Here is a 54,054-nt window from a genome sequence, read left to right as displayed (position 1 = left end):
TGTCCTCGATCGGGAGGATCTTGGAGATGACGCCCTTGTTGCCGTGGCGGCCGGCGAGCTTGTCACCGTCGGTGATCTTGCGCTTCTGGGCGACGTAGACGCGGACCAGCTGGTTCACGCCGGGGGGAAGCTCGTCCCCCTCCTCGCGGTCGAAGACGCGGACGCCGATGATCTTGCCGATCTCGCCGTGCGGGACCTTCAGGGAGGTGTCGCGGACCTCGCGGGCCTTCTCGCCGAAGATCGCGCGGAGCAGGCGCTCCTCCGGGGTCAGCTCGGTCTCGCCCTTCGGGGTGACCTTGCCGACCAGGATGTCGCCGGCGACGACCTCGGCACCGATGCGGATGATGCCGCGCTCGTCGAGGTCGGCGAGGACCTCCTCGGAGACGTTCGGGATGTCCCGGGTGATCTCCTCGGGGCCGAGCTTGGTGTCACGGGCGTCGACCTCGTGCTCCTCGATGTGGATCGAGGAGAGGACGTCGTCCTGGACGAGGCGCTGCGACAGGATGATCGCGTCCTCGTAGTTGTGACCCTCCCACGGCATGAACGCGACGAGCAGGTTCTTGCCGAGGGCCATCTCGCCCTCTTCGGTCGCCGGACCGTCGGCGAGGACCTGGCCCTCGATGACCCGGTCGCCCTCGGAGACGACGACCTTCTGGTTGACCGAGGTGCCCTGGTTCGAGCGGGAGAACTTGTGCAGGCGGTACGTGATGTACGTGCCGTCGTCGTTGGTGACCGTGATGTAGTCGGCCGACAGCTCCTGGACGACACCGGCCTTCTCGGCCTTGAGCACGTCGCCGGCGTCGGTGGCGCAGCGGTACTCCATGCCGGTGCCGACGAGCGGGGCCTCCGCCTTGATGAGCGGGACGGCCTGGCGCATCATGTTCGCGCCCATGAGGGCGCGGTTGGCGTCGTCGTGCTCCAGGAAGGGGATCATCGCGGTCGCGACGGACACCATCTGGCGCGGGGAGACGTCCATGTAGTCGACGTCGACGGGCTCGACGTAGTCGACCTCGCCGCCGCGCTTGCGGACCAGGACGCGGTTCTCGGTGAAGCGCAGGTCGTCGTCGAGCGCGGCGTTGGCCTGCGCGATGACGAAGCGGTCCTCCTCGTCGGCGGTGACGTAGTCGACCTCGTCGGTGACCTGGCCGTCGACGACCTTGCGGTACGGGGTCTCGATGAAGCCGAACGCGTTGACGCGGCCGTACGAGGCGAGCGAACCGATCAGACCGATGTTCGGGCCTTCGGGGGTCTCGATCGGGCACATGCGTCCGTAGTGGGACGGGTGCACGTCTCGGACCTCGAAGCCGGCCCGCTCACGGGAGAGACCGCCGGGGCCCAGCGCGGACAGACGACGCTTGTGCGTCAGACCCGAGAGCGGGTTGTTCTGGTCCATGAACTGGGACAGCTGGCTGGTGCCGAAGAACTCCTTGATGGAGGCGACGACCGGCCGGATGTTGATCAGGGTCTGCGGCGTGATCGCCTCGACGTCCTGGGTGGTCATGCGCTCGCGCACGACGCGCTCCATGCGGGCGAGACCCGTACGGACCTGGTTCTGGATGAGCTCGCCGACGTTGCGCAGGCGGCGGTTGCCGAAGTGGTCGATGTCGTCGGTCTCGACGACGATCTCGTTGCCGTTCTCGCCGATCGTCTCGGTCTCGCCGGCGTGCAGCTTGACCAGGTACTTGATCGTGGCGATGACGTCGTCGGTGGTGAGGACACCGGCGTTCAGCGGCTCGTCGGCGCCGAGCTTCTTGTTCACCTTGTAGCGGCCGACCTTCGCGAGGTCGTAGCGCTTCGGGTTGAAGTAGAGGTTCTCCAGCAGCGTCTGAGCGGCCTCACGGGTCGGCGGCTCGCCCGGACGGAGCTTGCGGTAGATGTCGAGCAGCGCGTCGTCCTGGCCCTGGGTGTGGTCCTTCTCCAGGGTGGCGCGCATGGACTCGTACTCGCCGAACTCCTGGAGGATCTGCTCGGTGGTCCAGCCGAGGGCCTTCAGGAGGACGGTGACGGACTGCTTGCGCTTGCGGTCGATGCGGACACCGACGAGGTCGCGCTTGTCGATCTCCATCTCCAGCCAGGCACCCCGGGAGGGGATGATCTTGGCGGAGAAGATGTCCTTGTCGGACGTCTTGTCGATGGAGGAGTCGAAGTAGACGCCGGGCGAGCGGACGAGCTGCGAGACGACGACACGCTCGGTGCCGTTGATGACGAAGGTGCCCTTGTTGGTCATGAGCGGGAAGTCGCCCATGAAGACCGTCTGGGACTTGATCTCGCCGGTCTCGTTGTTCGTGAACTCGGCGGTGACGAAGAGCGGGGCGCCGTACGTGAAGTCACGGTCCTTGCACTCGTCGATGGAGTTCTTCGGCGGCTCGAAGCGGTGGTCGCGGAAGGTCAGCGACATCGACCCGGAGAAGTCCTCGATCGGGGAGATCTCCTCGAAGATCTCCTCCAGACCGGACTTCGTGGGGACGTCCTGTCCCGACTCAAGGGCAGCCTCGACGCGAGCCTTCCAGGCGGCGTTGCCGAGCAGCCAGTCAAAGCTCTCGGTCTGCAGCGCGAGGAGGTTCGGAACCTCGAGGGGCTCCTTGATCTTTGCAAAGGAGATGCGCAGCGGGGCGGTGCTGGCGCCGTTGTTCGTATGGGTCGAGGCGTTGCGCGAGGCGGCCAAGAGGGGGTCCTTCCGAGGGCTCGGACTCACTGCGCGCGTACCGGTCCCTCACGGAGCGACGGGGGCACAGCTTCCCGGAACGGTCGAAAGACCAGGTCAGGGGCGTGTGGCCCACGATGCAGATGCGAGAGTATGCCCCTGGTGACGGGCAGGAGGCAGCTAACAGGCAGCGCAAAGGGACAGTGTAGCCACTTGGCTCACTGATGTCCAGGGCGAGTCCTGCGCGACCCTCGTTGCTCTCAACTCCGTGGTACTCGCGCCGTACGGCGCACCTCGATACTGCCCACTCGGCCGTCGATCCATGCCTCGGAAACCGGATCGTTGTGACGACGCGTCCTGAGAATTGCGCGCGGCGTGCCGTTCGTCAAGGCCCCCGCCCGCGTGCGGCGCACGGCGAAGATCACCATACTCCGCTTCCCCGGGCGGCCGGGGCCGCCGCCACGCGGCTCCCGGGAACGCCGAAAGGCGACCACCCATAGGGGTGATCGCCTTTCGCACCGTGAGCGTTACACGCTCGGCGGCAGAAGAGTCACGCTGCGCGCGACGAGGTGTTACTTGACCTCGACGGAGGCGCCGGCGCCCTTGAGGGCCTCGGCGGCCTTCTCCGCGGCGTCCTTGGCGACCTTCTCGAGGACCGGCTTCGGGGTGCCGTCGACGAGGTCCTTGGCCTCCTTCAGACCCAGGGAGGTCAGCTCGCGCACGACCTTGATGACCTGGATCTTCTTCTCGCCGGCGCCGGTGAGGATGACGTCGAACTCGTCCTGCTCCTCGGCGGCCTCGGCCGGGGCGCCGGGGGCACCCGGGGCGGCAACGGCGACGGCCGCGGCGGCGGTGACGTCGAACTTCTCCTCGAACGCCTTCACGAACTCGGAGAGCTCGATGAGGGTCATCTCCTCGAACTGCGCGAGCAGGTCATCCTGAGAGAGCTTCGCCATGATGGGCGATCCTTCCACTAATTCGGCAGGTGCCGGATGTTCTGGTGAGGCGGGCGTACTGTCGGCCCGCTGTGATCCGCTCCGCCGGGACGGCGGTCCGGATCAGTGCGCGAGCCGAATTACTCGGCACCGCCCTGCTCGGCCTGCTTGGCACGGAGCGCGTCCACGGTGCGGACGAGCTTCGACGGCAGCGCCTGGAAGAGCTGAGCAGCCTGAGACTGCTTGCCCTTGAAGGCACCGGCCAGCTTGCTGAGCAGAACCTCGCGGGACTCGAGGTCCGCGAGCTTCTTGATGTCGTCGGCGGAGAGAGCCTTACCGTCAAGGACACCGGCCTTGATGATGAGGTTCGGGTTCTCCTTGGCGAAGTCACGCAGAGCCTTCGCCGACTCCACCGGGTCACCGGTGACGAAGGCGACCGCCGTCGGACCAGCGAAGTGGTCGTCCAGCGCGGTGATCCCAGCCTGGTTGGCCGCAATCTTGGTCAGCGTGTTCTTCACCACGGCGTACTGGGCGTTCTCACCGAGAGAACGACGCAGCGTCTTGAGCTGCGCGACGGTGAGACCCCGGTACTCGGTCAGCACCGCGGCGTTGGAGCTCTGGAACGCGTCCTTGAGCTCGGCCACCGATGCAGCCTTGTTGGGCGTCGGCATAGTGCGTTCGCCTCCTTCCGGGTGATGAGGACCGCTCAGAAGGGGCTGGACAAAAGAAAACGCCCCGGCGCAGGCGCACGGGGCTTAGCTCGACCTGATCGGGGTGAACCGAACCGGGAACTCTTCCACAGTCACCTGCGCGGGTCGCTCGCGTCTGTCAGCGAGTCCTTCGGCCGCCCCACCCTGACGGGCACGGCGACGACCAGCGGTCTTTGGCTTCTGTGGAAGCGTACGTGATGGTCCGGTCCCGGGGCAAATCAGCCCTGGGCGCCCGCCGAGGCACCGGCGCCGGCACCGGCCTCCTGGAGCATCTTGAAGAGGTCGACGGTCTCGGCGGCCGGCGGGGCCTGGACGGCGGACTTGGTGCCGTAGTCGCTGTAGTCCATGGTCATGTGGACGGTGGCCGCGTCCATCTTCATGCCGAGCTTCATCCGGGCCGGGTAGTTGTCCCCGTTGACCCAGATCTCCATGTCGTAGCCCTTGAGACCAGTCTTCTTCACGTTCTCGATGAGCTTGTCGTAGTCCTCCTTCGGGAGGACCTTCGCGGAGTCGTTGGTCTTGAGCATCTGCTCGAAGGTCAGCGTGCCCTTGTAGTGCTGGGTCTCCATGCCGTTGACCTTCTCCGGGCCGACGTGCTTGAGGTCCGGGGACTCCAGGAGGAGGCCGAGCTGCTGGGCCGGGTCCTGGTTCATGCTGTCCAGGTTGCCGGTCATCTGCTTCTGGAGGGCCTTGTCGCCGGAGGCCTCCGCGATGGACTTGAGGTCCATCTTCATCCAGCGCTTGCCGTCCATCTGGGCGGCCTGCTCGGCGCCCATGTCCATGTACATGGCGTTGTCCAGCATGACCACGCGCATCTGCTCGGGGGCGCCGGGGGTGCCCGCGCCGAGCATGGAGCCCTTCATGGTCACGTCCATCGTGGCGGGGGCCCAGCCCTGGACGCCGCTCATCTCGATGGTGCCGGACTCCTCGGGGGTGCCCTGGGTGGTGATGGTCGCCTTGATCTTCGCGGCCTTGGCCGCGGAGGTCTTCTCGTAGGCGGCCTTGAGGACCTGCGTGGCGTCGCCGCCCTTCTCGGCGGGCGCCGAGGCGCCCGTCTTGCCGCCCGCGGCCTTCTTGTCGCCCCTGTCGTCGTTGCAGCCGGCGAGACCGGCCACGAGAGCGGCGGCGGTCAGCGCGACGCCCGCGCGCTTCCAGGTCGTCTTGCTCATCGGTGTTCCCCACCCCTAGTTCGTCTTTGCGTTCTCTTGAACCGTATCCCAGCCCTACGACAGGAAGACGCGAATAAAGCCGCCCCCCGTTCCTCCGGAGAGGGACGGGGGGCGGCTTTCAGACCTGCTGCTGGTGAACCGGGAGGGTTCAGACCGCGGCCGGGTCCTCCTCGACGAGGAGGTTGCGGGTGCGGTTGGAGTCGACCGGAATGCCGGGGCCCATCGTGGTGCTGATGGCGGCCTTCTTGATGTAGCGACCCTTGGCGGCGGACGGCTTCAGGCGGAGGATCTCCTCCAGGGCCGCGCCGTAGTTCTCCACCAGCTGGGTGTCGTCGAAGGACACCTTGCCGATGATGAAGTGCAGGTTCGAGTGCTTGTCGACGCGGAACTCGATCTTGCCGCCCTTGATGTCGTTGACGGCCTTGGCGACATCGGGGGTGACGGTGCCGGTCTTCGGGTTCGGCATGAGGCCACGGGGACCGAGCACGCGGCCGAGGCGGCCGACCTTGCCCATGAGGTCCGGGGTGGCGACCACGGCGTCGAACTCGTTCAGGCGCTGGCCCTTGGCGATCTCGTCGATCAGCTCGTCGGAGCCGACGATGTCGGCGCCCGCGGCGACCGCGGCCTCGGCACGCTCACCGGTCGCGAAGACCAGGACCCGGGCGGTCTTGCCGGTGCCGTGCGGGAGGTTCACGGTGCCGCGGACCATCTGGTCGGCCTTGCGCGGGTCGACACCCAGGCGGAAAGCGACCTCGACGGTGCTGTCGAACTTCGTGGTGGAGGTCTCCTTGGCGAGACGGACGGCCTCGAGCGGGGCGTAGAACTTCTCCCGGTCGATCTTGGCGTCCGCAGCGCGGAGGGACTTGCTGCGCTTCACTTCTGCTCCTGTGGAAAGTGTTCGCCCTGCGGACGGAGCCGCACGGCAGGTGTGGAGTCGTGGTGCGGGCCGGCGCATGGCCCTACCACTGAGGTCACGAGGGGGGTGATCAGCCCTCGACCGTGATGCCCATGGAACGGGCGGTGCCGGCGATGATCTTCGACGCGGCGTCCAGGTCGTTCGCGTTGAGGTCGGGCATCTTGGTGGTGGCGATCTCGCGGACCTGCGCCTCGGTGATCTTGGCGACCTTGGTCTTGTGCGGCTCGCCGGAGCCCTTCTCCACACCCGCGGCCTTGAGGATCATCTTGGCGGCCGGGGGGGTCTTGGTGATGAAGGTGAAGGAGCGGTCCTCGTAGACCGTGATCTCCACCGGGATCACCCAGCCACGCTGCGACTCGGTCGCGGCGTTGTAGGCCTTGCAGAACTCCATGATGTTGACGCCGTGCTGGCCGAGCGCGGGGCCGACCGGCGGGGCCGGGTTGGCCGCACCGGCGTTGATCTGGAGCTTGATGAGCCCCGTGACCTTCTTCTTCTTGGGAGGCATTGCTCTCTCCGGGTCCTAGTGAGAGTTTTCAGCCGATCCTTCCGGTCATCCGGATGGAGGCATACCGCACAACGATAACGGGTATAGCTGCGCGTCCAAAAACCGAGCAGGTCAGAGGGGCTGTGGCAGCCCCTCTGACCTGTTCGGAAACTCGGGAGATCCCTGGGAGGGATCAGTTCTTCTGGATCTGGTCGAAGCTGAGCTCGACCGGGGTCTCGCGGCCGAAGATCTCGACGAGGCCCTTGACCTTCTTGGAGTCCGGGTTGATCTCGTTGATCGTGGCCTGGAGGGTGGCGAAGGGGCCGTCGGTGACGGTGACCGAGTCGCCGACCTCGAAGTCGAGGACCTGGACCTCCAGCCTGCGGGCCGGAGCCGGCTTGCCCTCGGCCTCGGCGGCCTCGCGGGCGGCCTTCTCCTCGGCCTCGGGGGCGAGCATCTTGACGATCTCGTCCAGGGTCAGCGGGTACGGGTCGTAGGCGTTGCCCACGAAGCCGGTGACGCCGGGGGTGTTGCGGACGACGCCCCAGGACTCGTTCGTCAGGTCCATGCGGACGAGGACGTAGCCGGGGAGCTTGTTCTGCTTGACGTTCTTCCGCTCGCCGCCCTTGATCTGGACGATCTCTTCCTCGGGCACCTCGGCCTGGTAGATGAAGTCCTCGACGTTGAGCGAGACGGCGCGCTGCTCCAGGTTGGCCTTCACGCGCTTCTCGTAGCCCGCGTAGGTGTGGATGACGTACCACTCGCCGGGCAGGGTGCGCAGCTCCTCGCGGAGCGCGGCGACCGGGTCGACCGGGGCGGCCGGCTCAGCCTCCTCCTCGGTCTCCTCGACGTCGGCCTCGGCCTCGACGTCGGCGGTCTCGTCCTCGTCGGACTCCTCCGCCTCGTCGTCCGAGTCACCCTCGGAGTCCTCGTCGGACTCGTCCGAGTCGTCCTCGTCGGCGGCCTCGGAGTCCTCGTCCTCGACGTGGAGCGCCTCGTCCTCGGCGGCGATGCCCGCCGCCGCGTCCGCAGTCTCCGCCTGGTCCTCGTCGGCGGCCTCCACGATGTCCAGCTCGTCCTCGACGGACTCGGACTCGAAGGCGTCGTTCAGGTTCGCGTCAGACACGGTGGCTGCTTCTTCCTGCGATACAGATGGGTGGAACAAAAAGTCAGCCGAAGACGTACTTGACTGCTTCCTGGAAGCCAAAGTCAATCACGGTCACGAGGCCGATCATCACGACCACGAAGACGATCACCACAGTGGTGTACGACGTCAGCTGACTGCGCGTCGGCCAGACGACCTTGCGGAGCTCCGCGATGATCTGGCGGTAGAAGAGCGCGATGCGGCCCAGCGGGCCCTTCTTTCCGCGCTTGCCGCCCTTGCGGCCCTTCTTCTTCGACTCCGGAGCCGCGTCTTCGGCATCAGGCATGTCGATGGAGCCAACGGCGTCCGTCACGATCTCTCACCTGATTCCGGGTCGTGGCCGTGCCGCGCCCGGGTGGAGCCGCACGGCGGTGCAATGAAGTACGTACATGCGCACACAACCACCTGGCGGTGTGTGTAGCAGGGCCGGAGGGACTTGAACCCCCAACCGCCGGTTTTGGAGACCGGTGCTCTACCAATTGAGCTACGACCCTTTGTGGCTTCCCCAACGTACCCCATCGGTGATGTGGTCGGTGCGGGCCAACGAGGAGTGAGTGTACGTGGTCTTGGGGCTCCGCGTCGAACAGGAGCCGCGCCGAACCTGCGGCGGCGCCGACCTCGACCGGGATTGACCGGTCCTGTCCGCTCCCTGAAACCTGTGTGCCGGGCCGGGAAACGGTCTGGGACGATGGCCGCATGAGCGCTGTCACCCCTCCCACCGAGCGTCGGGTCTCCGCCCGCGTCGGTGCGATCTCCGAGTCCGCCACCCTCGCCGTCGACGCCAAGGCCAAGGCCCTCAAGGCCGCCGGGCGTCCGGTGATCGGCTTCGGCGCGGGCGAGCCCGACTTCCCGACCCCGGACTACATCGTCGAGGCGGCCATCGAAGCCTGCAAGAACCCGAAGTACCACCGCTACACCCCGGCCGGCGGCCTGCCGGAGCTGAAGGCCGCGATCGCCGCCAAGACGCTCCGCGACTCCGGCTACGAGGTCGACGCCTCCCAGGTCCTGGTGACCAACGGCGGCAAGCAGGCGATCTACGAGGCGTTCGCCGCGATCCTCGACCCGGGTGACGAGGTCATCGTCCCGGCCCCGTACTGGACCACCTACCCGGAGTCGATCCGGCTCGCGGGCGGCGTCCCGGTGGAGGTCGTCGCCGACGAGACCACCGGCTACCGCGTCTCCGTGGAGCAGCTGGAGGCGGCCCGCACCGAGCGGACCAAGGTCGTCCTCTTCGTCTCCCCGTCGAACCCGACCGGCGCGGTCTACAGCGAGGCCGACGCCGAGGCGATCGGCCGCTGGGCCGTCGAGCACGGCCTGTGGGTCCTCACCGACGAGATCTACGAGCACCTGGTCTACGGCGACGCGAAGTTCACCTCGCTGCCGGCGATCGTGCCCGAGCTGCGCGACAAGTGCGTCGTCGTGAACGGCGTCGCGAAGACGTACGCGATGACCGGCTGGCGCGTCGGGTGGATCGTCGGCCCGAAGGACGTCGTGAAGGCCGCGACCAACCTGCAGTCGCACGCCACCTCCAACGTCTCCAACGTGGCCCAGGTCGCCGCGCTGGCCGCCGTCTCCGGGAACCTGGACGCGGTCGCCGAGATGCGGACCGCCTTCGACCGCCGCCGGCAGACGATCGTGCGGATGCTCAACGAGATCGAGGGCGTGTACTGCCCCACCCCGGAGGGCGCGTTCTACGCGTACCCGTCGGTGAAGGCGCTGCTCGGCAAGGAGATCCGGGGCAAGCGCCCGCAGAGCTCCGTCGAGCTGGCCGCGCTGATCCTGGACGAGGCGGAGGTCGCGGTGGTCCCGGGCGAGGCGTTCGGCACCCCCGGCTACCTGCGCCTGTCGTACGCGCTCGGTGACGAGGACCTGGTGGAGGGCGTGTCCCGGATCCAGAAGCTGCTGGCCGAGGCCCGCGACTGACCTGCGGCACGAGGCGGCCCCCGGATCTTCGGATCCGGGGGCCGTTTTTACGTTCGGGCAAGGTCCCGATCGGGGAAACGGCCTGTTGTCGTCCATTCGGGTAGGGCAGGATCGGGCGATGGAGCACGTTTCCCGCGACCTCAGCGCCCTGCCCAAGGCCCATCTGCACCTGCACTTCACCGGTTCGATGCGGCCCACCACCCTCCTCGAACTGGCCGACAAGTACGGGGTGAGCCTCCCCGAGGCCCTCAGGAGCGGTACGCCTCCGAGGCTCCGGGCGACCGACGAGCGCGGCTGGTTCCGCTTCCAGCGCCTGTACGACATCGCCCGCTCCTGCCTGCGCGCCCCGGAGGACATCCAGCGGCTGGTGCGGGAGGCGGCGCAGGAGGACGTGCGGGACGGGTCCGGGTGGCTGGAGATCCAGGTCGACCCGACCTCGTACGCGCCCCATCTGGGCGGTCTGATCCCGGCCCTGGAGATCATCCTGGACGCGGTCGACGCGGCGTCCCGGGAGACCGGGCTCGGGATGCGGGTGGTGGTCGCGGCCAACCGGATGAAGCATCCGCTGGAGGCGCGCACGCTGGCCCGGCTGGCGGTGCGGTACGCGGACCGGGGCGTGGTCGGCTTCGGGCTCTCGAACGACGAGCGGCGGGGCATGGCGCGCGATTTCGACCGGGCCTTCGCCATCGCCCGGGAGGGCGGTCTGCTGGCGGCCCCGCACGGCGGCGAGCTGACCGGTCCCTCGTCGGTGCGGGACTGCCTGGACGACCTGCGGGCGGCCCGCGTCGGCCACGGGGTGCGTTCGGCGGAGGACCCCCGGCTGCTGCGGAAGCTCGCGGAGCGCGGGGTGACCTGCGAGGTGTGCCCGGCGTCGAACGTGGCCCTGGGCGTGTACGAGAAGCACGAGGACGTTCCGCTGCGGGCCCTCTTCGAGGCGGGCGTCCCGATGGCGCTGGGCGCCGACGACCCGCTCCTCTTCGGTTCCCGGCTGGCCGCCCAGTACGAGATCGCCCGCCGCCACCACGGCTTCACCGACGCGGAGCTGGCGGAGCTGGCCCGGCAGTCCGTCCGGGGCTCGGCGGCCCCGGAGGACGTACGAAAGCGGCTGCTGGCCGGGGTGGACGACTGGCTGGCCGCGTAGGGGTCGCCTAGAGCTTCACGCCGACGGTCACCGGTTCGTTGACGAGGGTGACGCCGAAGGCGGCGTGGACGCCGGCGACGACCTCGCGGGCGAGCGCGAGGAGGTCCTCGGTGGTCGCCTCGCCCCGGTTGGTGAGGGCGAGGGTGTGCTTGGTGGAGATCCGGGCGGGCCCGGTGCCGTACCCCTTGGTGAAGCCGGCCTTGTCGATGAGCCAGGCGGCGGAGGTCTTGGTGTGGGAGGTGCCGACGGGGAAGGCGGGGGCCTGGGCGTCGGCGCCGAGCCGCTCGGCGACCCGCTCGCAAAACGCCGCGAACTCGTCGTTGGTGAGGATCGGGTTGGTGAAGAAGGAGCCGGCGGACCAGGTGTCGTGGTCCTCGGGGTCGAGCACCATGCCCTTCTCCGCGCGGAGCTTCAGGACCGTGTCCCGGGCGTGGACCAGCGGCACCCGGTCGCCCATTCCGGCGCCGAGGGCGCGGGCGGTCTGCTCGTACCCGATGGGGGCCGACATCCCGCCGGCGTCCTCCAGCGCGAAGCGGACCCGGAGGACGACGTACTCCCCCGGCCGCTCCTTGAAGACGCTGTGGCGGTACGAGAAGCGGCACTCCTCGTTCGTGAGCGTGAGCTTCTGGTGGTCGCGGGTGTCGTAGACGACGACCTCGGTGATGGTCTCGGCCACGTCCTGGCCGTAGGCGCCGACGTTCTGGACGGGCGTGGCGCCGGCCGAGCCGGGGATGCCGGCCAGGCACTCGATCCCGGCGAGCCCGGCCTCGACGGTCCGGTCGACGACCTCGGACCACACCTCTCCGGCGGCCACCTCCAGGGTGGTCCCGTCGAGGGCGAAGCCCTTGGTGGCGATGTGCAGGACGGTGCCCTCGAAGCCCTCGTCGCTGATGACGAGGTTGCTGCCGCCACCGACGACGAGCAGCGGCGTGCCGGAGAGGTCCGCCTCACGGATCGCGGCGACGACCTCGTCGTCGGTGGTCGCCGTCACGAGCCGGGCGGCGGGGCCACCGAGACGGAAGGTGGTGAGGGGGGCGAGGGGGGCGTCTTTGAGGAGCTGCACGCGTTCCAGACTACGTATCTCCCATGGGTCATACGTGCCACCCGTGGGAGATACGTTCGTCCGTCACGCCAGCCGGACGACCGCCCGGCTCATCCCCAGCACCTTCTGGCCCGCCGAGGTGGCCGTCAGGTCGACGCGCACGCGGTTGTCGTCCAGCTTGACGGCGACCTTCGCGGAGACCTCGATCACGGCGCCGACGCCGTCGTTCGGGACGACGACCGGCTTGGTGAAGCGGACGCCGTACTCGACGACGGCGGCGGGGTCGCCGGCCCAGTCGGTGACGACGCGGATCGCCTCGGCCATGGTGAACATGCCGTGGGCGATGACGTCGGGGAGGCCGACCTCCACCGCGAACTTCTCGTTCCAGTGGATGGGGTTGAAGTCGCCGGAGGCACCGGCGTACTGGACGAGGGTGGCGCGGGTCACCGGGAAGGTCCGCGCGGGCAGCTCGGTGCCGACCTCGACCTCGTCGTAGGCGATCTTCGCGGTCATGTCAGCTCTCCTCGGGGGCGCGGGAGACCAGCTTGGTCCAGGCGGTGACGACGTGCTCGCCGGTGGCGTCGTGGACCTCGCCGCGGATGTCCAGGATGTCGTTGCCCGCGAGGGACTTGACCGCCTCGATGGTGGAGGTGACCGAGAGGCGGTCGCCGGCGCGGACGGGCCGGGTGTAGGCGAACTTCTGGTCGCCGTGGACGACGCGGCTGTAGTCGAGGCCGAGCTGGGGGTCCTCGATGACCAGGCCGGCGGCCTTGAAGGTGATGGCGAAGACGAAGGTCGGCGGGGCGATCACGTCGGGGTGGCCGAGTTCCTTGGCGGCCTCCGGGTCGGTGTACGCGGGATTGGCGTCACCGATCGCCTCGGCGAATTCGCGGATCTTCTCCCGGCCGACCTCGTAGGAAGGGGTGGGCGGATAGGTGCGGCCCACGAAGGACTGGTCGAGCGCCATGGACTCGATACCTCCTGCTGGATCTGGTGATCTGGTGCGTTGGGGCGGAAAACGCCACGAGGCCGCCCCCTCGAGAGGGGACGGCCTCGTGAACGAGCCTGATTATCGCGTCTCGCGGTGCGCGGTGTGCGAGTTGCAGCGGGGGCAGTGCTTCTTCATCTCAAGACGGTCCGGGTTGTTACGCCGGTTCTTCTTGGTGATGTAGTTCCGCTCCTTGCACTCCACGCAGGCCAGCGTGATCTTCGGGCGGACGTCGGTGGCAGCCACGTGAGTGCTCCTTGACGGACGGATGGACGGATGAACGCAAAAAGAGTAGCCGATCGTAGGACCGACCCCACAATCGGCTACTTTGTGTAGCGGTGACCGGACTTGAACCGGTGACACAGCGATTATGAGCCGCTTGCTCTACCGACTGAGCTACACCGCTTTGATGATCGGGTCCCCGCCCGGAGGCGGGTTCCTCTTCACCAGAGCCCCAATACGGAATCGAACCGTAGACCTTCTCCTTACCATGGAGACGCTCTGCCGACTGAGCTATTGGGGCGAGCGAGGAAGACATTACACGGTCTGCGGCCCATCACCCAAATCCGTTTCGGCGCCCCCTCGGGACAAGGTCGCTGGCCACGCCCCGTACGCCACTCGTGGACTCATCGGTACGACTATTGCCGCTCCTCGGGGAGGGCGGGCCGGCCGCCCCTAGGCTGCCCCACACCCTGTGATCCCGATCTTGGTGACGTGGTGAGGAGCCCGATGTCGGCCGACAGCAAGCAGCCCCGTCCGCCCGGTGACGAGGGGGGCTCGGCGGCCGGCGGGGCGGGGGCGCTGCTGCTGGCGAACGCCCGGCTGACCGACGGGCGGACGGTGGACGTGCGGCTGGTGCGGGGCCGGATCGAGGCGGTCGGCACGGCCGGGAGCCTGAGCACGGCGGGCACGCGGGTGGACCTGTCCGGGTTCCTGCTGCTGCCCGCCCCGGCCGAGCCGCACGCGCACGCGGACACGGCGCTCTCGGCGGACGTCCCCGGGCCGGTGGCGTACGAGCCCGGGGAGGTGCGGCGGCGGGCCACCGAGGCGGCGCTGCTCCAGCTCGGGCACGGGGCGACGGCGCTGCGGGCGCACGTGCGGATCGGGGCGGTGCGGGGGCTGGGGCCGCTGGAGGCGGTGCTGCGGGCCCGGCGGTCGCTGCGCGGGCTGACGGACCTGACGGCGGTGGCGGTGCCGCCCCGGCTGCTGACCGGGGCGGCGGGCGCGGACGGCCTGGCGATGCTGCGGGACGCGGTGAAGATGGGCGCCGGGGTGGTGGGCGGCTGCCCGGACCGGGACCCGGACCCGGCGGGGTACGTGGAGGCGGTCCTGGAGGTGGCGGCCGAGCACGGGGTGCCGGTGGACCTGCACACGGACGGTGACCATCCGGCGCGGCTGGCCCGGCTGGCGGCGATGGCGGGCGGGCTGCGGCCCGGGGTGGTGATCGGGCCGTGCGCGGGGCTGGGGCGGCTGCCGGAGGAGGTGGCGGGCCGGGCGGCGGACCGGCTGGCGGCGGCGGGCGTGACGGTGGTGTGCCTGCCGCAGGGCGGCTGCGCGGGGGCGGAGCGGCGGGGGGTGGCGCCGGTGCGGCTGCTGCGGTCGGCGGGGGTGCGGCTGGCGGCGGGCGGCGGGGCGCTGCGGGACGCGGCGAACCCGGTGGGGCGGGGCGATCCGCTGGAGGCGGCGTTCCTGCTGGCCTCGCTGGAGGGGCTGGCGCCTGCGGAGGCGTACGCGGCGGTGAGCGCGCGGGCGCGGGAGGCGATGGGGCTGCCGGAGGTGCGGGTGGAGGCGGGTTTCCCGGCGGAGCTGGTGGCGGTGCGGGGCGAGCGGCTGGCGGGGGTGCTGTCGCTGGCGTACAGCCGGATCGTGGTGCACCGGGGGCGGGTGGTGGCGCGGACCAGCGCGGTGCGGGAGTACTGCGACACGGAGGCGGGTCCTGACCTGCCCCGGCAGGCGCGGCCCGGTCCGGGAGGCCCGGCGGCCCGCTGAGCCGTACGGTCGGAGCATGCGCATCGTCATCGCTGGAGGACACGGTCGGATCGCCCTGCGCCTGGAGCGGCTGCTCTCGGCGGGCGGGCACGAGGCGGTCGGCGTGGTGCGCCGGCCGGAGCAGGTGGAGGATCTGCGGGCGGCCGGCGCGGAGGCGGCCGTCCTGGACCTGGAGTCGGCCTCCGCGGCGGAGGTGGCGGAGGTCCTGCGGGGCGCGGACGCGGCGGTCTTCGCGGCGGGCGCGGGCCCGGACAGCGGGGCGGCCCGCAAGGACACGGTGGACCGGGACGCGGCGGTCCTCTTCGCGGACGCGGCGGAGCGGGCGGGCGTACGGCGCTTCGTGGTCGTCTCGTCGATGGGCGCGGACGCCGGGCATCCGGGCGACGAGGTCTTCGACGTGTACCTGCGGGCGAAGGGCGCCGCGGACGACGCGGTGCGGGCCCGTACCGGCCTGGAGTGGACGGTCCTGCGGCCCGGGGCGCTCACGGACGACGCGGGGACGGGCCGGGTCCGGCTGGCGTCCGCCACCGGCCGGGGCCGGGTCTCCCGCGACGACGTGGCGGCGGTCCTGGCGGAGCTGCTGGAGACCCCGGGCACGGCCGGCCTGACCCTGGAACTGATCGAGGGCCCCACCCCGGTGGCGGTCGCGGTCCGGGACGTGGCCGGGAACTGACACTGACGGCCGTCCGCTGTCACACTTACACACGCAAACGGCCCCTGATCGCGTTTCCGCAGATCAGGGGCCGTTCCTTAAGCGTGGCGACGCCAGGATTCGAACCTGGGTAGGCTAAGCCGACGGATTTACAGTCCGCTCCCATTGGCCACTCGGGCACATCGCCATGGGTTCGCTGCCCGGTAGTCCCGCTGTTCTGCGGTGTTCCCCGGCAACGACGTAAACAATACCCGATCCCCGGGGGTGGTTCGCCACTCGATTGACCGGGGGTCGGTCGGGGGTTCGGGGAGCGTCGGGCGGTGGGGCTCACCCCCTAGGCTTTGGGGGTACCGCAAGCATCCGAGCAAGGAGCCACGAGTCATGGCCGACTCCAGTTTCGACATCGTCTCCAAGGTCGAGCGGCAGGAGGTCGACAACGCCCTCAACCAGGCCGTCAAGGAGATCTCGCAGCGCTACGACTTCAAGGGCACGAACGCCAAGATCGAATGGTCGGGCGAGAAGATCCTGATGCAGGCGAGCGGCGACGAGCGCGTCAAGGCGATCCTGGACATCTTCCAGTCCAAGCTGATCAAGCGGGGCATCTCGCTGAAGTCGCTGGAGGTCGAGGGCGAGCCGCAGCTGTCCGGCAAGGAGTACAAGCTCTTCGCGTCCGTCCAGGAGGGCATCTCCCAGGAGAACGCGAAGAAGGTCGCCAAGGTGATCCGCGACGAGGGTCCGAAGGGCGTGAAGGCGCAGGTGCAGGGCGACGAGCTGCGGGTCAGCTCCAAGAGCCGGGACGACCTCCAGGCCGTGCAGGCGCTGCTGAAGGGCAAGGACTTCGACTTCGCGATCCAGTTCGTGAACTACCGCTGATCCGGCGGTCCGTGCGGCCCGGAGCCCCGAGGGGTTCCGGGCCGTGCGCGTGCTCGGACGGGGTGTCGGTGGTGGCGGCTACCCTGCGCGCATGGCCGCTCACCGCTCCAAGGTCCCCCGTCCGCTGGTCCGGCAGTTGTTCGTGGAGGCGGGGCACCGGTGCGCGATACCGGCGTGCCGGGCGACGCCGCTGGAGATCGCGCACATCGTGCCCTGGCACCGGGTCCGCCGGCACGAGTTCCACAATCTGATCGTGCTGTGCCCGAACTGCCACACCCGTTTCGACCGGGGCGAGATCGACCGGCAGGCGATGCTGCGCTACAAGGAGTTGCTGCGGCTGCCGGACCCCAACCGGGTGGCGCCGGAGGACTCCGCGCCGAAGGCAGGGCTGATCCGGGCCTACCGGCGGTTCCAGCGGGAGGTGGACGTCTGGGCGAGGGCCACCGGCAATCTGGACATGGCGATCACGTTCTCCTCCCACGGCTTCCCGCCGGGCAACGTGCGGGAGTGCCGCCGGGCGGCGTCCCTGGCCCGGCTGGCCGCCGACAAGCTGGGTGAGCTGGGGGACGAGGGCACCACCGGGGCGGTGGAGGACGTCTTCGAGTGGCACCAGCAGTGGACGGGCGGGGTGTTCGACCTCGATCCGGCCGTGCTCAACCGGAGCCGGGAGGAGCGCGAGGAGTGGCAGGAGGAGCGGTTCCTGGCCTTCGCGCGGCTGCACGAGGAGATCTGCGCGGCGCTGGACCTGGACCCCGGCGAGCTGGACTTCTTCGAGGCCGAGCCGGCGGAGGAGGAGCTTCCGGTGGTGGCCCTGGGGACGCGCGGCTTCTGGGAGACGGAGGACTGAGCCCGTACGCAGGCTCGTGTCCGAAAGCCGCCAGCCGCCGGGTGGGCGGTGCTCGCACACTGGAGGCATGGACGAGAACGAGACTGTGTACGCGTACGCCGACGGCCCCCTCGGCGGGATGCTCCTGGTGGGCGCGCCCGCGGCGCGGGGCGGGGTCGTGCTGCGGTCGCTGTCGCTGCCGGGGCAGAAGGGCGCGGTGGAGGTCGCGGCGGGGTGGACGCGGGACCAGGGGGCGTTCGGCGGGGTGGTGGAGCGGCTGGGGGCGTACTTCGCGGGTGAGCCGGTGCGGTTCGACGTGCCGTTCGCGGTGGCGGGGACGGAGTTCCAGCGCAAGGTGTGGGCGGCGCTGGAGGAGATCCCGTACGGGACGACGGTGAGCTACGGCGAGATCGGGCGGGCGGTCGGGGTGGCCGGGGCCGGGGTGCGGGCGGTGGGGACGGCGATCGGGCGCAATCCGCTGCTCGTGGTGCGGCCGTGCCACCGGGTGATCGGCGCGGACGGGAGTCTGCGGGGGTACGCGGCGGGGCCGGAGCGGAAGCGGTCGCTGCTGGAGCTGGAGGGCGCCCTCGCGTGACCGGGGGGCTGTTCCCGCGCGAGCGGGCCGAGCCGGCGCCGGGGGCGGTGCACGTGCCGGAGTGGCTGTCCTTCGAGCGGCAGCGGGAACTGGTGGCGGCCTGCCGGGAGTTCGGGCGCGGGCCGCTGGCGTACGAGCACACCGTGCTGCCGGGCGGCGGGGTGATGTCGGTGCGGTCGCTCTGCCTGGGGCGGCGGTGGGTGCCGTACCGCTATCTGGACCGGGTGGACGTCGCGCTGCCGGAGTGGCTGGTGGCGCTGGGGCGGGCGGCGGTGGCGGAGGCGTACGGGGAGGCGGGGTCCTTCGCGCCGGACACGGCGCTGGTGAACTTCTACGGGGACGGCGCCCGGATGGGCATGCACCAGGACCGGGAGGAGCGGTCGGGGGCGCCGGTGGTGTCGCTGAGCCTGGGCGACCGGTGCGTCTTCCGGCTGGGCAACGCGGCGGGGCGGGGGCGGCCGTGGACCGACGTGGAGCTGGGCTCGGGCGATCTGTTCGTCTTCGGGCGGGAGTCGCGGTGGGTGTACCACGGGGTGCCGAGGGTGTTTGCTGGGACGGCCGATCCGTCGCTGGGGCTGACGGGCCGGCTCAACCTCACGCTTCGGGAGACGGGTCGGCCGTGACAGCACCACTGCGCAGGTCCCTCGGTGTCTTCGACGCCGTCGTGATCGGTCTCGGGTCCATGGTGGGCGCGGGGATCTTCGTGGCGCTCGGGCCGGCGGCCGGGGCGGCGGGGAGCGCGGCGGGGCTGCTGACCGCGCTCGGCGCGGCGGCGGTCGTCGCCTGTGCCAACGCGACGGCGTCGGCCCGGCTGGCGGCCCTCCATCCGGAGTCCGGCGGCACCTATGTGTACGGTCGCGAACGTCTCGGTCCCTTCTGGGGGTATCTGGCCGGGTGGGCGTTCGTGGTGGGCAAGACGGCCTCGTGCGCGGCGATGGCGCTGACGGTGGGTTCCTATCTGTGGCCGGAGCGGGCGCATGCCGTGGCGGTGGCGTCGGTGGTGGCGCTGACGGCCGTGAACTACCGGGGTGTCCAGAAGTCGGCGCTGCTGACGCGGGTGGTCGTGGCGGGGGTGCTGGCGGTGCTCGCGGCGGTCGTGACGGCCTGTCTGGCGGGGTCCCCCGGGGTGCGGTACGGGCTGGGCGGGGAGGTGACGGCGGGCGGGGTGCTCCAGGCCGCGGGTTTGCTGTTCTTCGCTTTCGCGGGGTACGCGCGGATCGCGACGCTCGGGGAGGAGGTGCGCGATCCGGCGCGGACGATCCCCCGGGCGGTGCCGCTGGCGCTGGGTCTGGCGCTGGCCGTGTACGCGCTGGTGGCGGTGGCGGCGCTGGGGGTGCTGGGGCCGGTCGGGCTGACGCTCTCCCCGGCGCCGCTGGCCGACGCGGTGCGCGCGGCGGGGGCGGCGGCGCTGGTGCCGGTGGTGGCGGCCGGGGCGGTGGTGGCGGCGCTGGGGTCGCTGCTGTCGCTGGTCCTGGGGGTGTCGCGGACGGTGCTGGCGATGGCCCGGGACGGTTTCCTGCCGCGGGGGCTGGCGGCGGTCCATCCGGTGTTCCGGGTGCCGCACCGGGCGGAGCTGGCGGTGGGGGCGGTGGTGGCCGTGGTGGCGGCGACGGCGGACGTGCGGGGCGCGATCGGCTTCTCGTCCTTCGGGGTCCTCGTCTACTACGGGATCGCGAACGCCTCGGCGTGGACGCTGGGCGGCCGGGGGCGGGCGCTCGCGCTGGTGGGGCTGGCGGGGTGCGCGGCGCTGGCCGTGGCGCTGCCGCCGGGGGCGGTGGCGGCGGGCGCGGGGGTGCTCGCGGTGGGTGTGGTGGCGTACGGGGTGAGTCCGGGGCGGCCGGGGCGGCCTATGCCAGGTCGACCCGGACGCCCTCGGCCCTGAGGCCGTCGACGTACTCCTGGAAGGTGGCGGGGCGGGGGCGGACGAGGAGCGGGGTGACGCCGAGGCAGGCGCGGGCGACGGCGGAGTGGTGCCAGACGAGGACGCAGCCGGAGAGTTCGGCGCCGAGGGCGCGGGGGGCGCCGGTGGCGAGGGCGCGGCCGGGGCCGAGGACGGCCTCGCCGAGGGCGCAGAGGAAGGCGGTGTCGTCGGTGACGCCGCGGCCGTCGAGCTCGTAGGCGGCGCCGGGGACGGGCTGGGGGGCGCGGTGGCCGTGGCGGGCGGCGCGGGTGAGCCAGGCGGCGCGGGCGGGGCCGGTGAAGCGGCGCCAGGTGCCGGGGGCGGCCGGGGGGTCGTGGTCGTGGAAGAGGTCCCAGACCTCGCGGTGCTGGGGCGGCAGGAGGCCGGCGCGGGGGAAGGAGACGGTGAGGTCGAGGAGGCCGTGGTGGCGGCGGGAGGGGACGGCGGCGGTGACGGGGCCGGCCGCCGCCTCGTACTGGAGGTCGGCCATCCGGTTCAGGACCTGGTAGCGGACGGGTTCGGGGCCGGGGGCTCCGGCGGCGAGGGCGTCGCGGAGCGCGCCGCGCGGGGAGCAGCCGAGGAAGGTGATCTCGGTGTGGGTGAGGTCGCGGGGCGGGGCGGGCGAGACGCGGACGAGGTTGCCGCAGGGGACCGCGCCGTACGCGCCGTGGAGGCGGGCCGGGGGGCCGGCGGACTCGACGGTGACGGCGTCGCCGCGGGCCCCGAGGACCCGGACGGCGGTGAGCCGCCAGGCTCCGTCGGGGGTCTCGACGTCGAGGGTGCCGAGCGGGGCGGTGCCTTCGATGATGGCCTCGGTGACGGCGCGGGCGAGGGCGCCGCGCGGTTCGCAGCCGCGCAGTTCGTGGCGGATCCGCGGGGGCGGGACGGGGTCGCCGTAGAGGCCGTCGACGTCGTGGCAGAGGGCGACGGCGTGCAGGCCGGTCAGGAGGGCGTAGCGGGGCTGGTCCACCGGCGCGGTCCTCAGAAGCCGGGGCGGCCGTACGCCTGGTCGGTGGGGACGATGTCCTTGCCGAGCGGCAGCAGCGAGACGGGGATGAGCTTGAAGTTCGCGATGCCGAGGGGGATGCCGATGATCGTGACGCAGAGGGCGATGCCGGTGACGATGTGGCCCAGGGCGAGCCACCAGCCGGCGAGGACCAGCCAGAGGACGTTGCCGACGCAGGAGGCGGCGCCGGCGCCGGGCTTGTCGACGACGGTGCGGCCGAAGGGCCAGAGGGCGTAGAGGCCGATGCGGAAGGCGGCGAGTCCGAAGGGGATGCCGATGATCGTGATGCAGAGCAGCAGTCCGGCGAAGAGGTAGCCGAGGAACAGCCAGAAGCCGGAGAGCACGAGCCATATGACGTTGAGGACGGTCTTCACGGGTGGCGGCCTGCCATCTCTTCGAGCCGGGCGATGCGCTCGGCCATGGGCGGGTGGGTCGAGAACATCTTGGACAGCCCCTGCCCGGGGCGGAAGGGGTTCGCGATCATCATGTGGCTGGCGGTCTCGATGCGGGGCTCGGGGGGCAGCGGGAGCTGTTTGGTGCCGGCGTCGAGTTTGCGCAGGGCTCCGGCGAGGGCGAGCGGGTCGCCGGTGAGCTGGGCGCCGGAGGCGTCGGCCTCGTACTCGCGGGAGCGGGAGATGGCGAGCTGGATGATCGAGGCGGCGATGGGGCCGAGGATGACGATCATGAGGTAGCCGAGGAGGCCGGGGCCGTCGTCGTCGTTGGACCGGCCGATGGGGATGAGCCAGGCGAAGTTGACCAGGAACATGACGACGGAGGCGAGGGCTCCGGCGACGGAGGAGATGAGGATGTCCCGGTTGTAGACGTGGCTGAGCTCGTGGCCGATGACGCCGCGCAGCTCGCGTTCGTCGAGGAGCGCGAGGATGCCCTCGGTGCAGCAGACGGCCGCGTTGCGCGGGTTGCGTCCGGTGGCGAAGGCGTTGGGCGCCTGGGTGGGCGAGATGTAGAGGCGGGGCATCGGCTGCCGGGCCTGGGTGGAGAGCTCCCGCACCATCCGGTAGAGGGCGGGGGCCTCGAATTCGCTGACGGGGCGGGCCCGCATGGCCCGCAGCGCGAGTTTGTCGCTGTTCCAGTACGCGTAGGCGTTGGTGCCGATCGCGACGACGAGGCCGACGATCAGGCCCGTACGGCCGAAGAAGCTGCCGATGACGATGATGAGGGCCGAGAGCCCTCCGAGGAGTACGGCGGTCCTCAGCCCGTTGTGCCGGCGGTGCACGGTACGCCCTCCAGGTGGTGCGGCAGGGGAACCCTTTGCTCGGTGGTCCTCCCCCCGGCTTCGTCCGGGGGTCTGCTGTCCAGTGGACCCTTCCGTACTGGTCAACGCCAGGCGGGAGGCTGCGGTTCCCCCGGCCGCACCGGGGAGGGGCTGAGCCGTCCGGGTGATCAGCGGGCGGCGGGGACCTTGGCGGCGGGGGCGAGGCCGGCCTTGGCGAGGGCCTCGGCGACCGGCTCGACCTCGCTGGTGCAGTGGGCGCAGCGGGTGGCGATGGCCGGGATCTCGGCGTAGCAGTGGGGGCAGTCGCGCTTCTCGGACTTGGGGTCGGCGGCCTCTTCCCGGGCGAACTTCGCCTGGACCTTCGCCATGGGGAGGACGAAGAGGAAGTAGAGGACGACGGCGGTGATGAGGAAGGCGATGGTGGCGGAGATCGCCAGGCCGTAGGGGAAGACGGTCTTGCCGAGGGTGAACTCGGCGGCGCTGAAGTCGCCGACCGAGCCGGTGGCGAGGCCGATGAGCGGGGTGATGAACGCCTTGCTGAAGCCCGTGACGACGGCGGTGAACGCCGAGCCGACGGCCAGACCGATGGCCATCGCGACGACGTTCCCGCGAAGTATGAAGTCCTTGAATCCGTTCAGCACGGGGGTGCGCTCCTCAGGGGGTTTTCCGGTGGGGGGTGTGGGGTCAGAAGAGGCCGGCCGTCACGAAGCGGAGCGCGAACTGCGGGTAGCCCGACAGGACGGCGCCGCCGGCGGCGGTCAGCACGATCGCCAGGGTGACGGGCGCGGGGGCCCGGGGTCCGTCCGGCACGGTGGCCGGCGCGCTCTCCGGGGTGCGGAAGAGGAGCGCCGTCCAGCGCAGGTAGTACGCGAGGCCGATGACGACGTTGACGCCCATGACCACGGCCAGCCAGCCGAGGCCCGCGTCGACGGCCGACGAGAAGACGGTCACCTTGGCGAAGAGGCCGATGATACCCGGGGGCAGACCGGCCAGATTCAGGAGGAAGAAGGCGAGCGCGAGGGCGGCGGCGGGGCTGGTCGCGTACAGCCCGACGTGGTCGGTGAGGCGCTTGCCGGGGTGGGTGCGGGCGACGAGGACGACGACGGCGAAGGCGCCGAGGTTCACGACGGCGTACATGAGGGCGTACGCGACGGTGGCGCCGATCTGGTCGTCGCCGGAGTACGCGGCGGCGGCGATCGGCACCAGGAGGTAGCCGGCCTGGGCGACGGAGGACCAGGCGAGGAGGCGGACGGCGCTGCCCTCGCGGGCGGGGTCCTGGCGGAGTGCGGCGGCGTTGCCCGCGGTCATGGTGAGGGCGGCGAGGACGGCGAGGGCCGGGCCCCACACGTCGGCGTAGGAGGGGAAGGCGACGACGGTGACGAGGATGAGGCCGGTGAAGCCGACGGCCTTGCCGACGACCGACAGGTAGGCGGCGACGGGCAGCGGGGCGCCGGTGTAGGTGTCGGGGACCCAGAAGTGGAAGGGGACGGCGGCGACCTTGAAGGCGAAGCCGACGAGGGTGAGGGCGACGCCGGTCTCGGCGAGGGTCTGGAGCTGTCCGGGGACGTCGTCGAGGCGGGCGGCGATCTCGGTGAGGTGGAGGGTGCCGGTGGCGGCGTAGACGAAGCTCGCGCCGAGGAGGGTGACGGCGGTGGCGGTCACCGAGGAGAGGAAGAACTTGAGGGCGGCCTCGGAGGAGCGGCGGTCGCCGCGCTTGAGGCCGACGAGGGCGAAGGCGGGCAGCGAGGCCACTTCGAGGGCGACGACGAGGGTGGCGAGGTCGCGGGCGGCGGGCAGCAGGGCGGCGCCGGCGGCGGAGGAGAGGAGCAGGAACCAGTACTCGCCGGCGGGGAGCTTCTCGCGGGTGGCGGGGAGCGAGAGGAGGGCGGTGAGGAGGGCGCCGCCGAGGACCAGGAGCTGGATGACGAGGGTGAAGTCGTCGGCGGTGTAGCTGCACCCGGCGGTCCGGGCATGGCTCGCGGCCTGGGCGGGGGCGGTGAGGCAGAAGGTGGCGCGGTCGCCGGCGCGCAGCGGCAGGAGCAGGGCGAGGGCGGCGGCGAGGGCGCCGACGGAGACCCGGCCGAGGAGCTGTTTGCGGGCGGCGGGGACGAAGAGGTCGGCGACGAGGACGCCGAGCGCGGCCAGGGCGGTGAGGGTCGGGGGCGCGATCGTGAGCCAGTCGACGGACTGGACGAGGGAGGCGCTGGCGGACGTCACTGGGTGCCTCCGGCGAGGAGCTGCTGGACGGCCGGGTCGGTCAGGCCGAGGAGGGCGGCGGGCCAGAGTCCGGCGAGGACGGTGAGGGCGGCGAGCGGGGTCCAGGCGGCCAGCTCGTAGGGCTGGACGTCGGCGAGTTCCGGTTCTCCGGCGGGGCGGGGGCCGCCCATGCAGACGCGGCGGACCACGATCAGGAGGTAGGCGGCGGTGAGGAGGGTGCCGAGGCCGCCGATCGCCATGAAGGTGAGGTAGGCGCCCCGGTGGAGGCCCTCGGCGGGGTCGAAGGCGGCGAAGAGGGCGAGCATCTCGCCCCAGAAGCCGGCCAGGCCGGGCAGGCCGAGGGAGGCGACGGCGGCGAAGGCGAGGAGGGCGCCGAGGCGGGGGGCGCGGCCGTAGAGGGCGGCGCCGGTGGCTCCGGCGAGGGTGTCGAGGTCGGCGGTGCCGTAGCGGTCCTTGAGGGCGCCGACGAGGAAGAAGAGGAGGCCGGTGATGAGGCCGTGGGCGATGTTGGCGAAGAGGGCGGCGTTGACGCCGGTGGGGGTGAGGGTGGCGATGCCGAGGAGGACGAAGCCCATGTGGCCGACGGAGGAGTAGGCGATGAGCCGTTTGAGGTCGCTCCCGGTTCCGCCGGGAGGGCTCGCCGCCGCGGAGCGGCCCGGTGAGGACGGCAGGGCGAGGGCGAGGCAGGCGAGGGAGCCGTAGAGGATGCCGGCGGCGGCGAAGGCGGCCAGGTAGGGGGCGAGGGTGCGCATGCCGTCGGGGGCGATGGGCAGGGCGATGCGGACGAAGCCGTACGTGCCCATCTTGAGGAGGACGCCGGCGAGGAGGACCGAGCCCGCGGTGGGGGCGGCGGTGTGGGCGTCCGGCAGCCAGGAGTGCAGCGGCCACATGGGGGTCTTCACGGCGAGCCCGAGGCCGATCGCGAGGACGGCGGTGACCTGGACGGAGGCGGTGAGGCCGCGGCCGCCGCCGGCGGCCAGCGCGACCATGTCGAAGGTGCCGGCCTTGATCCCGACGAGGAGCAGGCCGAGCAGCATGATCACGGAGCCGAGGAGGGTGTAGAGGATGAACTTCCCGGCGGCGGCCCGGCGGCCCTCGCCGCCCCAGCGGGCGATGAGGAAGTACATGGGGACGAGGACCGTCTCGAAGGCCAGGAAGAAGAGGACCAGGTCGAGGACGGCGAAGGTGGCGAGGGTGCCGGCCTCCAGGAGGAGGAGCAGGGCGACGAACGCCTTCGGGGACGGGCCCTGGGGCATCTTGAAGTAGCTGTAGAGGGCGCAGAGGAAGGCGAGCAGCGCGGTCAGCAGCAGCAGGGGCAGCGAGATGCCGTCGACGCCGAGGTGGATGCGGACGTCGAGGGCCCGGATCCAGCTGATGTCGGTGGTGGCCTGCATGCGGGACGGCCGGTCGTGGTCGAAGCCGGCGGCGAGGACGATCGCGGCGAGCAGGATCACGCCGGTGACGGTGACGCCGTGGCGGAGGACGGCCTGGTCGGGCGACTTCCCCTTGAGGCCGGGCGGGGCGGGCAGGAGCGCGGCGGCGGCGCCGAGCAGCGGTCCGGCGACGACGGCCACCAGGAGGTACTGCATCACGGTGGGGCTGAGGTCGAGCACGGGTCACGCTCCGGCGAAGGCGTTGGCGAGGGCGACGGCGGCGATCGCCAGGACGACGGATCCGGCCAGCAGGGCGCCGAGGTAGGTCTGGACGTTGCCGGTCTGGGCGCGGCGGACCAGCCGTCCGAGGCCCTTGGCGGTGGCGCCCGCGCCCCGGACGTAGGTGTCGACGACCTCGCGGTCCAGGAAGCGGACCAGGGAGGCGGCGCCGAGCACGGGCCGGACGAGGACCCGGTCGTAGAGGGCGTCGAGGTGGAAGCCGGCGGCGGCCGGGCGGTGCAGCGGGCCGAGGAGGGCGCGGCCGGGGTCGGCCGGGTCCTCGGCGGGGTGCGGCAGGCGCAGCGCCTCGGCCTCGACGTGTCCGGCGTCGGCGTCCGGGTGGGCGACGTGCGGGGCGGGGGCGGGGGGTACGGCCCGGGCGGCGAGGGTCCGCCAGACGGCGTAGGTGACGGCGCCGCCGGCGACGGCGAGGCCGGTGCCGAGGACGGCGGTGACGAGGGTGGGGCCGAGGCCGTCCCGGTCGAACCAGTCGTCGACGTAGGCGGTGGTGAGGCCGAAGCCGAGGGAGGGGATCGCGAGGACCCACAGGACGGCGGTCATGGCGATCGGCTGGCGGCCGTGGTCGGGGGCGGCGGGGCCGTGGCCGCGGAAGGCGCGCAGCCAGAGGCGGAGCGCGTACGCGGCGGTGAGGAGGGCGGTCAGCAGACCGGCGACGAGGACGGTCCAGCCGGCGGCGGCGGGGGCGTCGGCGCCGTCCAGCGCGGTGCGCTCGGCGGCGACCAGGACGGCCTCCTTGGAGAAGAAGCCGGCGAAGGGCGGGATCGCGGCGAGCGCGAGGAGGGCGACGGTCATCGTCCAGTACGCGTCGGGGATCCGCCGGGCCAGGCCGCCCATGCGGGCCATGGCGGTCAGCGAGTTGGTGCCGGCGGCGTGGATGACGGCTCCGGCGGCGAGGAACAGCAGCGCCTTGAAGGCGGCGTGGGAGAGCAGGTGGAAGACGGCGGCGCTCCGGTCGCCGACGGCGAGCGCCCCGGCCATGTAGCCGAGTTGGCCGATCGTCGAGTAGGCGAGGACCCGTTTGATGTCGTCCTGGGCGAGCGCGGCGAGCGCCGAGCCGGCCATGGTGACCGCGGCCATCACGGCGAGGACGGTCATGGCGGCGGCGGAGGCGGCGAAGACGGGCAGCAGCCGGGCCACGAAGTAGATGCCGGCGGCGACCATGGTGGCGGCGTGGATGAGCGCGGAGACCGGGGTGGGGCCGGCCATGGCGTCGGGGAGCCAGGTGTGCAGCGGGAACTGGGCGGACTTGCCGGCCACGCCCGCGAGGAGCAGCAGCGCCACCGGGGTGGGGTGGTCGAGGCGGCCGTCGGCGACGGCGGCGAGGACGCCGTCGATGCGGAAGGTCCCGGCGTCGGCGGCGAGCGCGAAGAGGCCGAAGAGGAAGGGCACGTCACCGGCCTTGGTGACGAGGAACGCCTTGAGGGAGGCGGCGCGGGCCTCCGGCGTCTCCCAGTAGTGGCCGACGAGGAAGTACGAGCAGATGCCCATGACCTCCCAGCCGACCAGCAGGACCATCAGGTCGCCGGTGTAGACGACGAGGAGCATGGCGGCGGTGAAGAGGGAGACGAGCGCCGCGTACGAGGGGTAGCGGGGGTCGTCGCGGAGGTAGCCGGTCGAGTAGACCTGCACGCAGGTCGCGACGGCGCCGACGAGGACGGCGACGAGCGCGGCGAAGCCGTCGACGTGCAGGCCCAGGGTGATGGGGACGGAGCCGGTGGGGGTGAGCTGGGTGCTCGCCTCGATGACCGCTCCCCCGCCCTGGCGGGCGGCGACGAGGACGGCGAGGACGGCGGCGGCGAGCGTCGGCAGCACGGCGAGCGGGCGGACGAAGCCGGGGGCGGTGCGGCCCAGGGCGAGTCCGGCGGCGGCGCCGAGGAAGGGCAGGAGGGGGACGAGGGCGGCGAGGGTCGTGGTGGTCACGCGGCGGCCTCGGCCTTCTCGTCGGTGCTGTCGGTGTCCCCGTCGCCGCGCCGGGGTTCGGCCGTGTCGCGGAGGCGGTCCACGTCGGACGTGCCCCGGTTGCGGTGGACCATCAGGACGATGGCGAGGCCGATGCCGATCTCGGCGGCGGCGACGGCGATGGTGAAGAGGGTGAGGGCCTGGCCGGAGTGGAGGGCGTCGCGCAGCCACACGTCGAAGGCGACCAGGTTGAGGTTGACGGCGTTGAGCATCAGCTCCACCGACATCAGGACCAGGATCGCGTTGCGGCGGGCGAGGACGCCGTACAGGCCGACGCAGAAGAGGAGCGCGGCGAGGACGGCGGGGTAGGCGAGGTGCATCAGTCCCGCTCCCCTTCCGGCTTCTTGCGGGACAGGACGATGGCGCCGACCAGGGCGGCGAGCAGCAGCACCGACAGGGCCTCGAAGGGCAGCACCCAGTGCTGGAAGAGGATCTCGCCGGTGACGCCGGTGGAGCCCCGGGCGGGTCCTTCGAGGTCGATCCAGGTGGTGCGGAAGGCGTCGGTGACGACCCAGACGAGGGCCGCGGCGGCGGTGACGGCGACGGCCAGGGCGACCGGCCGGTTGCCGGAGTCGGCGTCCGGGGAGCGGCCGATGGGGGCCTTGGTGAGCATGAGGCCGAAGAGGAGCAGGACGACGACCGAGCCGACGTAGATGAGGACCTGCACCCAGGCGATGAACTCGGCGGTGAGGAGCAGGTACTCGACGGCGAGGCCGCCGAGGGCGACGACCAGCCACAGGGCGGCGTGCACGAGCTGCCGGGTGGTGACGGAGAGGACGGCGGCGCCGAGGGTGACGAGGCCGACGAGGAGGAAGGCGACCTCGACTCCGGTGGGCGAGAGGAAGCCGGGGGAGGCGGCGGCGAGGGTCACGGCCGGTCCTCCCGGGCGTCGGTGTCCTGGGCGTCGGTGCCCTGGGCGGCGGCCGGGGACGCGGCCTGCGCGGCGGCTTGGGCGGCGGCCTTCTCGGCGGCCTTGCGGGCCGCCGCGACCTCCTTCGGCTCCTCCGCGCGCGGGTCGAGCGCGGGCGGTTCCGGCACGGTCCACATCCACTGGCGGAGCTTGTCCCGCTCGTGGGTCAGCTCGTGGATGTCGGTCTCGGCGTACTCGAACTCCGGCGACCAGAAGAGGGCGTCGAAGGGGCACACCTCGATGCAGATGCCGCAGTACATGCAGAGCGAGAAGTCGATGGCGAAGCGGTCGAGGACGTTGCGGCTGCGCTCGCGGCCGCCGGGCGCGGCGGCCGGCACCGTCTCCTTGTGGGAGTCGATGTAGATGCACCAGTCGGGGCACTCGCGGGCGCACAGCATGCAGACCGTGCAGTTCTCCTCGAACAGGCCGATCACCCCGCGCGTGCGGGGCGGCAGTTCGGGCTGGACCTCCGGGTACTGCGCGGTGACGGTCTTCCGCGTCATCGTGCGGAGGGTGACGGCGAGGCCCTTGGCGAGGCCGGAGCCGGGGATCGGAGCCATTTAGTTGATCGCCACCTTCACGATGCCGGTGAGCGCGATCTGCGCCAGGGCGAGCGGCACGAGGACCGTCCAGGCCAGCTTCTGGAGCTGGTCCTCGCGCAGGCGCGGGTAGGAGACCCGCAGCCAGATCACGACGAAGGCCAGGACGGCGGTCTTCAGGAGGGTCCAGAACCAGCCGAGGCCGGCGTCGCCCCAGGGGCCGTGCCAGCCGCCGAGGAAGAGGACCGAGGTGAGGGCGCAGAGGACGACGATCCCCGCGTACTCGGCGAGCAGGAAGAGGGCGAAGCGGAGGCCGGTGTACTCGGTGTACGCGCCGAAGATGATCTCCGAGTCGGCCACCGGCATGTCGAACGGGGGCCGCTGGAGCTCGGCGAGGCCCGCGACGAAGAAGACGAGGGCGCCGGTGATCTGCCACGGCACCCACCACCAGGCGAAGCCGTCGAGGATGCCGGTGAGGGAGACGGTGCCGGCGGCCATCGCGACGGAGGCGGCGGCGAGCAGCATCGGCAGTTCGTAGGCGAGGAGCTGGGCGGTGGTGCGCAGTCCGCCGAGGAGCGAGAACTTGTTGGCGGACGCCCAGCCGGCCATCAGGCTGCCGAGGACGCCGACGCCCATGACGGCGAGCACGAAGAAGACGCCCGCGTCCACGACCGCGCCGACGGCCCCGTCGCCCGGCCCGACCGGGACGGCGACGAGGACGAGGAGGTACGGGAGGAGCGCGACGGCCGGTGCGAGCTGGAACACCCGCCGGTCGGCGTCCTTCGGGACGATGTCCTCCTTCTGCGCGAACTTCACGCCGTCCGCGACGAGCTGGGCCCAGCCGTGGAAGCCGCCCGCGTACATGGGACCGAGGCGGCCCTGCATGTGGGCCATGACCTTGTGCTCGGTCTGGCCGACGACGAGCGGCAGCACGAGGAAGGCGAGGAAGACGAGGAGCAGCCGGAGGGCGACGTCGAGTGCGTCGTTCACGCGGGATCGCCTCCGGCGGGGTCGGGATCGGTGGGTCCGGGATCGGTGGGACCGGTGCCGGGGGCCGTGGGGCCGGGATCGGTGGGGCCGGGGCCGGGGGCCGTGGGGCCGGGATCGGTGGGGCCGGTGTCCGGGCCGGGGCCGGTGTCGGTACCCGGGCCGGTGTCGGTACCCGGGTCGGTACGGGGCTTGTCGGCGGTCTCGGCGGGGGCTTCGGGTCCGGCGGGTTCCGGGTCCTCGTCGAAGGCCGGGCGGGCGTGGTGCCAGGGGGCGTCCGCGCCGCGGGGGCGGGGCGCGGGCTCCGGGCGCGCGGACGGCCCGTCGCCTCCCGTCGCCGGCCGGCTCGCCGAGCCGTCGGACGCGGAGCGGGTGCGGCGGGGCGGGGCCGCGCCGGACTCGGGGGCCTCGGGGGCCGCTTGGCTCGCGGAGCCCTGGGAGGCCGAGCGCATGCGGCGGGGCGGGGCCGCGGCGCCCGGCTCCGGGGGCGTCTGGCTGGCCGAGCCCTCGGACGCGGAGCGCGTACGGCGGGGAGTGACCGGGCCGGGGGCTTCCGGGGCCTGCTGGCTGGCCGAGCCGTCGGACGCGGAGCGCGTACGGCGGGGGGTGTCCGGGCCGGGGGCCGCCGGGGGTGTCTGGCTCGCGGAGCCCTCGGACGCGGAGCGGGTGCGGCGGGGGCGGTCGGCGGCGGCGCCTCGGGCGGGGCGTTCGGGGGCCGGGGGGAGCTGGCCCTTGAGGGGTCCCCATTCGTTGGGGTCGGGGACGCCGGGGGGCAGCATCTGGCGGCGCTTGGGGCCGCCGTCGTGGGACTCGCCCGGCTCCTTCGCGCCGGGCCACGCCTTGGCGACGCGGGCGGCGAGGACGAAGTCCTTGCGGAGGGGGTGGCCCTCGAAGTTCTCGGGGAGGAGGAGCGGGGTGAGGTTCGGGTGGTCCTCGAAGCGGACGCCGAACATCTCGTGGGTCTCGCGCTCGTGCCAGGCCGCGCCCGCGTAGACGCCGACGGCCGTCGGCAGGACGGGGGCGGCGTGGTCGACGGTGGTGCGCAGCAGGAGCCGGCGGGGGGCGCCGCCGAGGGCGACGACGTGGGCGCAGACGCGGAAGCCGGTGCCGGGTTCGTCGACGGCGCTCAGCCAGTCGAAGTAGGTGCAGCCCAGCTCGTCCCGGGCGGTCCGCAGCGCGTCGAGCCACTCGGTGACGGGGACGTCGACGGTCAGCAGGTCGTACGCCCGCTCCGCCGTCGCCTCGTCGCCGAACAGGTCCGTCACGGCCTCGGGGAGGGAGTCGTAGCGGTTCACCGGGCGTCGCCTCCCGGCGGCGGGGTGACCAGCGGGCTGGTCAGCTGGGCGACGGTGGCGCCGCCGCCGGTGCCGTACCGCTCGGCGAGGCTCTCGCGGGCGATCTTCTCCTGGAGTTTCAGGATGCCCTGGAGGAGCGCCTCGGGCCGGGGCGGGCAGCCGGGGACGTACACGTCGACGGGGATGATCTGGTCGACGCCCTTGGTGACGGAGTACGAGTCCCAGTACGGGCCGCCGCAGTTGGAGCAGGCGCCGAAGGAGATCACGTACTTCGGTTCGGGCATCTGCTCGTACAGCCGCTTGACGGCGGGGGCCATCTTGTCGGTCACCGTGCCGGAGACGATCATCAGGTCGGCCTGCCGGGGGCCGGGCGCGAAGGGGATGACGCCGAGCCGGATGAAGTCGTGGCGGGCCATCGACGCGGCGATGAACTCGATGGCGCAGCAGGCGAGGCCGAAGTTGAAGACCCAGAGGCTGTAGCGGCGGCCCCAGTTGAGGACCACCTTCATGGGCTCGGGGGCCAGGCGGGCGAGCGGTCCCAGCGCCGGGGCGGGGAGCGGGGTCACGTCCATGTCAGGACGCCCTTCTTGTACGCGTAGAGCAGCCCGACGGCCAGGAAGCCGAGGAAGACGAACATCTCGGCGAGCGTGGTGGCGCCGTAGCCGGGCGCGGCGAAGACCGTCGCCCACGGGAAGAGGAAGATCGAGTCGACGGCGAAGATCACGTAGAGGAAGGCGTAGACGTAGTAGCGGACCTGGGTGTGGGCCCAGCCCTCCCCCACCGGGTCGACGCCGCACTCGTAGGTGAGGAGTTTCTCCGGGGTCGGCACGACGGGCCGCAGGAGCCGGCCGGCGCCGAAGGCCACCGCCACGAAGAGCACGCCGACGACGGCGAGCAGGCCGACGACGGAGTAGGTGTCGAAGTAGTCCGCCGCCTGGTCGGCCGCGACTACGGTCGGTTGCCGCACGTCCGCCCCTCAGTTCCTCGCCGCCGTTTTCACGGACGCGAGTCTAGGGCGTGTGCGGTGGGGTTATCCCCCCTGCCCGACCCCCACCTCCCCCATGGCACCGGGGTGGCGGCAGAGGGCAGGCTTGGGGCATGACCGCCGATCAGCGCTTCACCCCTGCCTCCCGGACGGCCCCGCCCGGCTCCTCCGGTTCTCCCGGTTCTCCCGGCTCCCCCGGGTCCGCCGCCGGGCCGGCCGGTGTCGGGGCCGGGCGGAAGCGGGCCGCGTACGGGAAGGAGACCTGGAAGGAGGTCTGCTTCCTGCTGCTCAACCTGCCCGCCTCGATCGTGGGGTTCGTGTACGCGCTGACGAGCGTGGTCGTCGGGATCGGGCTCTCCGTCACCGTGGTCGGGCTGCCGCTGCTGGCCGCCGGGCTGTCGGGGGCGCGGCTGATCGGCCGGTCCGAGCGGGCGCGGGCCCGCGCGCTGCTGGACGTGGCGGTGGCGGAGCCGTCGCGGCTGCCGTCCGCCGGGGGGCTGTCCTGGCTGTGGGGGCGGCTGAAGGACCCGGTGGCGTGGCGGACGCAGTTGTACGGCCTGATCAGGCTGCCGTGGGGGGTGCTCACCTTCGGCGTGACCCTGGTGGCGGTGATCGCGCTGTGGCCGGTGCTGCCGTTCGTCGTGCGCGGTCTGGCGGCGGCGGACCGGGGCATGGTGCGGGGGCTGCTGTCGCCGTCGGACGAGCTGGAGCGGCGGATCAGCGAGCTGGAGACGGACCGGGTCGTCGTGGTGGACACGGCGGCGGCGGACCTGCGGCGGATCGAACGCGACCTGCACGACGGGGCGCAGGCGCGGCTCGTGGCGCTGGCGATGGGGCTCGGGCTGGCGAAGGAGAAGCTGCACGAGGACCCGGAGGCGGCGGCGGCGATGGTCGCGGAGGCGCACGGCGAGGTGAAGCTGGCCCTCCAGGAGCTGCGGGACCTGGCCCGGGGCATCCATCCGGCGGTGCTGACCGACCGGGGGCTGGACGCGGCGCTGTCGTCGCTGGCGGGGCGGTGCACGGTGCCGGTGTCGGTGTCGGTGGAGCTGCCGGGCCGGCCGGTGGAGGCCATCGAGGGCATCGCGTACTTCACGGTCTCGGAGCTGCTCCAGAACGTGTCGAAGCACGCCCGTGCCCGGTCGGCGTCGGTGGAGGTGTGGCGGTCGGAGGGCCGGCTGCTGCTCCAGGTGCGGGACGACGGCGTGGGCGGTGCCCGGACGGACGGCACGGGGACCGGGCTGGCGGGGCTGGCGGAGCGGCTGGGCGCGGTGGACGGCGTGCTGGTGGTGGACTCGCCGGCGGGCGGCCCGACGGTGGTGACGGCGGAACTGCCCTGGCGGAACCGCGACTGACCGGCGGGGCCGGGACGGGCCGCTTCGCCCTCGGGCGGGCGGCCCGTCGCCGTGACCGAAGACGGAGCGGCCCGTCGCCGTGACCGAAGACGGAGCGGCCCGTCGCCGTGACCGAAGACGGGACGGCCCATCGCCGTGGCCCTCCCCCCGCCCGTCCGGAGCGGGGGTGGGGTTAACCCCCGGGCCGAGACGCCCACCCTCCTCATGGTCCGGCAGGGGTCCGGCACGGAACCCTGGGGGTGTACTCCTCCGCTCCCCTCGTTTCTCCTCCCTCTCCTCCCTCTCCTCCCTCTCCTCCCCACCTCACAGAAGGTCGTGCCGATGGACTCGCCGCTCGTTCCCTCCGCGCTCCGCGCCCCCTTCCAGGCCCGTACCTGGCGGGCGTTCCTGTTCACGCTGACGGGGCTGCCGCTGAGCATCCTGTGGTTCGTCATGGCGGTGTCGCTGACCTCGGTCGGCGCCGGGCTGCTGATCACCTTCCTCGGCATCCCGGTGCTGGCGGCTTCGCTGGCCGTGTCGCGGGGGATGGGTTCGGTGGAGCGGGCCCGGGTGCGGGGGCTGCTGGGCGCGGACGTGCCGGCGCCGGAGCCGGTGCGGGGCCGGACGGGCGGGGTCTTCTCGTGGATGTCGGCGGTGCTGCGGAGCGGGAGCTCGTGGCGGCACCTGCTGTACGGGCTGCTGCACTTCCCGTGGGCGGTGTTCTCGTTCTGCGTGTCGATCACGGTCTTCACCTGGGCCTGGGGCCTGTTCTCGTACCCGCTGTGGCAGTGGGTCTTCCCGGCGTACGTGGGGCAGGACGGGATCCAGCTGTACGGGGACGGGACGCACGGCCTGTACGTCGACTCGCCCTTCGAGATCGGGGTCGCCTGGCTGGTCGGGCTGGTCTTCGTGCTGCTGTGGCCGCCGCTGCTGCGCGGGCTGACGGCGGTGGACCGGGTGCTGGCGGCGGGGCTGCTGGGGCCGTCGCGGCTGACGGAGCGGGTGTCGGAGCTGGAGTCGGACCGGGTGGTCGTGGTGGACACGGCGGCGGCGGACCTGCGGCGGATCGAGCGGGACCTGCACGACGGGCCGCAGGCGCGGCTGGCGTCGCTGGCGATGGACCTGGGGCTGGCGAAGGAGAAGCTGGAGCGGGACCCGGAGGGGGCGGCGGCGCTGGTGGACGAGGCGCACGGCGAGGTGAAGCTGGCGCTGCGGGAGCTGCGGGACCTGGCGCGGGGCATCCATCCGGCGGTGCTGACCGACCGGGGGCTGGACGCGGCGCTGTCGTCGGTGGCGGCGGCGTGCGCGGTGCCGGTGTCGGTGACGGTGGAGCTGCCGGGCCGGCCGGTGCCGGCGATCGAGGGCCTGGCCTACACGGTGGTGACGGAGCTGCTGAGGAACGTGACGGGGCACGCGCGGGCCCGGCGGGCGTCGGTGGACGTGTGGCGGTCCGGGGAGCGGCTGATGGTCCAGGTCCGGGACGACGGCGTGGGCGGGGCGGACCCGGCGCGGGGCCGGGGGCTGCGCGACCTGGCGGAGCGGCTGCGGTCGGTGGACGGGGTGCTGGCCGTGGAGTCGCCGGAGGGCGGCCCGACGGTGGTGACGGCGGAACTTCCCTGGCGGGCCTGAGAAGAGGGCCGCGGCGGCGGAGGACGGAGCCGTACGGACGGGCTCGTGGGGACGGGCACGGCGGCGGTACGGATCGGGCGGGCGCGGTCGGCGGAATGCCGGCCGCGCCCGCCGTCGTGCGCCCCGGCGCCTCCCGCCGACCTGACATCCCTGGGGCCCGCCGGGCGAAGGCGTACCGCGAACGGGGGGTTTCCTGGAATGCTGATCACGTAGTGCAGGGTGTCGAGCGAGGGGTTTGGGGGCTGCGGGTCGTGGGCGTGGGAGAGGTGGCGGACCGGGTGCGGGTGGTCATCGCGGAGGATTCGGTACTGCTGCGCGAGGGGCTGACCCGGTTGCTGACCGACCGCGGGCACGAGGTGGTCGCGGGGGTCGGGGACGGCGAGGCGCTGGTGAAGACGGTGGCGGACCTCGCGGAGGCGGGCGCGCTGCCGGACGTGGTGGTGGCGGACGTCCGGATGCCGCCGACGCACACCGACGAGGGGGTGCGGGCGGCGGTGCGGCTGCGGTCGGAGCATCCGGAGCTCGGGGTGCTGGTGCTGTCGCAGTACGTGGAGGAGCAGTACGCCACCGAACTGCTGGCCGGTTCCACGCGGGGCGTGGGCTATCTGCTGAAGGACCGGGTGGCGGAGGTCCGCGAGTTCACCGAGGCGGTGGTGCGGGTGGCGTCCGGGGGCACGGCCCTGGATCCGGAGGTGGTGCAGCAGTTGCTGGGCCGCAGCCGGCAGCAGGACGTCCTGGCGCACCTGACGCCGCGCGAGCGGGAGGTCCTCGGTCTGATGGCCGAGGGGCGGACCAACTCGGCCATCGCGAAGCAGCTGGTGGTGAGCGACGGCGCGGTGGAGAAGCACATCGGGAACATCTTCCTGAAGCTGGGGCTCTCGCCGAGCGAGGGCGACCACCGCCGGGTCCTCGCGGTGCTGACGTACCTGCGGTCCTGATCCGGCGGGGGCGGCGGCCGGGCACCTCCGGACGTGTCGGAGGTCTCGGCCCCGCTCCCGGGCCACACCCCTGATCATCTGACACCCTGTCAGAAACGAGCACGCGCACGCTCCGCCCGGGGACCCCGGTCCCAGGACGGAAGAATGAGCAGGAAACTGAAATTCCGGAGCAATCCGGGAGCCGACAGACCATGACAACACAGGGCAAAAAGGCGTCTCAAACCGGTGACCAGGATGTGAGAAGTCCCCGGGAGGCCCACCCCTCCGTCGTAGGGTTGGGCCCAGAGTCCCCTTGCCGCTAGGGAGGTCCAGTTCAGTGACCAGCCAGGTCAGCAGCGAGGCCGGTGAGGCCCTGGTCGGGGAGCAGCGCAGTGCTCCGGCACGGGCGCGTCAGGGTGCCGAGAAAGAGGTCCGGCGTCTGGACCGGGTGATCATCCGGTTCGCGGGCGACTCCGGTGACGGCATGCAGCTCACGGGCGACCGCTTCACCTCGGAGACCGCGTCGTTCGGCAACGACCTGTCGACCCTGCCGAACTTCCCCGCCGAGATCCGCGCCCCCGCCGGCACCCTGCCGGGCGTGTCGTCGTTCCAGCTCCACTTCGCCGACCACGACATCCTCACCCCCGGCGACGCGCCGAACGTGCTCGTCGCGATGAACCCCGCGGCGCTGAAGGCCAACATCGCCGACGTGCCCCGCGGCGGCGAGATCATCGTCAACACGGACGAGTTCGCGAAGCGGGCGATGGCCAAGGTCGGCTACGCGGCCTCCCCGCTGGAGGACGGGTCGCTGGAGGGCTACCGGGTCCACCCGGTGCCGCTGACCACGCTGACCATCGAGGCGCTCAAGGAGTTCGGCCTGTCCCGGAAGGAGGCCGAGCGCAGCAAGAACATGTTCGCGCTCGGGCTGCTGTCGTGGATGTACCACCGGCCCACCGAGAGCACCGAGGCGTTCCTGCGGACGAAGTTCGCGAAGAAGCCGCAGATCGCCGAGGCGAACGTGGCGGCCTTCCGGGCCGGCTGGAACTTCGGCGAGACCACCGAGGACTTCGCCGTCTCCTACGAGGTGGCGCCCGCCACCCGCGCCTTCCCCACCGGCACCTACCGCAACATCTCCGGGAACCTGGCGCTGTCCTACGGGCTGATCGCCGCGAGCCGCCAGGCCGACCTGCCGCTCTACCTGGGCTCGTACCCGATCACCCCGGCCTCGGACATCCTGCACGAGCTGTCCCGGCACAAGAACTTCGGCGTGCGGACCTTCCAGGCCGAGGACGAGATCGCGGGCATCGGCGCCGCACTCGGCGCCGCCTTCGGCGGCTCCCTCGCCGTGACCACGACCTCCGGTCCGGGCGTGGCGCTCAAGTCGGAGACCATCGGCCTCGCCGTCTCGCTCGAACTGCCGCTGCTGATCGTGGACATCCAGCGCGGCGGCCCGTCCACCGGCCTGCCCACCAAGACCGAGCAGGCCGACCTCCTCCAGGCGATGTACGGGCGCAACGGCGAGGCGCCGGTGCCGGTCGTGGCGCCGCGGACCCCGGCGGACTGCTTCGACGCCGCCCTGGACGCCGCGCGGATCGCGCTCACCTACCGCACCCCGGTCTTCCTGCTCTCCGACGGCTACCTGGCCAACGGCTCGGAGCCGTGGCGGATCCCCGAGACGGCCGACCTGCCCGACCTGCGGACGGCCTTCGCGACCGGGCCGAACCACGCCCTCGCGGACGGCACGGAGGTCTTCTGGCCGTACAAGCGGGACCCGGAGACGCTGGCCCGCCCCTGGGCGGTGCCCGGCACCCCCGGCCTCGAACACCGCATCGGCGGCATCGAGAAGCAGGACGGCACCGGGAACATCTCGTACGACCCCGCCAACCACGACTTCATGGTCCGCACCCGGCAGGCCAAGGTGGACGGCATCGCGGTGCCCGACCTGGAGGTCGACGACCCGGACGGCGCGCGGGTGCTGGTGCTCGGCTGGGGCTCCACCTACGGCCCGGTCACGGCCGCCGTGCGGCGGGTGCGGCGCGAGGGCGGCAGCGTCGCCCAGGCCCACCTGCGCCACCTCAACCCCTTCCCGAAGAACCTCGGCGAGGTCCTCGGCCGGTACGAGCGGGTCGTGGTGCCGGAGATGAACCTCGGGCAGCTCGCCACCCTGATCCGGGCCCGGTTCCTCGTCGACGCCCAGTCGTACACGCAGGTCAACGGCATGCCGTTCAAGGCGGAGCAGCTCGCCACCGTCCTCAAGGAGGCCCTCGATGCCTGAGCCGCTGCTGAACCTCGTGCCCCGGGCCGAGGCCGTCCAGACCATGAAGGACTTCAAGTCGGACCAGGAGGTGCGCTGGTGCCCCGGCTGCGGCGACTACGCCGTCCTCGCCGCCGTCCAGGGCTTCCTGCCCGAACTGGGCCTGGCGAAGGAGAACATCGTCTTCGTCTCCGGCATCGGCTGCTCCTCCCGCTTCCCGTACTACATGAACACGTACGGGATGCACTCCATCCACGGCCGCGCCCCGGCCATCGCCACCGGCCTGGCCACCTCCCGGCGGGACCTGTCGGTGTGGGTCGTGACCGGTGACGGCGACGCCCTGTCCATCGGCGGCAACCACCTGATCCACGCCCTGCGGCGCAACGTCAACCTGAAGATCCTCCTCTTCAACAACCGCATCTACGGCCTCACCAAGGGGCAGTACTCGCCCACCTCGGAGACCGGGAAGATCACCAAGTCGACGCCGATGGGCTCGCTGGACGCGCCCTTCAACCCGGTGTCGCTGGCGATCGGCGCGGAGGCGAGCTTCGTGGCGCGGACGGTGGACTCGGACCGCAAGCACCTCACCGAGGTGCTGCGGCAGGCCGCCGAGCACAACGGCACCGCCCTGGTGGAGATCTACCAGAACTGCAACATCTTCAACGACGGCGCCTTCGAGGCCCTGAAGGACAAGGACCGGGCGAAGGAGGCGGTGATCCGGCTGGAGCACGGGCAGCCGATCCGCTTCGGCGCCGAGGGCGAGAAGGGCGTCGTCCGCGACCCGGCCACCGGCGACCTGGAGGTCGTCACCGTCACCCCGGAGAACGAAGGCCGCGTCCTCGTCCACGACGCCCACGCGGCCTCGCCGACGACGGCCTTCGCGCTCTCCCGGCTCGCCGACCCCGACACCCTGCACCACACGCCCATCGGCGTCCTGCGCTCCGTGGACCGGCCGGTCTACGACACGCTGATGTCCGAGCAGCTCGACCGGGCGGTGGACCAGCAGGGCAAGGGCGACCTGGGCCGGCTGCTCGCGGGCAACGACACCTGGACGGTCGTGGGCTGACCCGCCCGCACCACCCCCGGGGCCCGGCCGCACCGCGCGGCCGGGCCTCCGGCGTTCCTCCCGGCGGGCGCGGCCTCAGCGCTCCTCGCGGGCCCCGTCGTAGCGGGCGCGGGCCGCCTCGACCTCGGGGACCCGCTCCTCGGTCCACACGGCGAGGGCCCGGATCCGGTGGGCGGCGTCGGTGCCGAGCGCGGTGAGGCTGTAGTCGACGCGGGGCGGGATGACGGGGTGGGCGTCGCGGTGCACGAAGCCGTCGCGCTCCAGGGTCTGGAGGGTCTGGGTCAGCATCTTCTCGCTGACGCCGCCGATCCTGCGGCGCAGTTCGCTGAAGCGGTACGGCCGCTCCAGGAGGGCGATGAGGACGAGGACGCCCCAGCGGCTGGTGACGTGCTCCAGGACGATCCGGGACGGGCACTGGGTGTCGTAGACGCCGATCATCGGCATCTGGTCACTTACGCTCACACCAGTACCTTACTTCAAAGTGGGTACTTTCTTCTGGTTAGTGCCGGTCGTACGGTGAGTGGGTACGCCGCACGCCACCCCCGAAGGAAGTCCCCCATGAGCATCGTCGTCACCGGAGCCACCGGCCAGCTGGGCCGCCTCGTCGTCGAGGCCCTCCTCGCCGACCCCGCCGTCCCCGCCTCCTCCGTCGCCGCCGTGGTGCGCGACGGGAAGAAGGCCGCGGACCTGGCGGAGCGCGGCGTCGAGCTGCGGATCGCGGACTACGACCGGCCCGAGACGCTCGCCGGGGCCTTCCGGGCCGGGGACCGGGTGCTGCTGGTCTCCGGCAGCGAGGTCGGGCGCCGGGTGCCGCAGCACGCCGCCGTGATCGACGCGGCGAAGGCGGCGGGCGTGGCCCAGCTCGCGTACACCGGCGTCCTGGGCGGCCCGGAGGCCGACTTCGACCTGGCGGCGGAGCACAAGGAGACCGAGGCGCTGATCCTCGCCTCCGGCCTGCCGTACACCTTCCTCCGCAACGGCTGGTACAGCGAGAACTACACCGCGCACCTCGGGGCGGTCCTCGCGCACGGCGCCGTCGTCGCCAACGCGGGCGAGGGCCGGATCGCGACCGCCCCGCGCGCCGACTTCGCCGCCGCCGCGGCGGCCGTGCTGACCGGTCCGGCCGGGGAGCACACGGGCCGGGCGTACGAGCTGAGCGGCGACGAGGCGTGGTCGCTGGCGGAGTACGCGGCCGAGGTCGCGGCCCGCAGCGGCCGGGAGGTCGCCTACCGGAACGTGCCGGCGGCGGCGCACCGGGAGATCCTGACGGGCGCCGGGGTGCCGGACTCCTTCGCGGCGGTCCTGGTGGACGTGGACGAGGCCATCGGGCGGGGTTCGCTGGCGCTGCGGACCGGTGACCTGGCGCGGCTGATCGGCCGTCCGACCACCCCGATCGGCGTGACGATCGGCGAGGCGCTGGCCGCGGCGGAGTAGTCCCGCGCGTCCCGCACGCCTCCCGCACCCCAAGGTCATGACCGTATAACGGTACGCGCATGACAGCCGGGCCCGTGCGGCGCTACCTTCGTCGCAACAGCACGGTGCGGGGCGGGAGGCTTTCATGGGCGGGCGACCGGAGAACGGGGCCGGGACGGGCGGCACGGCGGGCACGGCCGGGCCGGACGACGGAGGAGAGGGCCGGACCGGGCTCCTCTACGGCTTCGCCGCCTACGGCATGTGGGGCCTGGTCCCCCTCTTCTGGCCGCTGCTCAAGCCGGCGAGCGCGGGCGAGATCCTCGCCCACCGGATGGTGTGGTCGTTCGTCTTCGTCGGCATCGCGCTGCTGGTGGTGCGCCGCTGGGACTGGGTCCGCGAGCTGGCCGCCAGCCCGCGCAAGCTGGCCCTGCTGACCCTCGCCGCCGCCGTGATCACGGTCAACTGGGGCCTGTACATCTGGTCGGTCAACACCGGCCACGTCGTCGAGGCGTCCCTCGGCTACTTCATCAACCCGCTGGTCACCATCGCGCTCGGCGTCCTCGTCCTCAAGGAGCGGCTCCGCCCGGCGCAGTGGGCGGCCGTCGGCATCGGCCTCGCGGCCGTCGTGGTGCTGGCGGTGGCCGCCGGGCGCCCGCCGTGGATCTCCCTCACCCTCGCCTTCTCCTTCGCCCTCTACGGCCTGGCGAAGAAGAAGGTGAACCTGGGCGGCCTGGAGTCGCTGGCGGCGGAGACCGCCGTGCAGTTCCTGCCGGCCCTCGGCTACCTGGTCCTGCTCGGGACCCAGGGCTCGCTGGCCTTCGGCACCGAGGGCGCCGGGCACATGGCGCTGCTCGCCTCCACCGGCATCGTCACCGCGGTGCCGCTGGTCCTCTTCGGCGCGGCGGCGATCCGGGTGCCGCTGTCGACGCTGGGCCTGCTCCAGTACCTGGCGCCGATCTCGCAGTTCCTGCTGGGCGTGACGTACTTCCACGAGGCGATGCCGCCGGAGCGCTGGGCGGGCTTCTCGCTGGTCTGGCTGGCCCTGACGATCCTCACCTGGGACGCGCTGCGCACCGGCCGCCGCAGCCGGGCGGCCGTCGCCCGCGCGGCCCGGGAGGCGGCCGCCCGGGACGCCGCGGGGCTCCTCGCGGAGCCGGAGCGGAAGCCCGAGCCGGAGTCGAAGCCGGAGTCGGACGCACCGCCGCGGCCGCGGCCCGCGCAGGTCCCGGCTCCCGCCGCCGGTCCGGCCCCGGCGGGCGAGCACCGCGCCTGAACCGCCCGGCCGCCGCTGGAAAACCGGTGGCCGGGGGGCCGGGGCCCGGACCAGGCTGGGCCCATGGAAGAACGGGACCCCCGCACCGAGCCGAAGCGCCGGATCCGGGCCGCGCACACCGCCGGCACGATCACCGTCTACCAGGCGTACTCGCCGGTGATCGGGGTGCCCGCCGCGCGGGACGGCCGGTTCCCGGCCGCCTGGAAGCGGGACCGGATGACGTGGATCAAGCCGTCGTTCCTGTGGATGATGTACCGCTGCGGCTGGGGCGCCAAGGAGGGCCAGGAGGTCGTCCTCGCCGTGGAGATCACCCGCGAGGGCTTCGAGTGGGCGCTGCGCGGGGCCTGCCTGTCGCACTACGAGCGGGGCTTCCACCCCGACCGGGACGCGTGGCGGCGGGAGCTTCGGGAGGCACCGGCGCGGGTGCAGTGGGACCCGGAGCGCGATCTGCGGCTGGCGCCGCTGCCGTACCGCTCGCTCCAGCTGGGGCTGGCGGGCGAGGCGGCGCGGCGGTACGCGGACGAGTGGACGGTCTCCGTCCGGGACGTGACGCCGCTCGCCCGCGAGGTGCACGGGCTGGTGCGGGCCGGTGACCTGGCGGCGGCCGGGCGGCTGCTGCCGGTGGAGACGCCGTACCCGGAGGTGCCGGGGCTGCTGGACCGCGTCCGCCCCTGAGGCCGCCCCTCAGTCCTTGGCGGCGCGGTGGGCGCGGGCCTTGTGGCGGTTGCCGCAGCGGGCCATGGAGCACCAGCGGCGGGCGCCCGGCCGCGAGGTGTCGGCGAAGAGCAGGGAGCAGTCGTCGGCGCCGCAGACCCGGACGCGGTCGGCGTGCGGGCCGGTGAGCAGGTCGACGGCGTCGCGGGCGACGGTGGAGAGCAGGGCTCCGGCGGTGGCGCCGGGGGCCCAGGCGCGGGCGCCGTCGGGGGCGAGCGCGGGGGCGAGCGGCGGGGCGGCGGCGGCCGCGTTGAGGACGGCCAGCGCCCCGGGGTCGTACGGCGCGCCGTCGGCGCGGGCGAGCGCGAGCCGCCAGAGGGCGTCGCGGAGGGTCCGGGCGGCGGCGAGGTCGTCGCCGGTGACGGGGAGGTCCGGCGGGAGGCCGTCGGGCAGGCGGCTGTCGCGGGCCCAGTCGCGCAGCCCTTCGGGATCGTCGAGGCTCTCGTACTGCCGGGCGATCGGGCCGGGACCGCCGGTGAGCAGCAGTTCCAGGCAGAGGGCGCCCGCGTCGAAGCGGAAGGGCCGCCCGTGGCGGGGGCGGAGGAGCATTCCGGATTCAGTGGCTCCGGTGGCGGACCGACTCATGTAACCAGTATAAGTGGTTACATGAACGCACTGCACTGGAAGCTCGTGATCGACGCCAACGACCCGCACGCCCAGGCGGCCTTCTGGGCGGCCGCCCTCGGCTACGTGGAGGAGGACCACAGCGCGCTCGTCGGCAGGCTCCTCGGCTTCGGGGCCGTCCCCGCCGAGGCGACGCGGACCGTCCACCCCGGCACCCCCGAGGAGCGGCTCGGCTGGCACGGCCTGGCCGGCATCCGGCACCCCGAGGACCCGGTCTCCGAGGAGAACGGCGCGGGGCTCGGCCGCCGCGTCCTCTTCCAGCGGGTCCCCGAGGAGAAGACCGGCAAGAACCGCCTCCACCTCGACGTCCACGCCGCCCCCGGCACCCGGGACGCGGAGGTCGAGCGCCTGGAGAAGCTGGGCGCGGCCGTGCTGCGGCGGGTCGCCGAGCAGGGCGGCGAATGGGTCGTCATGACCGACCCGGAGGGCAACGAGTTCTGCGTGGCGTGAGCCGTACGGCCCGGGAAACGGCCTAGCGCACGGGGTCCGGAGTGCCGGAGGCGCGGTGGGAGCGGGGTGCGGCGGGCTCGTCGCGCCGGAGGAACAGCCGCAGGGCCCCGGCCGTGCCGAGCACGATCACCGGGGGCACGGCCTGCCAGGGCACGTGGAGCCAGACGGTCAGGAGGCCGACGATCAGGGGGCCGGCGAAGAGGCCCCCGACCAGCGGCCAGACGTGGCGCTTCCAGGTGATCCGGCCGTATCCGAGGCCGGTCAGGAGCACGCCGCCGTATCCGAGGAGGACGAGGGCGAGCAGGGCGCCGGCCGTGCCCAGGGCGGCGGGCATCTGCGGCTCGTCGCGCGGCTCGTTCTCGCTGGTCCGGCGCCGGTCGTGCGCGGCGACGTCGATGACCTCGCCGCGCCACACGGTGGCGGTCACCCGGTCGCCGGGGCGGAGCCAGCCGGACAGTTCCCCGGGGCTGCCGAGGTCCACCTCGCCGTTGCCGAAGGGGCCGCCCTTGAGGGCCACCCGGTAGGTCTGGCTCTTCCCGGCGGACTCGCGCCCGGCCCGTTCGACGGTGTACGGCACCTGCCGCAGGCAGTCGTCCGCGCGCCGGGGCGCGGTGTCGGCGGGGCACGGCACGGCGGCCGTGTAGGAGCGGTACCGCTCCAGGTCGGAGGGGAGCCAGTCGGCGAAGGCGAGGGCGGAGCCGGCGGCCAGGAAGAAGGAGAGGGCGAGCAGCGGCAGCCCCACGAGCCGCATCCAGAAGGACGGCCGTCGCTTCGTGTCGGTGCTCATGTCCCCGCCCCTCGTCGTCCGGTCCGCCCACCTTCTCCCGAAAGCCGAGGGAAGCCAAAACCGGACATAGGCAGAGAGGAACGTTTCCTCACTGCCGGACCCCGGCAGGTTCAGCCGGACGGGTGGAGGTCGGCCCCGGCGCCCCGGGCCGGTCAGGGGCGCCGCACCTCGAAGAGGAAGCAGCCGTACTCGACCGCCCGGACGTGCACCAGGGCGACCGCCGGGTCGGCGAAGGCGTCGGTGAAGGCGCCGTGCAGTCCGGGCAGTTGCACCAGCCGGCCGCCGAGGATCCGGCCGTCCGCGCCGTACCGCCGCACCGTCCGCAGCATCCGCTCCCGCTCGAAGGGGTACGCCCCCGGAGCCCGCCCCGCGCCCGGGTCCGCCCCCGGCCCGTCGCAGTCCTCCGGTCCGGCGTGCACGAAGACCGGTCCGACCTCGTCGTACGCCCCCGGCCGCGCCCCGGTGGCCGCCGCCCACCGCCGCAGCGGCGCGTACGAGACGAGGACCAGCCGCTCCCCCGGGCGGGCCGGGCGCAGGCAGCAGCGCAGAGGTTCCCCGCCGTCCCCGGTCGGGTACGGGACGGGGCGGCGGCCGGCGTCGTCGGTAGTGCGGAGTTCGGTGAGGACGGCGGGTTCGACGGCCCGCGCGGTGAAGATGCTCATGTCCCCCAGCGTCGCCCCGGCCCCGGCCGGCCGCTGGCGGGATTCGGACCGCGCGCTGACGAAGGGGAAGGAGCCCGATGAGGCTGGAGACGGAGCGGCTGGTGCTGCGGCGGTGGCGGGAGGAGGACCTGGCGCCGATGGCCGGGGTGAACGCCGACCCGGAGGTGATGCGCTGGATCGGGGACGGCACGACGCGGGACGAGGAGACGACCCGGGCGGGCATCGAGGCGGCCGAACGGTCGTGGGAGGAGCAGGGGTTCGGCCTGTTCGCGCTGGAGGAGAGGGCCACCGGCCGGATGCTGGGCTTCGCCGGGCTGGCCGTCCCCCTCTTCCTGCCGGAGATCCTGCCGGCCGTCGAGATCGGCTGGCGGCTGGACCGCGCGCACTGGGGGCGGGGCCTCGCCACGGAGGCGGCGCGGGCGGCGCTCGCGTACGGCTTCGGGGAGGCCGGTCTCGACCGGGTGGTGAGCGTCGTCCAGACCGGGAACCGCGCCTCCGAGCGGATCACGGAGAAGCTGGGCATGGTGCTGGACCGGGAGACGGTGACTCCCGGCCCGCACCGCGCGGTCCGCGTGTACGCCCTCGACCGGCCCCGGCCCGGGTCCTGATCCGGGCCCGGGACCGGTGCCGCCCCTGATCCTGGCCCGGGGTCAGGGGCGGACGAGGTCCCGGACCAGGTTCCGGATCAGGTGCCATGGGGGTCCGAGGCGGTGTGGTCGTCGCTCGTGCCGTACTCGTCGTGGTGGGTGTCGACGGTGGAGGCGGTGGCCCTGCCGGTGGCGTCGTCGACGGTGACCTCGTGCTCCGTGCCCTTGGCGTCGGAGACGTCGACGTCCCAGACGGCCTTGCCGTGCTCCTTCTCCAGTTCGGCGGAGGTGGCGGTGCCCGCGGTCTTCGCGCGGGCGGCGTCCACGGCCTTCGGCAGGGTGGTCTTCGCCGACTTGGCGAGGGCGGCCTCGTCCTTGTTGTCGGCGTCGTTGTCCTGGTCGACCTTGTTGCCGGTGACCTTGCCGCTGGTGGCGTCGACGGCGATCTGGTGCTCGGTGCCCTTGGCGTCGATGATGTCGACCTTCCAGCTCTGCTTGCCGCCGCCCTCCAGGTCGACGGAGGTCACGGTGCCGGACACGGTCTTCATGGCGGTGGCGGCGGCCGCCTTGATGTCGACTTCGGGATTCGCCCGCATGGTCGCGTGCGTGCCGCCGCCGCTGTCGGCGGCGGCGGAGGCCATGCCGGCGGCGGTCGCGGCTCCGGCGCCGCCGAGGGCCAGGGCGGCGGCGAGGGCGGCGGTGGCGGTGCGGCGGTGGCCGGCGGCCTTCTGCTGCTTGATCGACTTCATGGGAGCGCCTTCCGTTCCGTTCGGGGTCGCGGCGTTTCCTTCACCATGACCGGGCGGCCTGAAGCCCACCTGAACCACCCTGAAGATCCCTTCAGGTTGACCGGCCTCCCGCCCCTTCCGTCTGGGACGCTTGAGGTATGCGCCTGCTGATCGTGGAGGACGAGAAGCGTCTGGCCGCCGCCCTGGGGCGGGGTCTGGAGGCCGACGGGTACGCGGTGGACCTGGCGCACGACGGCCCGACCGGGCTGCGGCTGGCGCTGGAGGGGACGTACGACCTGGTCGTCCTGGACATCATGCTGCCCGGCCTGAACGGCTACCGGATCTGCGCCCGGCTGCGGGCCGCCGGCCGGGACGTGCCGATCCTCATGCTGACCGCGAAGGACGGCGTGTACGACGAGGCGGAGGGGCTGGACACCGGTGCGGACGACTACCTGACCAAGCCGTTCTCGTACGTCGTCCTCCAGGCCCGGGTCCGGGCCCTGCTGCGCCGCCGCACCGGCGGCGGGCCGCCGTCGCTGCGGGTGGGGGACCTGGTCCTGGACCGGGCGGCCCGGCGGGTGGAGCGGGACGGCACGGCGGTGGAGCTGACCACGAAGGAGTTCGCGGTCCTGGAGCACCTGGCGGTGCACGCGGGCCGGGTGGTGTCCAAGGCCGAGATCCTCGACCACGTCTGGGACATGGCCTTCGACGGCGATCCGAACATCGTCGAGGTGTACGTCAGCGCCCTGCGTCGCAAGATCGACGCCCCGTTCGCGCGGCGGTCCATCACCACCGTGCGCGGTGCCGGGTACCGGCTGGAGGCCGCCGGGGGGCGCCGTGGCCCGGCGTAGGCCCTTCGCCTCGGTCCGGGCCCGCACGACGCTGGCCACCACGGTCGTGGTGTCGCTCGCCCTGGTCGCGGCGGGGATCGTCGTCGCCGCCGTGCTGCGGCACGACCTCGCGGACCGGGCCGGGCTGCGGGCCGAGGTCGCCGCCCGGACCGTGGCCGGCTCCCAGGCGGCCCTGGAAGGGGACTTCGGGGCGCTGGACCTGCGCGGCGACGCCGAACACCCGGTCCAGGTCGTGGACGGCGCGGGCGGGGTGGTGGCGGCGGGGCCGGGGGTGCCCGCGCACCGGGCGGTCGTCGTCACCGGGCCCGCGCCCCGGAGCAGTACGCCCCCCGAGGAGCCGGACGACGACCGGGACGACGTGCCGGACCGGGGGAAGGTCGGCACCGGGACCGAGCTGCGGACGGTGACGCTGCGGGACGGCGGCGAGACCCGCACCTTCCGCTTCGCGGCGGTCGCGGGCACGACCTACGAGGGCCGGGCCTACACCGTCTACGCCGGGTCGTCCCTGGACGAGGAGCGGGCCACCCTGGACCAGGTCGTCCGGGCCATGCTGATCGGCCTGCCGTTCCTGCTGGCCGTCGTGGCCGGGGTGACCTGGCTGGGCACGGGGCGGGCGCTGCGGCCGGTGGAGGACATCCGCGCCGAGATGGCCGAGATCACCGGCAGCGGCGACCTGGACCGGCGGGTGCCCGAGCCGGACGCGCGGGACGAGGTGGCGCGGCTGGCCCGCACCACGAACGAGACGCTGGCCGCGCTCCAGCGGTCCGTGGAGCGGCGGCACCGCTTCGTCGCGGACGCCTCGCACGAGCTGCGCAGTCCGATCGCCTCGCTGCGCACCCAGATCGAGGTGGCCCAGCAGCATCCGGACCTCCTCGACCTGCCGGACCTGCTGCACGACGTCGTACGCCTCCAGCACCTGGCCGCCGACCTGCTCCTCCTGGCCCGTCTCGACGCGGGCGAACCGGCGGCGCGGGCCCGGGTGGACCTGACGGGACTGGTGCGGGAGGCGACGGAGGCGGTGGAGGGGCCGGAAGGGGCGGCGGGGCCGGTCGCCGTGGTCGTCCGGGTGCCGGACGGGCCGGTGGAGGTGCGCGGGCACCGGGGGCGGCTGGCCCGCGTCCTGGACAACCTCCTCGACAACGCCCGCCGGCACGCGGCCTCCCGGATCACCGTGGAGCTGCGCGCGGAGGGCCCGGACGCGGTGCTCACCGTGACCGACGACGGCCACGGCGTCGCGCCCGGGGACCGGGAGCGGATCTTCGAGCGCTTCGTACGGCTCGACGAGGCCCGGGGCCGCGACGAGGGCGGCGCGGGCCTGGGCCTGTCCATCGCCCGCGACCTGGCCGAGCGGCACGGCGGCACGCTCACGGCCGGGGCGGGCGCGGACGGCGGCGCCGCGTTCCGCCTGACGCTCCCCCGGGCGGACGACCGGACGGACTGACGGGCGGGCGGCGGAGGGACGGGCGGCTCAGTCGAGGCAGAACTCGTTGCCCTCGATGTCCCGCATGTTGATGCAGGACTCGTTCTCGCCGTCGGCGAGGAGGACCTTGTCGCACACCGCGCCGAGGGCGACGAGCCGGTCGCGCTCGGCCGTGAGCACGGCGAGGCGCTCGTCGCCGACGAGGCCGGTGCCGGCCCGCACGTCGAGGTGGACCCGGTTCTTGACGGCCTTGCCCTCGGGGACCCGCTGGAACAGCACGCGCGGGCCCTCCCCGGAGGGGTCGACGCACGCGAAGTACTGGACGGTCGCGGGGTCCTCGTCCTCCTCCTCCGCCGGGATCACGTATCCCAGCACCTCGCACCAGAACCGGGCGAGGCGGACCGGGTCCGCGCAGTCGATGGTGACCTGGAACTTCTTGATCGACGCCATTCGGTCACCGTAACAAAGCGTTTCGGCCGTCCACATCCCTTTAAAAACCACGGCGGAGCACGGGACCGCCGGAGCCGTGCCTAGCATGCTCCCGACAAGACGAGAGGGGGCCCGGATGCGTGGGACGCGCGGGGGACCGGCCGCACTGCTCCTGGCGGCGGCACTGGTCGGAGCGCTGGCGGGATGCGGCGCGGAGGAGCCCGCCCCGGAGGACGTGGCGGCCTGGCGGGAGGACTACTGCCAGGACCTCTCCCTGTGGCAGCGGCTCGCCCATGACCCGCCGGAGAAGGGCTACGGGAACGACCTCGTCCTGGCCTCCTCGGCGGTCGTGACGGCCGCGAAGGTCCTCGACCGCCACCACCTGGACCACGGGGGCAGCCACGTCCTGCGCGACACGGGGGACGCGGTCTCCGCGAACGACCGGTACGCGGAGGGGCGGATCTCCGCCTACTGCTCGGCGGTGGGCTTCGAGACCCTGATGAAGTACTAGGACCGGTCCGGCGGACCGGGCCGGTTCAGAAGGCGGCGAGGCGGTCCACCAGCAGTTCCGTGCGCCGTTCAGCGTCGGCCGGGGGGAGCCGGCCCTCGCGGGTGAGGGTGGCCAGGCCGTGCAGCGCGGCCCAGAAGACCTCGGTGAAGAGTGCCGGGTGGACGCCCTCCCCGGCGACCTCGCCGAGGGTCTCCAGGAAGGCGGCGAAGGCGTCCTTGAGCGGGGCGGGGGTGTCCTCCCGGGCGAAGGCCAGGCCGCCGTCGAGACGGAACATCGCGTCGTAGACCGCCGGGTTGCGGGCGGCGAAGTCGAGGTAGGCGCGGGCGAGCGCGGTGACCCGTGCGCGCGAACCGCCCTCGGCGCGGGACCCGCCCCAGCCCTGCGCCCCGGCGCCGTCCCGTAGACCAGCCCCGTCCTGCGGCCCGACCCCGTCCCATAGACCGGCCCCATCCTGCGGCCCGGCCCCGTCCTGCGGCCCGGCCGCGTCGCGGGACCCGGCTCCGTCACGGGGTTCGGCCGCGTCGCGGGTCGCGGCTCGCAGCGCGGCGGCCAGCTCGGCGGCGCCTTCGAGGGCGACGGCGCCGATGATCTCGCGCTTGCCCCGGAAGTGGCTGTAGAGGACGGGCTGGCTGTACTCGATGCGCTCGGCGAGGCGGCGGGTGGTGACCGCGTCCCAGCCCTGCCGCTCGGCGAGTTCGCGGGCGGTGGCCACGATGAGGCGCTCGCGGTCCGCCCGTTCGCGCTGCTTGCGTTCCTGTACCGACATGACTCGATGCTAGCACCGCTAGACAATCGAGCGATGATAGGTCTAGCGTTGAACTACTTGCTAGCAACGCTAGATCCTGGAGGGGTCGTCATGTTCGACGCGCTTGAGGTCTTCACTGTGGTGACCGTCGGCCTGATGGTGGGGGTGGAGCTCTCCGTCGCCTTCGTCATGAACCCGATCTTCAAGGCGCTGCCCGAGGACAGCGCCCAGCTCGCCCGCTCCCACGGCGGCCGGATGCTCGGCGCGGCGATGCCGTTCTGGTACTTCGGCTCGCTCGCCCTCGCCGCCGTCTGGGCCGTCGCCGGATGGGGCCGCCCCGGCACCGGCCTCGTCGTCACCGCCGGCGCGCTGCTGGTCGTGAGCGTGCTGATGTCGGTGCTGCTGCTCGTCCCGATCAACAACCGGGGCAAGACGTGGACCCCCGAGAACCGGCCCGCCGACTGGAAGGAGCAGAGCGACCGCTGGGACCGCTACCACTACGCCCGCGTCGCCGTCATCGTCGCCGCCTTCGCCCTGCTGACCACGGCCCTGGCCTGACGGCGCCCCCGGACGCCCCCTAGGCGGGAAGCATGGCGCGGCGGCCCGGGGCGGCCGGGGACTGGGTGGTCATGCCGCCGTCGACGACGAGGAGCTGGCCGGTGAGGTAGCGGGACTCGTCGGAGGCGAGGAAGACCATGGCGTGGGCGATGTCCTCGGGGGCGCCGAGGTAGGGCAGGGCGTTGACCGCGAGGAGGCTGTCGATGACCTCCTGGGGGAGGTTGTTCTCCAGGGCGGGGGTCATGACGGCGCCGGGGGCGATGGCGTTGCAGCGGATGCCGTGGGGACCGTACTGGGTGGCGAGGGACTTGGTGAGGCTGACGACGGCGGCCTTGACCGCGCCGTAGGAGGTCTGGAGGACGTCGCCGACGAGGGCGGCCACGGAGGCGGTGTTGATGACGGAGCCGCCACCGGCGCGGATCATGTGCGGGATCGCGCGGCGGGACCCGAGGAGGGTGCTGCGGATGTTGAGGGCGACGGCCCGGTCGAATTCGGCCATGTCCATGCGGAGCACGTCGAGGTCGGTACGGGGGTTGGTGCCGCCGACGTGGTTGCACAGGACGTGCAGGGCGCCGTACTCCGCGACGGTGGCGTCGGTCATGGCGGCGACGGAGGCCTCCTCCGTGACGTCCACCGTGAGGGCCAGCGCCTCGCCGCCCCCGGCGGTGACGAGTCCGGCGGTCTCGCGGGCGGCGTCGGCGTCGTGGTCGGCGACGACGACGCGGGCGCCCTGCGCGGCCATCAGCCGGGCGGCGGCGCGCCCGATGCCGCTGCCGGCCCCGGTGATGACGGCGACCTTGTCCTGGAGGCGGTTCATGGTGGTGCTCCTCTGCACGGGGACTCGGAACGGGGGCGCACACCCAGAGGATGTGCACTCTGCATATTCATTGCACAGTACATACGACTTGCATCATGCACAACACGGGAGGGTTCGGGTCCGCTCCGGGGACCCGATGGGCGAGGATGAGCGGAGCACTCCCCCGCGCACGGGGGCACCGGACAGGGAAGGGCGGAGGCATGGACGAGCGCGAAGGCCGGCTCGACGATCTCGAACGGGAGCTGACCCTGCTGTCGCGGCACTTCCTCGGCGCCCGGGGCGCCCGCAGCGGCCACGTCCTCGAACGCTCGGCGTACGTCCTGCTCACCCGCATGGAGACCAGCGACCCCCTCACCCTGAAGGAGCTCGCGCACACCTTCCAGGTGGACGTCTCCACCATCAGCCGCCAGGTGAACGCCATGCTCAGGAACGGCCTGGTGGAACGCATCCCGGACCCCGACGGCGGCATCGCCCGCCGCCTGCGCCCCACCGCCCTCGGCATCGAGCGCCTCCGCGCCGACCGCGCCATCAGCCTCGAAGGCACCGCCCGCCTGATCGAGGCGACCGGCTGGGAACCGGCCACCACCCACCGGTTCCTCACCCTGCTGACCCAGCTCAACCAGGGCATCGAGCACCTGGAGGACCTCTCCCGCCCCGGCTCATGACCCGTACCGAACCGGCGACTTGAGCCGTACCGCTGGTCCATCATGAGGACATGGCGACATGGCGGCGGGTGTGTTGGTGGGGGCTGGCCCTGGTCGGGGCCGGGGCGGCGGTCGGACTGCTGGTGTGGGTGACGGTGAAGCACCCCGAGGGCTCCGCCCAGGGCTGGGGCGTCGTGGGCGCGGTGGCGGGGGTGATCGCGGCCGGCGCGGCGCTGTGGCAGCTGCGGACGGCGACCCCGGCGCCCGCCCCCGCTCCCGCGCCCGCCCCGGCGGACCCGGTGGTCGCGGAGCGGGGCGGGATCGCGGCGCGGGGGAACGTGACCCGTTCCTCCACCCGGTACGCCGGTACGCCTCCCGCGACGCCCGCTCCCGCCCCGGCGTCGCCGGACGGGCTCACCGCCCGGGACGGCTCGATCGCGGCCGGGGGTGACGTCGAGGACTCGACCACGGACTACCGCCCGTGATCTGGAAGCGGTTCGCCCCGAAGAAGCGGCCCGGGGACGAGAGCCCCACCGGATTGAAGGCGTCCGAGGGGGCGATCGTCGCCGGGGGCGACGTCAACGGCTCGGTGGCCCAGCACATCGAGGCCGGGCAGGCGTTCGTCCTCTCCCCTGAGGCGCACGGTCCGATCCCGGCGGACGCGGCGGGGCACGGGGTGTCGAACATTCCGGCCGTCGCCGCCCACTTCACCGGAAGGACGTCCGAACTCGCCTCTCTGGAAGAGAAGTTCACCGACCCGGGCGAGGTGCTCGTCCAGGCGGTGCACGGGCTGGGAGGGGTCGGGAAGTCGGCGCTCGCCGCCCGGTGGGCGGCCGGGCGGCACGAGCCGGTGCGGTGGTGGATCACCGCCGACACCGCGGCCTCCGTCGACGCCGGGACGGCGGCGC

The 54,054-nt window shown here is 72.8% G+C and carries 60 protein-coding genes and 4 tRNA genes (2 of these 64 running past the window's edge); 26 read left to right on the top strand and 38 right to left on the bottom strand.

The features are described 5' to 3' along the window. The 9 genes from rpoB to IE219_RS02140 all read right to left on the bottom strand — a co-directional run. Positions 1-2,665, bottom strand: the 5' portion of a protein-coding gene (gene rpoB, locus IE219_RS02180) for a DNA-directed RNA polymerase subunit beta (RefSeq protein ID WP_189974740.1). Its footprint begins 818 nt before the window's first position; the window shows 2,665 of its 3,483 coding nt (coding positions 1-2,665); its start codon is at positions 2,663-2,665; its stop codon lies off the left edge, out of view. A gap of 551 nt (positions 2,666-3,216) precedes the next feature. After that, complete coding sequence (rplL, locus tag IE219_RS02175; protein WP_189974739.1) at positions 3,217-3,600, bottom strand: 50S ribosomal protein L7/L12; 384 nt, start codon at positions 3,598-3,600, stop codon at positions 3,217-3,219. Positions 3,601-3,719: 119 nt separating this feature from the next. Next, entirely contained in the window at positions 3,720-4,250 is a 531-nt protein-coding gene (rplJ, locus tag IE219_RS02170; protein WP_189974738.1) for a 50S ribosomal protein L10, read from the bottom strand. Between the two features lie 257 nt (positions 4,251-4,507). Beyond that, entirely contained in the window at positions 4,508-5,458 is a 951-nt protein-coding gene (locus IE219_RS02165) for an SCO4651 family lipoprotein (RefSeq protein ID WP_189974737.1), read from the bottom strand. A 148-nt stretch (positions 5,459-5,606) separates the two neighbouring features. Next, on the bottom strand, positions 5,607-6,335 hold the full coding sequence (gene rplA / locus IE219_RS02160) for a 50S ribosomal protein L1 (protein WP_189974736.1): 729 nt from the start codon (positions 6,333-6,335) through the stop codon (positions 5,607-5,609). Between the two features lie 109 nt (positions 6,336-6,444). Further along, positions 6,445-6,879: a 50S ribosomal protein L11 gene (gene rplK / locus IE219_RS02155; RefSeq protein WP_030494213.1), complete on the bottom strand. Its 435-nt coding sequence runs from the start codon at positions 6,877-6,879 to the stop codon at positions 6,445-6,447. A 172-nt stretch (positions 6,880-7,051) separates the two neighbouring features. After that, a complete protein-coding gene (gene nusG, locus IE219_RS02150) occupies positions 7,052-7,984 on the bottom strand; it encodes a transcription termination/antitermination protein NusG (protein ID WP_189974735.1) in 933 nt (310 codons plus the stop codon). Between the two features lie 43 nt (positions 7,985-8,027). Continuing rightward, complete coding sequence (gene secE / locus IE219_RS02145; RefSeq protein ID WP_189974734.1) at positions 8,028-8,315, bottom strand: preprotein translocase subunit SecE; 288 nt, start codon at positions 8,313-8,315, stop codon at positions 8,028-8,030. Between the two features lie 108 nt (positions 8,316-8,423). Further along, positions 8,424-8,496 (bottom strand) — tRNA-Trp (locus tag IE219_RS02140). A gap of 202 nt (positions 8,497-8,698) precedes the next feature. Here IE219_RS02140 and IE219_RS02135 point away from each other — a divergent pair. Further along, entirely contained in the window at positions 8,699-9,925 is a 1,227-nt protein-coding gene (locus IE219_RS02135) for a pyridoxal phosphate-dependent aminotransferase (protein ID WP_189974733.1), read from the top strand. A gap of 118 nt (positions 9,926-10,043) precedes the next feature. Next, complete coding sequence (locus IE219_RS02130; RefSeq protein ID WP_189974732.1) at positions 10,044-11,066, top strand: adenosine deaminase; 1,023 nt, start codon at positions 10,044-10,046, stop codon at positions 11,064-11,066. Positions 11,067-11,073: 7 nt separating this feature from the next. On the opposite strand, the gene IE219_RS02125 is transcribed toward IE219_RS02130, so the two are convergent. From IE219_RS02125 to IE219_RS02100, 6 genes are all read right to left on the bottom strand, one after another. Continuing rightward, positions 11,074-12,129 (bottom strand): UDP-N-acetylmuramate dehydrogenase, encoded by a 1,056-nt coding sequence (locus tag IE219_RS02125; protein WP_189974731.1) that lies wholly within the window; start codon positions 12,127-12,129, stop codon positions 11,074-11,076. A 63-nt stretch (positions 12,130-12,192) separates the two neighbouring features. Then, complete coding sequence (locus IE219_RS02120; protein WP_189974730.1) at positions 12,193-12,621, bottom strand: MaoC family dehydratase; 429 nt, start codon at positions 12,619-12,621, stop codon at positions 12,193-12,195. 1 nt (position 12,622) lies between these two features. Continuing rightward, entirely contained in the window at positions 12,623-13,075 is a 453-nt protein-coding gene (locus tag IE219_RS02115; RefSeq protein ID WP_189974729.1) for a MaoC family dehydratase N-terminal domain-containing protein, read from the bottom strand. A 102-nt stretch (positions 13,076-13,177) separates the two neighbouring features. After that, a complete protein-coding gene (gene rpmG, locus IE219_RS02110; RefSeq protein WP_003956487.1) occupies positions 13,178-13,342 on the bottom strand; it encodes a 50S ribosomal protein L33 in 165 nt (54 codons plus the stop codon). 87 nt (positions 13,343-13,429) lie between these two features. Beyond that, a tRNA-Met gene (locus tag IE219_RS02105) sits at positions 13,430-13,502 on the bottom strand. A 44-nt stretch (positions 13,503-13,546) separates the two neighbouring features. Next, positions 13,547-13,619: transfer RNA gene (locus IE219_RS02100), tRNA-Thr, on the bottom strand. 206 nt (positions 13,620-13,825) lie between these two features. On the opposite strand from IE219_RS02100, the gene IE219_RS02095 reads away from it, so the two are divergent. Both IE219_RS02095 and IE219_RS02090 read left to right on the top strand, forming a co-directional pair. Further along, on the top strand, positions 13,826-15,085 hold the full coding sequence (locus IE219_RS02095) for an amidohydrolase family protein (protein WP_189974728.1): 1,260 nt from the start codon (positions 13,826-13,828) through the stop codon (positions 15,083-15,085). 16 nt (positions 15,086-15,101) lie between these two features. Then, a complete protein-coding gene (locus IE219_RS02090; protein WP_189974727.1) occupies positions 15,102-15,758 on the top strand; it encodes an SDR family oxidoreductase in 657 nt (218 codons plus the stop codon). Positions 15,759-15,842: 84 nt separating this feature from the next. Here the strand turns inward: IE219_RS02090 and IE219_RS02085 are convergent. After that, a tRNA-Tyr gene (locus IE219_RS02085) sits at positions 15,843-15,924 on the bottom strand. 194 nt (positions 15,925-16,118) lie between these two features. On the opposite strand from IE219_RS02085, the gene IE219_RS02080 reads away from it, so the two are divergent. The 5 genes from IE219_RS02080 to IE219_RS02060 all read left to right on the top strand — a co-directional run bounded on the left by IE219_RS02080 (position 16,119) and on the right by IE219_RS02060 (position 19,913). Beyond that, positions 16,119-16,610: a YajQ family cyclic di-GMP-binding protein gene (locus tag IE219_RS02080; RefSeq protein WP_189974726.1), complete on the top strand. Its 492-nt coding sequence runs from the start codon at positions 16,119-16,121 to the stop codon at positions 16,608-16,610. A 91-nt stretch (positions 16,611-16,701) separates the two neighbouring features. Next, complete coding sequence (locus IE219_RS02075) at positions 16,702-17,457, top strand: HNH endonuclease (RefSeq protein ID WP_189974725.1); 756 nt, start codon at positions 16,702-16,704, stop codon at positions 17,455-17,457. A 67-nt stretch (positions 17,458-17,524) separates the two neighbouring features. Continuing rightward, positions 17,525-18,031 (top strand): methylated-DNA--[protein]-cysteine S-methyltransferase, encoded by a 507-nt coding sequence (locus tag IE219_RS02070; protein ID WP_189974724.1) that lies wholly within the window; start codon positions 17,525-17,527, stop codon positions 18,029-18,031. Further along, positions 18,028-18,654, top strand: a complete 627-nt coding sequence (locus tag IE219_RS02065; protein WP_189974723.1) for an alpha-ketoglutarate-dependent dioxygenase AlkB family protein — start codon at positions 18,028-18,030, stop codon at positions 18,652-18,654. Before IE219_RS02070 ends, IE219_RS02065 begins: the two co-directional genes overlap by 4 nt. After that, the gene (locus tag IE219_RS02060; RefSeq protein WP_189974722.1) at positions 18,651-19,913 is read left to right on the top strand and encodes an APC family permease; all 1,263 of its coding nucleotides are present in this window, start codon (positions 18,651-18,653) and stop codon (positions 19,911-19,913) included. The genes IE219_RS02065 and IE219_RS02060 overlap by 4 nt, the downstream gene beginning before the upstream one ends. Here IE219_RS02060 and IE219_RS02055 read toward each other — a convergent pair. From IE219_RS02055 to IE219_RS01990, 14 genes are all read right to left on the bottom strand, one after another. Beyond that, positions 19,879-20,901 (bottom strand): barstar family protein, encoded by a 1,023-nt coding sequence (locus IE219_RS02055; protein ID WP_189974721.1) that lies wholly within the window; start codon positions 20,899-20,901, stop codon positions 19,879-19,881. The genes IE219_RS02060 and IE219_RS02055 overlap by 35 nt on opposite strands. Before the next feature lie 11 nt (positions 20,902-20,912). Further along, the gene (locus IE219_RS02050) at positions 20,913-21,311 is read right to left on the bottom strand and encodes a YccF domain-containing protein (protein ID WP_189974720.1); all 399 of its coding nucleotides are present in this window, start codon (positions 21,309-21,311) and stop codon (positions 20,913-20,915) included. Continuing rightward, positions 21,308-22,171, bottom strand: coding sequence for a zinc metalloprotease HtpX (htpX, locus tag IE219_RS02045; protein WP_189974719.1), 864 nt, complete (start codon positions 22,169-22,171; stop codon positions 21,308-21,310). The genes IE219_RS02050 and htpX overlap by 4 nt, the downstream gene beginning before the upstream one ends. A gap of 167 nt (positions 22,172-22,338) precedes the next feature. After that, complete coding sequence (gene mscL, locus IE219_RS02040; RefSeq protein ID WP_189974718.1) at positions 22,339-22,812, bottom strand: large conductance mechanosensitive channel protein MscL; 474 nt, start codon at positions 22,810-22,812, stop codon at positions 22,339-22,341. Between the two features lie 43 nt (positions 22,813-22,855). Next, positions 22,856-24,388, bottom strand: a complete 1,533-nt coding sequence (locus tag IE219_RS02035; RefSeq protein WP_189974717.1) for an NADH-quinone oxidoreductase subunit N — start codon at positions 24,386-24,388, stop codon at positions 22,856-22,858. Continuing rightward, positions 24,385-25,977, bottom strand: coding sequence for a complex I subunit 4 family protein (locus IE219_RS02030; protein ID WP_189974973.1), 1,593 nt, complete (start codon positions 25,975-25,977; stop codon positions 24,385-24,387). The genes IE219_RS02035 and IE219_RS02030 overlap by 4 nt, the downstream gene beginning before the upstream one ends. Before the next feature lie 27 nt (positions 25,978-26,004). After that, positions 26,005-27,981, bottom strand: a complete 1,977-nt coding sequence (locus IE219_RS02025) for an NADH-quinone oxidoreductase subunit 5 family protein (protein ID WP_189974716.1) — start codon at positions 27,979-27,981, stop codon at positions 26,005-26,007. Further along, positions 27,978-28,340, bottom strand: coding sequence for an NADH-quinone oxidoreductase subunit NuoK (nuoK, locus tag IE219_RS02020; protein WP_189974715.1), 363 nt, complete (start codon positions 28,338-28,340; stop codon positions 27,978-27,980). The genes IE219_RS02025 and nuoK overlap by 4 nt, the downstream gene beginning before the upstream one ends. Further along, a complete protein-coding gene (locus IE219_RS02015; RefSeq protein WP_189974714.1) occupies positions 28,340-28,891 on the bottom strand; it encodes an NADH-quinone oxidoreductase subunit J family protein in 552 nt (183 codons plus the stop codon). The genes nuoK and IE219_RS02015 overlap by 1 nt, the downstream gene beginning before the upstream one ends. Next, the gene (locus tag IE219_RS02010; protein ID WP_189974713.1) at positions 28,888-29,490 is read right to left on the bottom strand and encodes a NuoI/complex I 23 kDa subunit family protein; all 603 of its coding nucleotides are present in this window, start codon (positions 29,488-29,490) and stop codon (positions 28,888-28,890) included. Before IE219_RS02010 ends, IE219_RS02015 begins: the two co-directional genes overlap by 4 nt. After that, positions 29,491-30,459 carry a complex I subunit 1/NuoH family protein gene (locus IE219_RS02005; protein ID WP_189974712.1) on the bottom strand — a complete coding sequence of 323 codons (969 nt, stop codon included), beginning with the start codon at positions 30,457-30,459 and terminating at the stop codon, positions 29,491-29,493. After that, the gene (locus IE219_RS02000) at positions 30,456-31,751 is read right to left on the bottom strand and encodes an NADH-quinone oxidoreductase subunit C (RefSeq protein ID WP_189974711.1); all 1,296 of its coding nucleotides are present in this window, start codon (positions 31,749-31,751) and stop codon (positions 30,456-30,458) included. The genes IE219_RS02005 and IE219_RS02000 overlap by 4 nt, the downstream gene beginning before the upstream one ends. Continuing rightward, on the bottom strand, positions 31,748-32,323 hold the full coding sequence (locus IE219_RS01995) for an NADH-quinone oxidoreductase subunit B (protein ID WP_189974710.1): 576 nt from the start codon (positions 32,321-32,323) through the stop codon (positions 31,748-31,750). The genes IE219_RS02000 and IE219_RS01995 overlap by 4 nt, the downstream gene beginning before the upstream one ends. After that, positions 32,314-32,718, bottom strand: coding sequence for an NADH-quinone oxidoreductase subunit A (locus IE219_RS01990; RefSeq protein ID WP_189974709.1), 405 nt, complete (start codon positions 32,716-32,718; stop codon positions 32,314-32,316). The genes IE219_RS01995 and IE219_RS01990 overlap by 10 nt, the downstream gene beginning before the upstream one ends. 131 nt (positions 32,719-32,849) lie before the next feature. Between IE219_RS01990 and IE219_RS01985 the strand changes: the two genes are divergently transcribed. The 5 genes from IE219_RS01985 (at position 32,850) to IE219_RS01965 (ending at position 39,933) form a co-directional block, all read left to right on the top strand. After that, positions 32,850-34,088, top strand: a complete 1,239-nt coding sequence (locus tag IE219_RS01985; RefSeq protein WP_189974708.1) for a sensor histidine kinase — start codon at positions 32,850-32,852, stop codon at positions 34,086-34,088. Between the two features lie 321 nt (positions 34,089-34,409). Next, positions 34,410-35,696 (top strand): sensor histidine kinase, encoded by a 1,287-nt coding sequence (locus IE219_RS01980; protein ID WP_189974707.1) that lies wholly within the window; start codon positions 34,410-34,412, stop codon positions 35,694-35,696. Between the two features lie 278 nt (positions 35,697-35,974). Continuing rightward, positions 35,975-36,634 carry a response regulator transcription factor gene (locus IE219_RS01975; protein ID WP_308434003.1) on the top strand — a complete coding sequence of 220 codons (660 nt, stop codon included), beginning with the start codon at positions 35,975-35,977 and terminating at the stop codon, positions 36,632-36,634. 316 nt (positions 36,635-36,950) lie between these two features. After that, positions 36,951-38,888: a 2-oxoacid:acceptor oxidoreductase subunit alpha gene (locus IE219_RS01970; RefSeq protein ID WP_189974706.1), complete on the top strand. Its 1,938-nt coding sequence runs from the start codon at positions 36,951-36,953 to the stop codon at positions 38,886-38,888. Next, the gene (locus tag IE219_RS01965; RefSeq protein ID WP_189974705.1) at positions 38,881-39,933 is read left to right on the top strand and encodes a 2-oxoacid:ferredoxin oxidoreductase subunit beta; all 1,053 of its coding nucleotides are present in this window, start codon (positions 38,881-38,883) and stop codon (positions 39,931-39,933) included. The genes IE219_RS01970 and IE219_RS01965 overlap by 8 nt, the downstream gene beginning before the upstream one ends. Positions 39,934-40,008: 75 nt before the next feature. On the opposite strand, the gene IE219_RS01960 is transcribed toward IE219_RS01965, so the two are convergent. Then, a complete protein-coding gene (locus IE219_RS01960) occupies positions 40,009-40,377 on the bottom strand; it encodes a winged helix-turn-helix transcriptional regulator (RefSeq protein ID WP_189974971.1) in 369 nt (122 codons plus the stop codon). 114 nt (positions 40,378-40,491) lie between these two features. Between IE219_RS01960 and IE219_RS01955 the strand changes: the two genes are divergently transcribed. The 3 genes from IE219_RS01955 (at position 40,492) to IE219_RS01945 (ending at position 43,294) form a co-directional block, all read left to right on the top strand. Next, entirely contained in the window at positions 40,492-41,367 is an 876-nt protein-coding gene (locus IE219_RS01955; protein WP_189974704.1) for an NAD(P)H-binding protein, read from the top strand. 238 nt (positions 41,368-41,605) lie between these two features. After that, positions 41,606-42,619: an EamA family transporter RarD gene (gene rarD, locus IE219_RS01950; RefSeq protein WP_229849559.1), complete on the top strand. Its 1,014-nt coding sequence runs from the start codon at positions 41,606-41,608 to the stop codon at positions 42,617-42,619. Between the two features lie 63 nt (positions 42,620-42,682). Next, a complete protein-coding gene (locus tag IE219_RS01945) occupies positions 42,683-43,294 on the top strand; it encodes a DUF4291 domain-containing protein (protein WP_189974702.1) in 612 nt (203 codons plus the stop codon). 9 nt (positions 43,295-43,303) lie between these two features. Here IE219_RS01945 and IE219_RS01940 read toward each other — a convergent pair whose 3' ends face one another. Further along, on the bottom strand, positions 43,304-43,918 hold the full coding sequence (locus IE219_RS01940; protein ID WP_229849536.1) for a CGNR zinc finger domain-containing protein: 615 nt from the start codon (positions 43,916-43,918) through the stop codon (positions 43,304-43,306). A 21-nt stretch (positions 43,919-43,939) separates the two neighbouring features. On the opposite strand from IE219_RS01940, the gene IE219_RS01935 reads away from it, so the two are divergent. Continuing rightward, entirely contained in the window at positions 43,940-44,407 is a 468-nt protein-coding gene (locus tag IE219_RS01935) for a VOC family protein (protein WP_189974701.1), read from the top strand. Between the two features lie 22 nt (positions 44,408-44,429). On the opposite strand, the gene IE219_RS01930 is transcribed toward IE219_RS01935, so the two are convergent. Together IE219_RS01930 and IE219_RS01925 are read right to left on the bottom strand one after the other, a co-directional pair. Continuing rightward, on the bottom strand, positions 44,430-45,194 hold the full coding sequence (locus IE219_RS01930) for a hypothetical protein (protein WP_189974700.1): 765 nt from the start codon (positions 45,192-45,194) through the stop codon (positions 44,430-44,432). Positions 45,195-45,346: 152 nt separating this feature from the next. Further along, positions 45,347-45,856 (bottom strand): DUF1203 domain-containing protein, encoded by a 510-nt coding sequence (locus tag IE219_RS01925; protein WP_189974699.1) that lies wholly within the window; start codon positions 45,854-45,856, stop codon positions 45,347-45,349. A gap of 77 nt (positions 45,857-45,933) precedes the next feature. Here IE219_RS01925 and IE219_RS01920 point away from each other — a divergent pair, with 77 nt between their 5' ends. Continuing rightward, positions 45,934-46,464: a GNAT family N-acetyltransferase gene (locus IE219_RS01920; protein ID WP_189974698.1), complete on the top strand. Its 531-nt coding sequence runs from the start codon at positions 45,934-45,936 to the stop codon at positions 46,462-46,464. 77 nt (positions 46,465-46,541) lie between these two features. On the opposite strand, the gene IE219_RS01915 is transcribed toward IE219_RS01920, so the two are convergent. Next, complete coding sequence (locus tag IE219_RS01915; RefSeq protein WP_189974697.1) at positions 46,542-47,192, bottom strand: PepSY domain-containing protein; 651 nt, start codon at positions 47,190-47,192, stop codon at positions 46,542-46,544. Between the two features lie 137 nt (positions 47,193-47,329). Between IE219_RS01915 and IE219_RS01910 the strand changes: the two genes are divergently transcribed. Next, positions 47,330-48,022: a response regulator transcription factor gene (locus tag IE219_RS01910; RefSeq protein ID WP_189974696.1), complete on the top strand. Its 693-nt coding sequence runs from the start codon at positions 47,330-47,332 to the stop codon at positions 48,020-48,022. Beyond that, positions 48,009-49,463 carry a sensor histidine kinase gene (locus tag IE219_RS01905; protein ID WP_189974695.1) on the top strand — a complete coding sequence of 485 codons (1,455 nt, stop codon included), beginning with the start codon at positions 48,009-48,011 and terminating at the stop codon, positions 49,461-49,463. The genes IE219_RS01910 and IE219_RS01905 overlap by 14 nt, the downstream gene beginning before the upstream one ends. A 27-nt stretch (positions 49,464-49,490) precedes the next feature. Here the strand turns inward: IE219_RS01905 and IE219_RS01900 are convergent, their stop codons facing one another. Next, on the bottom strand, positions 49,491-49,892 hold the full coding sequence (locus IE219_RS01900) for a VOC family protein (RefSeq protein ID WP_189974694.1): 402 nt from the start codon (positions 49,890-49,892) through the stop codon (positions 49,491-49,493). A gap of 115 nt (positions 49,893-50,007) precedes the next feature. Here IE219_RS01900 and IE219_RS01895 point away from each other — a divergent pair, with 115 nt between their 5' ends. After that, a complete protein-coding gene (locus IE219_RS01895) occupies positions 50,008-50,382 on the top strand; it encodes a hypothetical protein (protein WP_189974693.1) in 375 nt (124 codons plus the stop codon). Positions 50,383-50,407: 25 nt separating this feature from the next. Here IE219_RS01895 and IE219_RS01890 read toward each other — a convergent pair whose 3' ends face one another. Next, positions 50,408-51,148: a TetR/AcrR family transcriptional regulator gene (locus IE219_RS01890; RefSeq protein WP_189974692.1), complete on the bottom strand. Its 741-nt coding sequence runs from the start codon at positions 51,146-51,148 to the stop codon at positions 50,408-50,410. A 90-nt stretch (positions 51,149-51,238) separates the two neighbouring features. Between IE219_RS01890 and IE219_RS01885 the strand changes: the two genes are divergently transcribed. Beyond that, on the top strand, positions 51,239-51,685 hold the full coding sequence (locus tag IE219_RS01885; RefSeq protein WP_189974691.1) for an anthrone oxygenase family protein: 447 nt from the start codon (positions 51,239-51,241) through the stop codon (positions 51,683-51,685). Between the two features lie 19 nt (positions 51,686-51,704). Here IE219_RS01885 and IE219_RS01880 read toward each other — a convergent pair whose 3' ends face one another. Beyond that, positions 51,705-52,502 carry an SDR family NAD(P)-dependent oxidoreductase gene (locus IE219_RS01880; RefSeq protein ID WP_189974690.1) on the bottom strand — a complete coding sequence of 266 codons (798 nt, stop codon included), beginning with the start codon at positions 52,500-52,502 and terminating at the stop codon, positions 51,705-51,707. Positions 52,503-52,702: 200 nt separating this feature from the next. On the opposite strand from IE219_RS01880, the gene IE219_RS01875 reads away from it, so the two are divergent. The 3 genes in view from IE219_RS01875 to IE219_RS01865 are tightly spaced (at most 50 nt apart) and all read left to right on the top strand, a layout consistent with a single transcriptional unit that may run on beyond the window. Further along, positions 52,703-53,167 carry a MarR family winged helix-turn-helix transcriptional regulator gene (locus tag IE219_RS01875; RefSeq protein WP_189974689.1) on the top strand — a complete coding sequence of 155 codons (465 nt, stop codon included), beginning with the start codon at positions 52,703-52,705 and terminating at the stop codon, positions 53,165-53,167. A gap of 50 nt (positions 53,168-53,217) precedes the next feature. Continuing rightward, complete coding sequence (locus IE219_RS01870) at positions 53,218-53,631, top strand: hypothetical protein (RefSeq protein ID WP_189974688.1); 414 nt, start codon at positions 53,218-53,220, stop codon at positions 53,629-53,631. After that, positions 53,628-54,054, top strand: partial view of a tetratricopeptide repeat protein gene (locus IE219_RS01865; RefSeq protein ID WP_189974687.1) — the start only. 1,703 nt of this gene lie beyond the right edge of the window; the window shows 427 of its 2,130 coding nt (coding positions 1-427); its start codon is at positions 53,628-53,630; the stop codon falls past the right edge of the window. The genes IE219_RS01870 and IE219_RS01865 overlap by 4 nt, the downstream gene beginning before the upstream one ends.

Source organism: Streptomyces termitum (genome assembly GCF_014650175.1).
GTDB classification, from domain to species: domain Bacteria; phylum Actinomycetota; class Actinomycetes; order Streptomycetales; family Streptomycetaceae; genus Streptomyces; species Streptomyces termitum.
This window is presented reverse-complemented; position numbering and strand designations above follow the sequence as displayed.

Excerpts from the sequence above, each read along its gene's own strand:
- rplL (WP_189974739.1), bottom strand. The coding sequence starts at position 3,600 with ATGGCGAAGCTCTCTCAGGATGACCTGCTCGCGCAGTTCGAGGAGATG.
- rplJ (WP_189974738.1), bottom strand. The coding sequence starts at position 4,250 with ATGCCGACGCCCAACAAGGCTGCATCGGTGGCCGAGCTCAAGGACGCG.
- IE219_RS02165 (WP_189974737.1), bottom strand. The coding sequence starts at position 5,458 with ATGAGCAAGACGACCTGGAAGCGCGCGGGCGTCGCGCTGACCGCCGCC.
- rplK (WP_030494213.1), bottom strand. The coding sequence starts at position 6,879 with ATGCCTCCCAAGAAGAAGAAGGTCACGGGGCTCATCAAGCTCCAGATC.
- IE219_RS02135 (WP_189974733.1), top strand. The coding sequence starts at position 8,699 with ATGAGCGCTGTCACCCCTCCCACCGAGCGTCGGGTCTCCGCCCGCGTC.
- IE219_RS02130 (WP_189974732.1), top strand. The coding sequence starts at position 10,044 with ATGGAGCACGTTTCCCGCGACCTCAGCGCCCTGCCCAAGGCCCATCTG.
- IE219_RS02120 (WP_189974730.1), bottom strand. The coding sequence starts at position 12,621 with ATGACCGCGAAGATCGCCTACGACGAGGTCGAGGTCGGCACCGAGCTG.
- IE219_RS02115 (WP_189974729.1), bottom strand. The coding sequence starts at position 13,075 with ATGGCGCTCGACCAGTCCTTCGTGGGCCGCACCTATCCGCCCACCCCT.
- IE219_RS02095 (WP_189974728.1), top strand. The coding sequence starts at position 13,826 with ATGTCGGCCGACAGCAAGCAGCCCCGTCCGCCCGGTGACGAGGGGGGC.
- IE219_RS02090 (WP_189974727.1), top strand. The coding sequence starts at position 15,102 with ATGCGCATCGTCATCGCTGGAGGACACGGTCGGATCGCCCTGCGCCTG.
- IE219_RS02080 (WP_189974726.1), top strand. The coding sequence starts at position 16,119 with ATGGCCGACTCCAGTTTCGACATCGTCTCCAAGGTCGAGCGGCAGGAG.
- IE219_RS02075 (WP_189974725.1), top strand. The coding sequence starts at position 16,702 with ATGGCCGCTCACCGCTCCAAGGTCCCCCGTCCGCTGGTCCGGCAGTTG.
- IE219_RS02070 (WP_189974724.1), top strand. The coding sequence starts at position 17,525 with ATGGACGAGAACGAGACTGTGTACGCGTACGCCGACGGCCCCCTCGGC.
- IE219_RS02030 (WP_189974973.1), bottom strand. The coding sequence starts at position 25,977 with ATGCAGTACCTCCTGGTGGCCGTCGTCGCCGGACCGCTGCTCGGCGCC.
- nuoK (WP_189974715.1), bottom strand. The coding sequence starts at position 28,340 with ATGCACCTCGCCTACCCCGCCGTCCTCGCCGCGCTCCTCTTCTGCGTC.
- IE219_RS02010 (WP_189974713.1), bottom strand. The coding sequence starts at position 29,490 with ATGGCTCCGATCCCCGGCTCCGGCCTCGCCAAGGGCCTCGCCGTCACC.
- IE219_RS01995 (WP_189974710.1), bottom strand. The coding sequence starts at position 32,323 with ATGGACGTGACCCCGCTCCCCGCCCCGGCGCTGGGACCGCTCGCCCGC.
- IE219_RS01985 (WP_189974708.1), top strand. The coding sequence starts at position 32,850 with ATGACCGCCGATCAGCGCTTCACCCCTGCCTCCCGGACGGCCCCGCCC.
- IE219_RS01980 (WP_189974707.1), top strand. The coding sequence starts at position 34,410 with ATGGACTCGCCGCTCGTTCCCTCCGCGCTCCGCGCCCCCTTCCAGGCC.
- IE219_RS01965 (WP_189974705.1), top strand. The coding sequence starts at position 38,881 with ATGCCTGAGCCGCTGCTGAACCTCGTGCCCCGGGCCGAGGCCGTCCAG.
- IE219_RS01960 (WP_189974971.1), bottom strand. The coding sequence starts at position 40,377 with ATGCCGATGATCGGCGTCTACGACACCCAGTGCCCGTCCCGGATCGTC.
- IE219_RS01955 (WP_189974704.1), top strand. The coding sequence starts at position 40,492 with ATGAGCATCGTCGTCACCGGAGCCACCGGCCAGCTGGGCCGCCTCGTC.
- rarD (WP_229849559.1), top strand. The coding sequence starts at position 41,606 with ATGTGGGGCCTGGTCCCCCTCTTCTGGCCGCTGCTCAAGCCGGCGAGC.
- IE219_RS01945 (WP_189974702.1), top strand. The coding sequence starts at position 42,683 with ATGGAAGAACGGGACCCCCGCACCGAGCCGAAGCGCCGGATCCGGGCC.
- IE219_RS01940 (WP_229849536.1), bottom strand. The coding sequence starts at position 43,918 with ATGAGTCGGTCCGCCACCGGAGCCACTGAATCCGGAATGCTCCTCCGC.
- IE219_RS01935 (WP_189974701.1), top strand. The coding sequence starts at position 43,940 with ATGAACGCACTGCACTGGAAGCTCGTGATCGACGCCAACGACCCGCAC.
- IE219_RS01930 (WP_189974700.1), bottom strand. The coding sequence starts at position 45,194 with ATGAGCACCGACACGAAGCGACGGCCGTCCTTCTGGATGCGGCTCGTG.
- IE219_RS01925 (WP_189974699.1), bottom strand. The coding sequence starts at position 45,856 with ATGAGCATCTTCACCGCGCGGGCCGTCGAACCCGCCGTCCTCACCGAA.
- IE219_RS01920 (WP_189974698.1), top strand. The coding sequence starts at position 45,934 with ATGAGGCTGGAGACGGAGCGGCTGGTGCTGCGGCGGTGGCGGGAGGAG.
- IE219_RS01915 (WP_189974697.1), bottom strand. The coding sequence starts at position 47,192 with ATGAAGTCGATCAAGCAGCAGAAGGCCGCCGGCCACCGCCGCACCGCC.
- IE219_RS01910 (WP_189974696.1), top strand. The coding sequence starts at position 47,330 with ATGCGCCTGCTGATCGTGGAGGACGAGAAGCGTCTGGCCGCCGCCCTG.
- IE219_RS01900 (WP_189974694.1), bottom strand. The coding sequence starts at position 49,892 with ATGGCGTCGATCAAGAAGTTCCAGGTCACCATCGACTGCGCGGACCCG.
- IE219_RS01895 (WP_189974693.1), top strand. The coding sequence starts at position 50,008 with ATGCGTGGGACGCGCGGGGGACCGGCCGCACTGCTCCTGGCGGCGGCA.
- IE219_RS01890 (WP_189974692.1), bottom strand. The coding sequence starts at position 51,148 with ATGTCGGTACAGGAACGCAAGCAGCGCGAACGGGCGGACCGCGAGCGC.
- IE219_RS01885 (WP_189974691.1), top strand. The coding sequence starts at position 51,239 with ATGTTCGACGCGCTTGAGGTCTTCACTGTGGTGACCGTCGGCCTGATG.
- IE219_RS01880 (WP_189974690.1), bottom strand. The coding sequence starts at position 52,502 with ATGAACCGCCTCCAGGACAAGGTCGCCGTCATCACCGGGGCCGGCAGC.
- IE219_RS01875 (WP_189974689.1), top strand. The coding sequence starts at position 52,703 with ATGGACGAGCGCGAAGGCCGGCTCGACGATCTCGAACGGGAGCTGACC.
- IE219_RS01870 (WP_189974688.1), top strand. The coding sequence starts at position 53,218 with ATGGCGACATGGCGGCGGGTGTGTTGGTGGGGGCTGGCCCTGGTCGGG.